68 protein-coding genes (1 of these 68 cut by a window edge) are annotated in these 57529 nt (G+C 36.0%); 59 read left to right on the top strand and 9 right to left on the bottom strand.

Annotation, left to right across the window (positions count from 1 at the left end; translation table 11 throughout):
* The 4 genes from FC72_RS07510 to FC72_RS07495 form a co-directional block, all read left to right on the top strand.
* Positions 1 to 2120, top strand: partial view of an ATP-dependent Clp protease ATP-binding subunit gene (locus FC72_RS07510; protein WP_057766385.1) — the 3' portion only. It extends 373 nt beyond the left edge of the window; the window shows 2120 of its 2493 coding nt (coding positions 374-2493); the start codon falls outside the window, past its left edge; its stop codon occupies positions 2118 to 2120.
* A 245-nt stretch (positions 2121 to 2365) separates the two neighbouring features.
* The gene (gene rpoB, locus FC72_RS07505; RefSeq protein ID WP_057766383.1) at positions 2366 to 5995 is read left to right on the top strand and encodes a DNA-directed RNA polymerase subunit beta; all 3630 of its coding nucleotides are present in this window, start codon (positions 2366 to 2368) and stop codon (positions 5993 to 5995) included.
* 28 nt (positions 5996 to 6023) lie between these two features.
* Positions 6024 to 9689, top strand: coding sequence for a DNA-directed RNA polymerase subunit beta' (rpoC, locus tag FC72_RS07500; protein ID WP_057766381.1), 3666 nt, complete (start codon positions 6024 to 6026; stop codon positions 9687 to 9689).
* A 79-nt stretch (positions 9690 to 9768) separates the two neighbouring features.
* Positions 9769 to 10584, top strand: a complete 816-nt coding sequence (locus FC72_RS07495; protein WP_057766379.1) for an alpha/beta hydrolase — start codon at positions 9769 to 9771, stop codon at positions 10582 to 10584.
* Here FC72_RS07495 and FC72_RS11165 read toward each other — a convergent pair.
* Positions 10570 to 11229: a prepilin peptidase gene (locus FC72_RS11165; RefSeq protein WP_057766377.1), complete on the bottom strand. Its 660-nt coding sequence runs from the start codon at positions 11227 to 11229 to the stop codon at positions 10570 to 10572. The genes FC72_RS07495 and FC72_RS11165 overlap by 15 nt on opposite strands.
* 218 nt (positions 11230 to 11447) lie before the next feature.
* Between FC72_RS11165 and rpsL the strand changes: the two genes are divergently transcribed.
* Genes rpsL through fusA form a run of 3 tightly spaced genes read left to right on the top strand, consistent with a single transcriptional unit; the run spans position 11448 to position 14502 of the window.
* The gene (gene rpsL, locus FC72_RS07485) at positions 11448 to 11861 is read left to right on the top strand and encodes a 30S ribosomal protein S12 (protein WP_057766375.1); all 414 of its coding nucleotides are present in this window, start codon (positions 11448 to 11450) and stop codon (positions 11859 to 11861) included.
* A gap of 42 nt (positions 11862 to 11903) precedes the next feature.
* Positions 11904 to 12371, top strand: a complete 468-nt coding sequence (gene rpsG, locus FC72_RS07480; protein WP_057766372.1) for a 30S ribosomal protein S7 — start codon at positions 11904 to 11906, stop codon at positions 12369 to 12371.
* Between the two features lie 34 nt (positions 12372 to 12405).
* Positions 12406 to 14502 (top strand): elongation factor G, encoded by a 2097-nt coding sequence (fusA, locus tag FC72_RS07475; RefSeq protein WP_057766370.1) that lies wholly within the window; start codon positions 12406 to 12408, stop codon positions 14500 to 14502.
* Between the two features lie 47 nt (positions 14503 to 14549).
* On the opposite strand, the gene FC72_RS07470 is transcribed toward fusA, so the two are convergent.
* The gene (locus FC72_RS07470; RefSeq protein WP_057766369.1) at positions 14550 to 15704 is read right to left on the bottom strand and encodes a CPBP family intramembrane glutamic endopeptidase; all 1155 of its coding nucleotides are present in this window, start codon (positions 15702 to 15704) and stop codon (positions 14550 to 14552) included.
* A 291-nt stretch (positions 15705 to 15995) separates the two neighbouring features.
* On the opposite strand from FC72_RS07470, the gene rpsJ reads away from it, so the two are divergent.
* The 35 genes from rpsJ (at position 15996) to rpsI (ending at position 34048) form a co-directional block, all read left to right on the top strand.
* Positions 15996 to 16304: a 30S ribosomal protein S10 gene (rpsJ, locus tag FC72_RS07465; protein WP_057766367.1), complete on the top strand. Its 309-nt coding sequence runs from the start codon at positions 15996 to 15998 to the stop codon at positions 16302 to 16304.
* Between the two features lie 31 nt (positions 16305 to 16335).
* Positions 16336 to 16971: a 50S ribosomal protein L3 gene (rplC, locus tag FC72_RS07460; RefSeq protein WP_057766365.1), complete on the top strand. Its 636-nt coding sequence runs from the start codon at positions 16336 to 16338 to the stop codon at positions 16969 to 16971.
* 17 nt (positions 16972 to 16988) lie between these two features.
* A complete protein-coding gene (gene rplD / locus FC72_RS07455) occupies positions 16989 to 17612 on the top strand; it encodes a 50S ribosomal protein L4 (RefSeq protein ID WP_057766363.1) in 624 nt (207 codons plus the stop codon).
* Positions 17612 to 17899, top strand: a complete 288-nt coding sequence (gene rplW, locus FC72_RS07450) for a 50S ribosomal protein L23 (protein ID WP_057766361.1) — start codon at positions 17612 to 17614, stop codon at positions 17897 to 17899. The genes rplD and rplW overlap by 1 nt, the downstream gene beginning before the upstream one ends.
* A gap of 16 nt (positions 17900 to 17915) precedes the next feature.
* On the top strand, positions 17916 to 18749 hold the full coding sequence (rplB, locus tag FC72_RS07445) for a 50S ribosomal protein L2 (RefSeq protein WP_057766359.1): 834 nt from the start codon (positions 17916 to 17918) through the stop codon (positions 18747 to 18749).
* A 34-nt stretch (positions 18750 to 18783) separates the two neighbouring features.
* Positions 18784 to 19062, top strand: a complete 279-nt coding sequence (gene rpsS / locus FC72_RS07440) for a 30S ribosomal protein S19 (protein ID WP_057766357.1) — start codon at positions 18784 to 18786, stop codon at positions 19060 to 19062.
* Between the two features lie 20 nt (positions 19063 to 19082).
* Complete coding sequence (gene rplV / locus FC72_RS07435; protein WP_057766355.1) at positions 19083 to 19436, top strand: 50S ribosomal protein L22; 354 nt, start codon at positions 19083 to 19085, stop codon at positions 19434 to 19436.
* A 17-nt stretch (positions 19437 to 19453) separates the two neighbouring features.
* On the top strand, positions 19454 to 20125 hold the full coding sequence (rpsC, locus tag FC72_RS07430) for a 30S ribosomal protein S3 (protein WP_057766353.1): 672 nt from the start codon (positions 19454 to 19456) through the stop codon (positions 20123 to 20125).
* A 3-nt stretch (positions 20126 to 20128) separates the two neighbouring features.
* Positions 20129 to 20560, top strand: a complete 432-nt coding sequence (gene rplP / locus FC72_RS07425) for a 50S ribosomal protein L16 (RefSeq protein ID WP_057766351.1) — start codon at positions 20129 to 20131, stop codon at positions 20558 to 20560.
* On the top strand, positions 20550 to 20744 hold the full coding sequence (gene rpmC / locus FC72_RS07420) for a 50S ribosomal protein L29 (protein WP_057766349.1): 195 nt from the start codon (positions 20550 to 20552) through the stop codon (positions 20742 to 20744). The genes rplP and rpmC overlap by 11 nt, the downstream gene beginning before the upstream one ends.
* A gap of 23 nt (positions 20745 to 20767) precedes the next feature.
* The gene (gene rpsQ / locus FC72_RS07415; protein WP_057766347.1) at positions 20768 to 21043 is read left to right on the top strand and encodes a 30S ribosomal protein S17; all 276 of its coding nucleotides are present in this window, start codon (positions 20768 to 20770) and stop codon (positions 21041 to 21043) included.
* Between the two features lie 29 nt (positions 21044 to 21072).
* Complete coding sequence (rplN, locus tag FC72_RS07410) at positions 21073 to 21441, top strand: 50S ribosomal protein L14 (protein ID WP_057766345.1); 369 nt, start codon at positions 21073 to 21075, stop codon at positions 21439 to 21441.
* 32 nt (positions 21442 to 21473) lie between these two features.
* On the top strand, positions 21474 to 21716 hold the full coding sequence (gene rplX / locus FC72_RS07405) for a 50S ribosomal protein L24 (protein WP_057766342.1): 243 nt from the start codon (positions 21474 to 21476) through the stop codon (positions 21714 to 21716).
* A 16-nt stretch (positions 21717 to 21732) separates the two neighbouring features.
* The gene (gene rplE, locus FC72_RS07400; RefSeq protein WP_057766340.1) at positions 21733 to 22275 is read left to right on the top strand and encodes a 50S ribosomal protein L5; all 543 of its coding nucleotides are present in this window, start codon (positions 21733 to 21735) and stop codon (positions 22273 to 22275) included.
* Positions 22276 to 22293: 18 nt separating this feature from the next.
* A complete protein-coding gene (locus FC72_RS07395; RefSeq protein ID WP_057766337.1) occupies positions 22294 to 22479 on the top strand; it encodes a type Z 30S ribosomal protein S14 in 186 nt (61 codons plus the stop codon).
* A gap of 25 nt (positions 22480 to 22504) precedes the next feature.
* On the top strand, positions 22505 to 22903 hold the full coding sequence (gene rpsH / locus FC72_RS07390) for a 30S ribosomal protein S8 (protein WP_057766336.1): 399 nt from the start codon (positions 22505 to 22507) through the stop codon (positions 22901 to 22903).
* A 30-nt stretch (positions 22904 to 22933) separates the two neighbouring features.
* Complete coding sequence (gene rplF / locus FC72_RS07385) at positions 22934 to 23464, top strand: 50S ribosomal protein L6 (protein WP_057766334.1); 531 nt, start codon at positions 22934 to 22936, stop codon at positions 23462 to 23464.
* A 16-nt stretch (positions 23465 to 23480) separates the two neighbouring features.
* Positions 23481 to 23846, top strand: coding sequence for a 50S ribosomal protein L18 (gene rplR, locus FC72_RS07380; protein ID WP_057766332.1), 366 nt, complete (start codon positions 23481 to 23483; stop codon positions 23844 to 23846).
* An 18-nt stretch (positions 23847 to 23864) separates the two neighbouring features.
* Positions 23865 to 24365: a 30S ribosomal protein S5 gene (gene rpsE, locus FC72_RS07375; protein ID WP_057766330.1), complete on the top strand. Its 501-nt coding sequence runs from the start codon at positions 23865 to 23867 to the stop codon at positions 24363 to 24365.
* 17 nt (positions 24366 to 24382) lie between these two features.
* Positions 24383 to 24568, top strand: a complete 186-nt coding sequence (rpmD, locus tag FC72_RS07370) for a 50S ribosomal protein L30 (protein ID WP_057766328.1) — start codon at positions 24383 to 24385, stop codon at positions 24566 to 24568.
* A 29-nt stretch (positions 24569 to 24597) separates the two neighbouring features.
* Positions 24598 to 25038, top strand: a complete 441-nt coding sequence (gene rplO, locus FC72_RS07365) for a 50S ribosomal protein L15 (protein ID WP_057766326.1) — start codon at positions 24598 to 24600, stop codon at positions 25036 to 25038.
* Positions 25038 to 26333, top strand: a complete 1296-nt coding sequence (secY, locus tag FC72_RS07360; protein WP_057766325.1) for a preprotein translocase subunit SecY — start codon at positions 25038 to 25040, stop codon at positions 26331 to 26333. The genes rplO and secY overlap by 1 nt, the downstream gene beginning before the upstream one ends.
* A gap of 14 nt (positions 26334 to 26347) precedes the next feature.
* A complete protein-coding gene (locus FC72_RS07355; RefSeq protein WP_057766322.1) occupies positions 26348 to 27001 on the top strand; it encodes an adenylate kinase in 654 nt (217 codons plus the stop codon).
* A 95-nt stretch (positions 27002 to 27096) separates the two neighbouring features.
* Positions 27097 to 27315: a translation initiation factor IF-1 gene (gene infA / locus FC72_RS07350; RefSeq protein WP_010018544.1), complete on the top strand. Its 219-nt coding sequence runs from the start codon at positions 27097 to 27099 to the stop codon at positions 27313 to 27315.
* 31 nt (positions 27316 to 27346) lie between these two features.
* On the top strand, positions 27347 to 27463 hold the full coding sequence (rpmJ, locus tag FC72_RS07345; RefSeq protein WP_010018546.1) for a 50S ribosomal protein L36: 117 nt from the start codon (positions 27347 to 27349) through the stop codon (positions 27461 to 27463).
* Positions 27464 to 27484: 21 nt separating this feature from the next.
* On the top strand, positions 27485 to 27850 hold the full coding sequence (gene rpsM / locus FC72_RS07340) for a 30S ribosomal protein S13 (RefSeq protein ID WP_057766320.1): 366 nt from the start codon (positions 27485 to 27487) through the stop codon (positions 27848 to 27850).
* A 22-nt stretch (positions 27851 to 27872) separates the two neighbouring features.
* Positions 27873 to 28259 carry a 30S ribosomal protein S11 gene (gene rpsK / locus FC72_RS07335; RefSeq protein WP_057766319.1) on the top strand — a complete coding sequence of 129 codons (387 nt, stop codon included), beginning with the start codon at positions 27873 to 27875 and terminating at the stop codon, positions 28257 to 28259.
* A gap of 69 nt (positions 28260 to 28328) precedes the next feature.
* On the top strand, positions 28329 to 29267 hold the full coding sequence (locus FC72_RS07330) for a DNA-directed RNA polymerase subunit alpha (protein ID WP_057766317.1): 939 nt from the start codon (positions 28329 to 28331) through the stop codon (positions 29265 to 29267).
* 28 nt (positions 29268 to 29295) lie between these two features.
* Entirely contained in the window at positions 29296 to 29676 is a 381-nt protein-coding gene (rplQ, locus tag FC72_RS07325) for a 50S ribosomal protein L17 (protein WP_057766315.1), read from the top strand.
* Positions 29677 to 29865: 189 nt separating this feature from the next.
* Complete coding sequence (locus FC72_RS07320) at positions 29866 to 30699, top strand: energy-coupling factor ABC transporter ATP-binding protein (RefSeq protein WP_057766313.1); 834 nt, start codon at positions 29866 to 29868, stop codon at positions 30697 to 30699.
* On the top strand, positions 30675 to 31529 hold the full coding sequence (locus FC72_RS07315) for an energy-coupling factor ABC transporter ATP-binding protein (protein WP_057766311.1): 855 nt from the start codon (positions 30675 to 30677) through the stop codon (positions 31527 to 31529). The genes FC72_RS07320 and FC72_RS07315 overlap by 25 nt, the downstream gene beginning before the upstream one ends.
* Positions 31530 to 32327, top strand: coding sequence for an energy-coupling factor transporter transmembrane component T family protein (locus FC72_RS07310; RefSeq protein ID WP_057766310.1), 798 nt, complete (start codon positions 31530 to 31532; stop codon positions 32325 to 32327).
* Complete coding sequence (gene truA / locus FC72_RS07305; RefSeq protein ID WP_057766307.1) at positions 32328 to 33071, top strand: tRNA pseudouridine(38-40) synthase TruA; 744 nt, start codon at positions 32328 to 32330, stop codon at positions 33069 to 33071.
* A 127-nt stretch (positions 33072 to 33198) separates the two neighbouring features.
* Entirely contained in the window at positions 33199 to 33642 is a 444-nt protein-coding gene (gene rplM / locus FC72_RS07300) for a 50S ribosomal protein L13 (protein ID WP_057766306.1), read from the top strand.
* A gap of 13 nt (positions 33643 to 33655) precedes the next feature.
* Positions 33656 to 34048, top strand: coding sequence for a 30S ribosomal protein S9 (gene rpsI, locus FC72_RS07295; protein WP_057766304.1), 393 nt, complete (start codon positions 33656 to 33658; stop codon positions 34046 to 34048).
* Positions 34049 to 34269: 221 nt separating this feature from the next.
* Here rpsI and FC72_RS07290 read toward each other — a convergent pair whose 3' ends face one another.
* Both FC72_RS07290 and FC72_RS07285 read right to left on the bottom strand, forming a co-directional pair.
* Positions 34270 to 35433, bottom strand: coding sequence for an MFS transporter (locus FC72_RS07290; RefSeq protein WP_057766302.1), 1164 nt, complete (start codon positions 35431 to 35433; stop codon positions 34270 to 34272).
* Entirely contained in the window at positions 35430 to 35867 is a 438-nt protein-coding gene (locus FC72_RS07285; RefSeq protein WP_057766300.1) for a MarR family winged helix-turn-helix transcriptional regulator, read from the bottom strand. The genes FC72_RS07290 and FC72_RS07285 overlap by 4 nt, the downstream gene beginning before the upstream one ends.
* Before the next feature lie 210 nt (positions 35868 to 36077).
* On the opposite strand from FC72_RS07285, the gene FC72_RS07280 reads away from it, so the two are divergent.
* The gene (locus tag FC72_RS07280; protein WP_057766298.1) at positions 36078 to 36659 is read left to right on the top strand and encodes an SOS response-associated peptidase; all 582 of its coding nucleotides are present in this window, start codon (positions 36078 to 36080) and stop codon (positions 36657 to 36659) included.
* A 28-nt stretch (positions 36660 to 36687) separates the two neighbouring features.
* Here FC72_RS07280 and FC72_RS07275 read toward each other — a convergent pair whose 3' ends face one another.
* Both FC72_RS07275 and FC72_RS07270 read right to left on the bottom strand, forming a co-directional pair.
* On the bottom strand, positions 36688 to 38454 hold the full coding sequence (locus FC72_RS07275) for an ABC transporter ATP-binding protein (RefSeq protein ID WP_057766296.1): 1767 nt from the start codon (positions 38452 to 38454) through the stop codon (positions 36688 to 36690).
* Between the two features lie 15 nt (positions 38455 to 38469).
* Positions 38470 to 39132: a MarR family winged helix-turn-helix transcriptional regulator gene (locus tag FC72_RS07270; protein ID WP_057766293.1), complete on the bottom strand. Its 663-nt coding sequence runs from the start codon at positions 39130 to 39132 to the stop codon at positions 38470 to 38472.
* Positions 39133 to 39342: 210 nt separating this feature from the next.
* Between FC72_RS07270 and FC72_RS07265 the strand changes: the two genes are divergently transcribed.
* The 8 genes from FC72_RS07265 (at position 39343) to phnW (ending at position 48219) form a co-directional block, all read left to right on the top strand.
* On the top strand, positions 39343 to 41283 hold the full coding sequence (locus FC72_RS07265) for an amidase family protein (RefSeq protein ID WP_057766292.1): 1941 nt from the start codon (positions 39343 to 39345) through the stop codon (positions 41281 to 41283).
* Positions 41284 to 41360: 77 nt separating this feature from the next.
* Entirely contained in the window at positions 41361 to 42713 is a 1353-nt protein-coding gene (locus tag FC72_RS07260) for an MFS transporter (RefSeq protein ID WP_057766290.1), read from the top strand.
* A 147-nt stretch (positions 42714 to 42860) separates the two neighbouring features.
* Positions 42861 to 43895 (top strand): phosphate/phosphite/phosphonate ABC transporter substrate-binding protein, encoded by a 1035-nt coding sequence (locus tag FC72_RS07255; protein WP_057766288.1) that lies wholly within the window; start codon positions 42861 to 42863, stop codon positions 43893 to 43895.
* A gap of 9 nt (positions 43896 to 43904) precedes the next feature.
* Positions 43905 to 44660: a phosphonate ABC transporter ATP-binding protein gene (gene phnC / locus FC72_RS07250; RefSeq protein WP_057766286.1), complete on the top strand. Its 756-nt coding sequence runs from the start codon at positions 43905 to 43907 to the stop codon at positions 44658 to 44660.
* Positions 44660 to 45451, top strand: a complete 792-nt coding sequence (gene phnE / locus FC72_RS07245) for a phosphonate ABC transporter, permease protein PhnE (protein WP_057766284.1) — start codon at positions 44660 to 44662, stop codon at positions 45449 to 45451. Before phnC ends, phnE begins: the two co-directional genes overlap by 1 nt.
* On the top strand, positions 45448 to 46308 hold the full coding sequence (locus tag FC72_RS07240; protein WP_057766282.1) for a PhnE/PtxC family ABC transporter permease: 861 nt from the start codon (positions 45448 to 45450) through the stop codon (positions 46306 to 46308). Before phnE ends, FC72_RS07240 begins: the two co-directional genes overlap by 4 nt.
* A gap of 14 nt (positions 46309 to 46322) precedes the next feature.
* Positions 46323 to 47126, top strand: a complete 804-nt coding sequence (phnX, locus tag FC72_RS07235) for a phosphonoacetaldehyde hydrolase (protein ID WP_057766279.1) — start codon at positions 46323 to 46325, stop codon at positions 47124 to 47126.
* Entirely contained in the window at positions 47116 to 48219 is a 1104-nt protein-coding gene (phnW, locus tag FC72_RS07230; RefSeq protein WP_057766277.1) for a 2-aminoethylphosphonate--pyruvate transaminase, read from the top strand. The genes phnX and phnW overlap by 11 nt, the downstream gene beginning before the upstream one ends.
* A 73-nt stretch (positions 48220 to 48292) precedes the next feature.
* Here the strand turns inward: phnW and FC72_RS07225 are convergent, their stop codons facing one another.
* Together FC72_RS07225 and FC72_RS07220 are read right to left on the bottom strand one after the other, a co-directional pair.
* Positions 48293 to 49171, bottom strand: coding sequence for an aldo/keto reductase (locus FC72_RS07225; RefSeq protein ID WP_057766275.1), 879 nt, complete (start codon positions 49169 to 49171; stop codon positions 48293 to 48295).
* 75 nt (positions 49172 to 49246) lie between these two features.
* Positions 49247 to 50650 (bottom strand): NAD-dependent succinate-semialdehyde dehydrogenase, encoded by a 1404-nt coding sequence (locus FC72_RS07220; protein WP_057766273.1) that lies wholly within the window; start codon positions 50648 to 50650, stop codon positions 49247 to 49249.
* Between the two features lie 416 nt (positions 50651 to 51066).
* Here FC72_RS07220 and FC72_RS07215 point away from each other — a divergent pair, with 416 nt between their 5' ends.
* From FC72_RS07215 to FC72_RS07200, 4 genes are read left to right on the top strand one after another with little or no spacing between them, the layout of a single operon-like run.
* Positions 51067 to 52134: a 2-keto-3-deoxygluconate permease gene (locus FC72_RS07215; RefSeq protein ID WP_057766272.1), complete on the top strand. Its 1068-nt coding sequence runs from the start codon at positions 51067 to 51069 to the stop codon at positions 52132 to 52134.
* A gap of 2 nt (positions 52135 to 52136) precedes the next feature.
* Positions 52137 to 52391: a hypothetical protein gene (locus tag FC72_RS07210; protein WP_057766270.1), complete on the top strand. Its 255-nt coding sequence runs from the start codon at positions 52137 to 52139 to the stop codon at positions 52389 to 52391.
* A gap of 25 nt (positions 52392 to 52416) precedes the next feature.
* The gene (gene kduI, locus FC72_RS07205) at positions 52417 to 53262 is read left to right on the top strand and encodes a 5-dehydro-4-deoxy-D-glucuronate isomerase (RefSeq protein WP_057766268.1); all 846 of its coding nucleotides are present in this window, start codon (positions 52417 to 52419) and stop codon (positions 53260 to 53262) included.
* A 54-nt stretch (positions 53263 to 53316) separates the two neighbouring features.
* Entirely contained in the window at positions 53317 to 54276 is a 960-nt protein-coding gene (locus tag FC72_RS07200) for a sugar kinase (protein WP_057766266.1), read from the top strand.
* Positions 54277 to 54426: 150 nt separating this feature from the next.
* On the opposite strand, the gene FC72_RS07195 is transcribed toward FC72_RS07200, so the two are convergent.
* Positions 54427 to 55413, bottom strand: coding sequence for a zinc-binding dehydrogenase (locus FC72_RS07195; RefSeq protein WP_057766264.1), 987 nt, complete (start codon positions 55411 to 55413; stop codon positions 54427 to 54429).
* A 151-nt stretch (positions 55414 to 55564) separates the two neighbouring features.
* Between FC72_RS07195 and FC72_RS07190 the strand changes: the two genes are divergently transcribed.
* The 4 genes from FC72_RS07190 (at position 55565) to FC72_RS07175 (ending at position 57456) form a co-directional block, all read left to right on the top strand.
* Positions 55565 to 56158: an undecaprenyl-diphosphatase gene (locus FC72_RS07190; protein ID WP_057766261.1), complete on the top strand. Its 594-nt coding sequence runs from the start codon at positions 55565 to 55567 to the stop codon at positions 56156 to 56158.
* A 58-nt stretch (positions 56159 to 56216) separates the two neighbouring features.
* Positions 56217 to 56531, top strand: a complete 315-nt coding sequence (locus tag FC72_RS07185) for a PadR family transcriptional regulator (protein ID WP_057766259.1) — start codon at positions 56217 to 56219, stop codon at positions 56529 to 56531.
* A gap of 11 nt (positions 56532 to 56542) precedes the next feature.
* Positions 56543 to 57148, top strand: coding sequence for a hypothetical protein (locus FC72_RS07180; protein ID WP_057766258.1), 606 nt, complete (start codon positions 56543 to 56545; stop codon positions 57146 to 57148).
* 62 nt (positions 57149 to 57210) lie between these two features.
* Positions 57211 to 57456 carry a hypothetical protein gene (locus FC72_RS07175; RefSeq protein WP_057766255.1) on the top strand — a complete coding sequence of 82 codons (246 nt, stop codon included), beginning with the start codon at positions 57211 to 57213 and terminating at the stop codon, positions 57454 to 57456.
* Positions 57457 to 57529: the final 73 nt, after the last annotated feature.

Below are 57529 nucleotides of genomic sequence, written 5' to 3'. Positions count from 1 at the left end.
ATCGTATTTTGACTAATTTGGGACTTAGTTTAACTAAGACAAAGAACTTACTTCTTAATAAGATGGGAATGTCCAGTAAGAGTGGTGCTCGTGGTATGGCTGCTAACATTGCTGCTCGTAACAAAAAGAAGCAAACTGCAGGTACACCAACACTTGATTCTTTAGCACGTGATTTAACTAAGATCGCGGCTGAAAATCAAATCGATCCAGTTATCGGACGTAAAAAAGAAGTTGAGAGAACTATCCAGATCTTAAGCCGTAGAACTAAGAACAATCCTGTTCTAGTTGGTGAACCTGGTGTTGGTAAGACAGCTATCGCCGAAGGTCTAGCTAGTTATATCGTTAAAAAAGAAGTTCCACTTGATATGCAAAATAAACGTATCATGATGCTTGATATGGGTTCATTAGTTGCTGGTACTAAGTATCGTGGTGAATTTGAAGATCGTTTAAAGAAAATTATTGAAGAAATTTATAAAGATAAGCATGTTATTTTGTTTATTGATGAATTGCATACTTTGATCGGTGCTGGTGGTGCTGAAGGTGCTATCGATGCTTCAAATATTCTAAAACCAGCTTTAGCACGTGGTGAGCTTCAATTGATAGGTGCTACAACATTGAATGAATATCAAAAGTATATTGAAAAAGATAGTGCTTTAGAGCGTCGTTTTGCTAAGATCGTAGTGGAAGAACCAACTGAAGATGAATCTGTTGAGATTCTAAAGGGATTGCGCCCAAGATATGAACAACATCATGGTTTAATTATTTCTGATGAAGCTATAGAAGCAGCTGTTAAACTTTCAACAAGATATTTAACAAATCGTTTCTTACCAGATAAGGCCATTGACCTTGTTGATGAAGCTTCAGCTAAAGTAAGAATTCATAATGTTTCTAAAAATAATGATTTAGATGATCTAACTGCTCAATCAATGAAGTTGATCGATGACAAGAATAATGCCATTTTGGATCAAGACTTTGAAAAAGCCGCTAAGATTCGTGAAAAAGAACAAGATATTCAAGAAAAAATTGCTGAATTAAAAGAAGCAAAAGAAACAGGACATGCAAAACAACCAGTAGTAAAGGTTAATGATGTTGCTGAGATTATTGCTGAATGGACTGGTGTTCCAGTTAAACAAATCACTCGTAAAGAGAGTGAGCGTCTATTGAATCTTGAAAAAGAACTTCATAAACGCGTTATTGGTCAAAATGATGCCATTAGTGCAATTTCTCGTGCTATTCGTCGTGCAAGAAGTGGTATGAAAGATCCAGATCGCCCAATTGGTTCATTTATGTTCTTAGGACCTACAGGTGTTGGTAAAACTGAACTTGCTAAATCAATTGCTGAAGTTATGTTTGGTTCTGAAGATAATTTGATTCGTGTTGATATGTCAGAATATATGGAACAATACAGTACTTCTAAATTGATCGGCTCAGCACCAGGATATGTTGGATTTGATGATGGTGGGCAATTAACTGAAAAAGTTAGAAATGAACCTTATTCAGTTATTTTGCTTGATGAAGTTGAAAAGGCTCATCCAGATGTATTTAATATCTTATTGCAAGTCTTAGATGATGGTATTTTAACTGATGCTAAGGGTAGAAAAGTAGATTTCCGTAATACAATCATTATTATGACTTCTAACTTAGGTGCTCGCGCATTGCAAGAAGACAAGTCAGTTGGCTTTGGTGCTAAGGATGTTAAAGATGACTATAAGGAAATGCAAAACAGGATCAATACAGAATTAAAGAAATTCTTCAGACCTGAATTTTTGAATCGTGTTGATGAAACAATCGTCTTTAAGTCATTAGACCGTGATCAATTGAAAGCTATTGCTAAGATCATGAGTGGTAACTTGAGAAAACGTCTTGAGGATCGTAAGATCCAACTCGTTATTTCACCAGCAGCATATAGTGATTTGGTTAAAGATGGCTATAATCCAGAATATGGTGCTCGTCCAATGAGAAGAACCATTCAAAGAGAAATTGAAGATCCCGTAAGTGAACTATTACTTATGAATAAAGTAGTTGAAGGCGATACGATCAAAGTTGGCTCAAAACAAGGCAAACTAACAGTAACGGTTTCAACTAATAAAAAGAAGAATGAAAAGTCACTCACACACTAATTCCTATCTATTGACAATGTTATTTATAGGTAGTATTATCTTTTGTGAGATTCAAAGTTCAAAACGTTAGTCGCGATCTATTGTCCGTGGCTATACCGTATAGAAAAAGCAAAAGTAGAATTTAGAATTCTATTTTTGGTTTTTTTTTGCCTAAAATTAAGGTATAAAAACGTTTTCTTGCAATTTGTAACGAAAATGTAATATTCGGTCAGCGTTTGAACAAATTATATGTTGAGGTGAAAAATTTGACTTATCATAACGTTAATTATGGTGCACACCGTGTTCGTCGTAGTTATGCAAAGATCAAGGAAGTACTTCCACTGCCAAATTTGATAGACATTCAAACAAATTCTTATAACTGGTTCTTAGATGAAGGACTTAAAGATATGTTTGATGACGTAATGCCTATTGATGATTTCGGTGGAAATCTTTCATTAGAGTACGTTGATTATAAACTGCTAGAACCTAAGTACACAGTTGAAGAGGCAAGACAACATGATGCTAATTATTCAGCACCATTGCATGTCACATTGAAATTAACAAACCATGAAACAGGCGAGATCAAAACTCAAGATGTTTTCTTTGGTGATTTCCCAATTATGACAGAACAAGGTACCTTTATTATTAATGGTGCCGAACGTGTTATTGTTTCTCAATTGGTACGTTCACCTGGTATTTATTACAATTCAGATACTGACAAAAATGGTCGTATCAACTTTGGTACTACAGTTATCCCTAACCGTGGTGCTTGGTTGGAATTTGAAACAGATGCTAAAGGTTTAGGATACGTTAGAATTGATAGAACTAGAAAACTACCTATCTCTGAATTGATCAGAGCTTTAGGATTTGGTGCTGATTCTGAGATTCTTGATATCTTTGGTGAAAATGATACTTTGAATTTAACACTTGAAAAAGATGTACATAAAGATACAAGTGATTCTCGTGTTGAAGAAGCATTGAAGGATATTTATGAAAGACTCCGTCCTGGTGAACCTAAGACGGCTGATTCATCTCGTTCATTGCTATATGCTAGATTTTTCGATCCACGTAGATATGATATGGCTGCTGTTGGTCGTTACAAGGTCAACAAGAAGCTTAATCTAAAAACAAGACTTTTGAACAAAACATTGGCTGAAACACTTGCTGATCCTGATACAGGTGAAGTTATCTTGGCTAAAGATACAGTTCTTGACCGTGGAGCTATGAACAAATTGAGTCCATACTTGAAACGTGATGATTTCAAGACTGTAACACTTCAACCATCTGATGAAGGTGTTTTAACTGATCCAATTACTGTTCAAATTATTAAAGTTTATTCAGAAGCTGATAACGAAAAAGTTGTTAACATGATCGGTAATGGTCATATTGATGCTAAACTTCGTGTTATTACACCTGCTGATATCTTGGCTGGTATCAACTACTTCTTGAACCTTAAAGAAGATATTGGTACTACTGATGATATTGATCACTTGGGTAACCGTCGTATTCGTTCAGTTGGTGAATTAATTCAAAACCAATTCCGTATTGGTTTGTCACGTATGGAACGTGTTGTTCGTGAAAGAATGTCAATTCAAGACTCAGCAACCGTTACACCACAACAATTGATCAATATTAGACCAGTTGTTGCTTCAATCAAGGAATTCTTTGGTTCATCACAATTGTCACAGTTCATGGATCAGACAAACCCACTTGGAGAACTAGAACACAAGCGTCGTCTATCTGCTCTTGGACCTGGTGGTTTGACTCGTGACCGTGCCGGATATGAAGTTCGTGACGTTCACTATACTCACTATGGCCGTATGTGTCCTATTGAAACACCTGAAGGACCTAATATCGGACTTATCAATAACTTGGCTAGTTATGCCATTATTAATGAATATGGTTTCATCGAAACACCATATCGTCGTGTTTCATGGGATACACATAAAGTTACAAACAAAATTGATTATTTAACAGCTGATGAAGAAGATAACTATGTTGTTGCTCAGGCTAATACACCTCTTGATGATGATGGTGGATTTGTTGATGATGATGGTGGATTTGTTGATGATACAATTTTGGCTCGTAAAAAAGATGACAATATTGAAACTACACCAGAAAAAGTCGATTACATGGACGTTTCTCCTAAGCAAGTAGTTTCAGTTGCTACGGCATGTATTCCTTTCTTGGAAAATGATGATTCTAACCGTGCCTTGATGGGTGCTAACATGCAACGTCAAGCTGTTCCTTTGGTTAATCCACATGCACCACTAGTTGGTACAAGTATGGAATATATTGCTGCCCATGATTCTGGTGCTGCACTTATTGCTAAGAATGATGGTGTTGTTGAATATGTTGATGCTAAGAAGATTACAATCAAACGTAATGATGATGGCACAATTGATGAATATAAAGTAACTAAGTTCCGTCGTTCAAATAACGGTAAGAGTTATAACCAAAAACCTATCGTTAGAAAAGGTGAAGAAGTTAAATCTGGAGATATTATTGCCGATGGTCCTGCAATGGAAAATGGTGAATTAGCTCTTGGACAAAACCCATTGATCGCCTTTATGACATGGAACATGTATAACTACGAAGATGCTATCGTACTTTCAGAAAAATTAGTTCGTGAAGATGCTTATACTTCAATTCATATTGAAGAGTATGAATCAGAAGCACGTGATACAAAACTTGGACCTGAGGAAATTACTCGTGAAATTCCTAATGTCGGTGAAGAATCACTTAAAGATCTTGATGAATTCGGTATTATCCGTATCGGTGCTGAAGTTCGTGACGGTGATATCTTAGTTGGTAAGGTAACTCCTAAGGGTGTTACAGAATTATCAGCCGAAGAAAGATTGCTACATGCTATCTTTGGTGAAAAAGCACGTGAAGTTCGTGATACATCACTTCGTGTACCACATGGTGGTGGTGGAATTATCCAAGACGTTAAGGTCTTCACTCGTGAAGCTGGCGACGAATTGGATCCAGGTGTTAACATGATGGTTCGTGTTTATATTGCTCAAAAACGTAAGATCCAAGTCGGTGATAAGATGGCCGGACGTCATGGTAATAAAGGTACTGTTTCAATCGTTGTACCTCAAGAAGATATGCCTTATATGCCAGATGGTACACCAGTTGATATTCTTTTGAACCCAATGGGTGTTCCATCTCGTATGAATATTGGACAGGTACTTGATCTTCATTTAGGTATGGCTGCAAGAAAACTTGGAATTCACGTTGCAACACCTGTTTTTGATGGTGTTCAAGATAATGAGCTTTGGGATATTGTTAAAGAAGCTGATATGGATTCAGATGGTAAGTCGATCCTTTATGATGGACGTACTGGTGAACCATTCAAGAACCGTGTAGCTGTTGGTGTCATGTACTACATGAAATTAGCCCACATGGTTGATGATAAGCTTCATGCTCGTTCAATCGGACCATACTCACTAGTTACTCAACAACCACTTGGTGGTAAAGCACAATTTGGTGGACAGAGATTTGGTGAAATGGAAGTTTGGGCTCTTGAAGCCTATGGTGCCGCTTATACTCTACAAGAAATTTTGACATACAAGTCAGATGATATCGTAGGTCGTGTAAAGACTTATGAAGCTATTGTTAAGGGTGAAAGTATTCCTAAACCAGGTGTTCCAGAATCATTCCGTGTTCTTGTTAAAGAATTGCAAGCTCTAGGTCTTGATATGAAGGTCTTAGACTCTCATAACAAAGAAATTGAGTTGAGAGATATGGATGAAGATGACGATACTGTAAGTATTGACGCATTGTCTAAACTCGCAAAACAACAAGAAGAAAAACGTGCAGAAGAAGAAGCCAAGAAGTTGGAAGAATCACAAGATTCAACTGCTGACTCACGTACAAAATCAGAAAACTAGTCAAAATAGTGATTAGGGAGGATACCTTTTGATAGACGTTAATAAATTTGAAAGTATGCAAATAGGTTTAGCATCTCCTGACAAGATTCGTAGCTGGTCTTATGGAGAAGTTAAAAAGCCTGAAACAATCAACTACCGTACTTTGAAACCAGAAAAAGATGGTCTATTCGATGAAAGAATTTTTGGACCAACTAAAGACTGGGAATGTGCCTGTGGTAAATACAAACGTATTCGTTATAAGGGTATTGTTTGTGACCGTTGTGGTGTTGAAGTTACTCGTTCAAAAGTTCGTCGTGAACGTATGGCTCACATCGAATTAGCTGCACCAGTTACACATATCTGGTACTTCAAGGGAATCCCATCACGTATGGGTCTTGTTTTGGACATGAGTCCAAGAAACCTTGAAGAAGTAATTTACTTTGCTTCATACGTAGTTATCGATCCAGGTGAAACAGATCTAGAAAAGAGACAACTACTTACAGAATCTGAATACCGTAAGAAACGTGAAGAATTTGGTAACAAGTTCGTTGCTAAGATGGGTGCCGAAGGTATTAGAGACCTTCTTAGCCAAGTTGATATGGAAACAGATATTAAAGAATTACGTGAAACACTTAAGACTGCCCAAGGTCAAAAACGTACACGTGCTATTAGACGTTTGGATATTCTTAGTGCTTTCGCTAAATCAGGTAACAAACCTGAGTGGATGGTAATGGAAGCTATTCCCGTTATCCCACCAGATTTAAGACCAATGGTTCAACTAGAAGGTGGTCGTTTTGCCACATCTGATTTGAACGATTTGTATCGTCGTGTTATCAACCGTAATAATCGTTTGAAGAGATTGTTGGATCTACATGCACCTAACATCATTGTTCAAAATGAAAAGAGAATGCTTCAAGAAGCTGTTGATGCCTTGATCGATAATGGTCGTCGTGGTCGTCCTGTTACAGGACCTGGTAACCGTCCATTGAAGTCACTTTCACACATGCTTAAAGGTAAGCAAGGACGTTTCCGTCAAAACTTACTTGGTAAACGTGTTGACTATTCAGGACGTTCAGTTATCGATGTTGGTCCTACATTGAAGTTCTATCAATGTGGATTACCTCGTGAAATGGCTTTGGAATTATTTAAACCATTTGTAATGCATGAATTAGTTAAACGTGAGATTGCTTCAAACGTTAAAAACGCTAGAAGAAAAATCGATCGTCAAGATGATGATATTTGGGATGTACTTGAAGATGTAATCAAAGAACGTCCAGTTCTACTTAACCGTGCCCCTACACTTCATAGACTTGGTATTCAAGCCTTTGAACCAGTATTGGTTGATGGTAAGTCAATTCGTCTTCACCCACTAGCTTGTGAAGCTTATAATGCCGATTTTGATGGGGATCAGATGGCTGTCCACGTTCCTCTATCAGATGAAGCTCAAGCTGAAGCACGTATGTTAATGCTTGCTGCTCACCATATTCTTGCTCCTAAAGATGGTAAACCTATCGTTACACCATCACAGGACGTTGTTTTAGGTAACTATTATCTAACAATTGAAACAAGACATATGACTGGTGAAGGTAAGATTTTTACAGACGCAAATGAAGTACAAACAGCACTTCTAAATGGTGATGTTCATTACCATACAAGAATTGGTTTATCTGTTGCATCAATGCCAAATAAACCATTCACAGATGAACAAAGAAGCAAGATCATGGTTACAAGTGTTGGTAAAGTTATCTTCAACGAAATTCTTCCTGAAGACTTCCCATACTTGAATGAACCAACTGATGACAACTTAGTACATGGTGTTCCTGATAAGTACTTCCTAGACAAGGGTGAAAATATTCAAGATAAACTTGATGAAATGGATCTTGTTGACCCATTGAAGAGTGGTTATCTAAGTGATATCATTGCCCAAATCTTTAAGACATACCGTGTTCAAAGAACATCTTCATTGCTTGATGATATGAAGGAATTAGGTTACACAATTTGTACACTTTCTGGTTTAACAGTTGGTGTTACTGATGTTCCTAACTTAACTGAAAAACCTGAAATCATTGAAAAAGCCCACAAACAAGTTGCTTCAATTTCTAAGCAATTCCGTCGTGGACTTATCACAGACGAAGAACGACATGATCGTGTTATCAGTGTTTGGAACGATACAAAGGATGAAATTCAACAACTATTGATCGACTCCTTTGATCCAACAAACCCTATCTCAATGATGTCGGACTCTGGTGCCCGTGGTAACATCTCAAACTTTACTCAGCTAGCAGGTATGCGTGGACTTATGGCTGCCCCTAACGGTGGTATGATGGAAATTCCAGTTATTTCTAACTTCCGTGAAGGACTATCTGTTTTGGAAATGTTCATGTCAACCCACGGTGCTCGTAAAGGTATGACCGATACAGCCTTGAAGACTGCTAACTCAGGTTACTTAACACGTCGTCTAGTTGATGTTGCCCAAGATGTTATCGTACGTGAAGAAGATTGTGGTACTGACCGTGGACTTCTAGTAAGTTCAATTATGGAAGGTACAGATATGATCGAACCATTGTATGACCGTCTAGTTGGACGTTATACACAAAAGACTGTCAAAGATCCTGAAACAGGTGAAGTTCTTGCTGCTCGTGGAGTACTTATGGACGAAAACTTGGCTCAAAAGATCGTTGACGCAGGTGTTAAAGAAGTAACAATTCGTTCAGCATTTACATGTGATACAAAACATGGTGTATGTAAGAAATGTTACGGTAGAAACCTTGCTACTGGTGAAGAAGTTGAAATTGGTGAAGCAGTTGGTACTGTTGCTGCTCAATCAATCGGTGAACCAGGTACACAGCTTACTATGCGTAACTTCCATACCGGTGGTGTTGCTGGTGGAGATGATATTACACAAGGACTTCCTCGTGTTCAAGAAATCGTTGAAGCTAGAAACCCTAAAGGTCTTGCAGTTATTTCTGAGGTTGACGGTACTGTTACTGCAATCGATGAAAATCCTGCTGAACGTACTAAAGAGATCACTGTTGAAGGTGACATTGATACTAGATCATATAGTGTTCCTTATACATCAAGTGTTGCGGTTGCCGAAGGTGACCATGTTGACCGTGGTGGTAAGTTAACACAAGGTTCAATTGATCCTAAGGAATTGATCAAAGTTACAAATGTTCAAACAACTGAAAACTACTTACTTGCTGAAGTTCAAAAGGTTTACCGTATGCAAGGTGTTGATATTTCTGATAAGCATTTCGAGGTTATGATCAGACAAATGCTACGTAAGATCAGAATTCTTGACCCTGGTGATACAGATGTTCTACCAGGTCAATTAATGGATATTTCTCAGTTTACAGATCATAACCGTGAAACATTGTTCAACGGTGGTGTACCTGCAACTGGACGTCCAGTTCTACTTGGTATTACTAAAGCTTCACTTGAAACAAATAGTTTCTTGTCAGCTGCTTCCTTCCAGGAAACAACAAGAGTTCTTACTGATGCATCAATCAGAGGTAAGAATGATCCACTTCTTGGACTTAAAGAGAATGTTATTATTGGTAAACTTATTCCTGCCGGTACAGGTATGGCTAAGTATAACCACATGGAACCAAAGAAGACTGGTCCTATGGCTGATAACTCAATCAATGGAGCATATACAATTTCTGATATTGAAGCTCAAATGAAAGCCGAAGATGCAACAAATCACGGTGAATAATTTAAAAAAGACAACCATTTGGTTGTCTTTTTTTTATGTAGTAAATGTGATATTTTTTCAGTATAAAAGGAGGAAGATTATGACTAGACAGCGACTGAATTTTCGTGATAGTGAATTTGAAATTGATACATACTGGCTTGATCCAATAGGTGATTTGGAAAATGAACCAAATAAACCATTAGCAATAATTTGTCCCGGTGGTGCTTATAAATTTATCACCAAAAGAGAAGCTCAACCCATCGCATTAAAGTTTGCATCAGAAGGAATGCATGCGATTGTATTTGATTATCCACTAGTAGGTGATGAGAAATCAGTTTATCCGCTGGTCTTACAGGAATTAGCTACTTTACTTAACTGGATAAAAGGACAATCTGTTGAACATAAAGTCGATTTGGATAGGGTCTTATTGGTGGGATTTTCAGCTGGAAGTCATATTGTTGCTAACTTTAATTCCTTGATGACTGACGCAGAGATGTGCAAAAAAATATTTGATGATGAAATTGAAGTTCAACCTGCCGCTAATATCATTGGCTATCCAGTTATCGACCTGACTTTGGGATGGCCTAAGGAGGATTGGGCGGTCAAAATTAGTTCCGATATTTTGTATTGGCAAGCTCAAGAACATTTGAATATAAATTCTAAGCCAACTTTTATTTGGCAAACTGTCACAGATAAAACAGTTCCTGTTATGAATTCTTTGATCTATGCTCAAAAAATGGAATTGTTGAAGATTCCATATGAATTGCATTTATTTGCTTCAGGTGGACACGGATCTTCTTTAGCCACTTATGTTACAAAAGAGGGTAATGATGAAAATGTAAACTTTGCTAATGCAGCGTGGTGGGAATTATGTATGAATTGGTTGAAGGTTAGAGGAATTTTACCTAAAGATTAGAAGTATAAATGTTGAGAAAGTAATGTAAGGAACGAATCTGAATTCGTTCCTTTTTTTAAAAATAAAATAATGTAGACACAAAAAACATGCCATAAGAATAATTTTCAGAGTCATATCAAGTCCTAATAACAATGCAAGAATACTTAGTATTTCGATATCACCAAGACCAATGCCTTTGTATATGTAATTAATTAAATTTAGAAGTGTATAAATTAGTAAAGCTGGGATAAAATATAGGTGCTGGTTGCTTATGATGATAATCGGAACGAACAGCAGGTAGTGTGATAAGTAAACATAACCATAGATGTAATCACTGATTGCTAAAAGGGTAAGAACAGTAAATATTAAAGTTACAAAGATTAGATCTTGGTGCGTTAACGATGCTGCCAGTAAAAAAATTCCACCTGCAATTTCTGTGAGTAGATATAATTTGTTGATTGCTTCTCCGCAGACTTTGCATTTACCTTTACTAATTAGATAACTCCAGATGGGAATTATTTCAAACCACATCAATGTTCTTTGACAAACATCACATTTTGAACGTCTAGTTGGTTTTATGTGTGGATATTCATGAGCTATTACTGTTAGAAAAGACACGATGCTTGTGCCCAATGTAAAAATTATTAGATGGAAAACATAATTCATCTTTTATCACCTCAAAATAAATTACGTAAATCATCCATTAGTTGCATTGACATAGTCATTTTTAGATGATATTCTAATAGACGTGCTTTTATTGGCAGCAAGGTAAATTGTTATTTGAATATAAGCTCATAATGTACACCACTAACGTGGTTTATTATTTTTCAAAAATTGTGAACCACCTGGATGTGTGTACTTAAATTTTTAGGAGGAAACTTTTAATGCCTACAATTAATCAATTAGTTCGTAAAGGCCGTAAGTCAGTCGGTTCGAAGTCAAATTCACCTGCTTTAAACTTCGGTTACAACAGTATGAAGAAAGTTGCTACAAAGAACCCAGCTCCACAAAAACGTGGTGTTGCAACTCGTGTCGGAACAATGACACCTAAAAAGCCTAACTCAGCTTTACGTAAGTATGCCCGTGTTAGACTTTCAAACCTTATTGAAGTTACAGCATACATCCCAGGTGTTGGACACAACTTACAAGAGCATAGTGTTGTTCTTGTCCGTGGTGGCCGTGTAAAGGATTTACCTGGTGTTCGTTATCACGTTGTTCGTGGTGCTTTAGATACTGCCGGTGTTGATGGACGTATGCAAAGTCGTTCAAAATATGGTGCAAAGAAGCCCAAGAAATAATAATAATTAAGAAATAATAACGTAATAACGGAGGAATTTAATATGCGTAAAGGTAGAGCTCCAAAACGCGATGTTTTGCCAGATCCAATGTATAACTCAAAATTAGTAACTCGTTTAATTAATCACTTGATGTACGATGGTAAGAGAGGAACTGCTTCATCAATCTTGTATCGTTCATTTGATATTATCAAAGACAAAACTGGTAACGAACCATTGGACGTGTTTGAAGAAGCAATGAACAATGTTATGCCAGTTCTTGAAGTTAAGGCTCGCCGTATCGGTGGTTCTAACTATCAAATCCCTATCGAAGTACGTCCAGATCGTCGTACAACACTAGGACTACGCTGGATCGTTAGCTATGCTCGTCTACGTGGTGAACACACAATGGACGAACGTCTAGCAAACGAAATCATGGATGCAGCTAACAACACAGGTGCAGCTGTTAAGAAACGTGAAGATACACATAAGATGGCCGATGCCAACCGTGCATTTGCTCACTATCGCTGGTAGAATCTAGTATATTTGAGAGGAGAAACAATTTTTAATGGCTAATAAACGTGAATTTCCATTAGAAGATACTCGTAATATTGGTATCATGGCTCATATCGATGCCGGTAAGACAACAACTACAGAACGTATTCTGTACTATACAGGTAAAATCCATAAAATTGGTGAAACTCATGATGGAGCTTCACAAATGGACTGGATGGCCCAAGAACAAGAACGTGGTATTACTATTACATCAGCTGCTACAACAGCTGAATGGAAAGGTAACCGTATCAATATTATTGATACCCCAGGACACGTTGACTTCACAATCGAAGTTGAACGTTCATTACGTGTTCTAGATGGTGCCATTACTGTTCTTGATGCTCAATCAGGTGTTGAACCTCAAACTGAAAATGTTTGGCGTCAAGCTTCAACATACGGTGTTCCTCGTATCGTCTTTGTTAACAAGATGGATAAAATCGGTGCTAACTTTGACTATTCTGTAGAAACACTTCATGAAAGACTAGATGCTAACGCTCATGCGATCCAAATGCCTATCGGTGCTGAAGATCACTTTGAAGGTGTTATCGACTTGATCGAAATGAAAGCTGATCTTTATGACGAAGATGAGCTAGGTACAAAGTGGGATACTGTTGATGTTCCTGATGACTACCTTGAAGAAGCAAAGAAGAAACGTGCTGAGTTAGTTGAATCAGTTGCTGATGTTGACGATGACATCATGGAAAAATACCTTGATGGTGCTGAAATTAGCAATGATGAACTACGTAAGGCAATTAGAAAAGCAACAATCGACTTGAAGTTCTTCCCTGTACTTGCTGGTTCTGCCTTCAAGAACAAGGGTGTTCAAATGTTGATGGATGCTGTTGTTGATTACCTTCCATCACCACTTGATGTTCGTCCTTACAATGCTACAAACCCTAACGATGATAGCCAAGTTGAATTAATTGCTGATGATAGCAAGCCATTTGCTGGTTTAGCTTTCAAGATTGCTACTGATCCATTCGTTGGACGTCTAACATACATCCGTGTATATAGAGGTTCACTAGAATCTGGTTCATACGTTCTTAACGCTACAAAAGACAAGCGTGAACGTGTTGGTCGTTTGCTACAAATGCATTCTAACCACCGTAAGGAAATCCCAGAAGTATTCTCAGGTGATATCGCTGCTGTTATCGGTTTGAAGAATACTACAACTGGTGATTCATTAACTGATCCTGATGATCCATTGATTCTTGAATCATTGGATATTCCAGATCCAGTTATCCAAGTTTCTATCGAACCTGATTCAAAGGAAGATAGAGACAAGATGGATATTGCTATCCAAAAGCTATCTGAAGAAGATCCTACTTTCCAAGCAGAAACAAACCCTGAAACTGGTGAAACATTGATCGCCGGAATGGGAGAACTTCACTTGGATATCATGGTTGACCGTATGAAACGTGAGTTCAAGGTTGCATGTAAAGTTGGTGAGCCACAAGTTGCTTATCGTGAAACATTTACACAACAAACAAGTGCTCAAGGTAAATTCGTTCGTCAATCTGGTGGTAAAGGTCAATATGGTGACGTATGGATCGAATTTACACCTAATGAAGAAGGAAAAGGCTTCGAATTCGAAGATGCTATTGTCGGTGGTGTTGTTCCTCGTGAATACATCCCTTCAGTTGAACAAGGTTTGAAGGAATCAATGGAAAATGGTGTTCTTGCTGGATACCCATTGATCGATGTTAAGGCTAAGTTATATGATGGTTCATATCACGAAGTCGATTCATCAGAAGCTGCCTTCAAGATCGCTGCTTCAATTGCTTTACGTAATGCTGCTAAGTCAGCTGGTGCTGTAATTCTTGAACCTATTATGAAGGTTGAAATTGTTACTCCAGAAGATTACTTAGGTGATGTTATGGGACAAGTAACAGCTCGTCGTGGACGTGTTGAAGGTATGGAAGCTCGTGGTAACGCTCAACTCGTTAACTCATTCGTTCCACTTTCAGAAATGTTCGGCTATGCTACAACACTTCGTTCAGCAACACAAGGCCGTGGTACTTTCACAATGGTATTTGACCATTACGAAAAAGTTCCTAAGTCAATTCAAGCTGATATTATTAAGAAGAATGGCGGAAACGCTGAAGAATAATAGTAAATTAAAAAGCAATCTGATTAATCAGATTGCTTTTTTTGCGTTTAAAAATAAAAATGTAACTCATTTTTACTATGAGCTTTTCGTAAAAGTAATAAAGCTATAGATATGAATATAAGAGATTCTACAATAGTAAATAAGTAATCACCTGAAGTAACTTTACCAATCATAATCTGGCTATTGGATGATGCGAAGACTAAAATGTCCATCAATGAATGAAATATAACGGGTAATAAGAAGTTGTTAGTGTATAGATATAAAGCAGATAGAAATGTCCCTAGTGCAAAAGCAAATATAATTTGTATCAATGTGTTTCCTAAACTTTGACCAGAACTAACATTAGGCAGATGGATCAGTCCAAACATTAAACTACTAAAGAATACTGCATAATAATTTTTGAAAGTGTTCCGTTTAAAAATAGATATAAGAATTGTTAAACATGTAAAGCGAAAGGTTAGTTCTTCAGCAATTCCTGCTTCCAATCCTCCTAAAACATTTTCTAAAGTGAAGTTTGCGGAAAAATTATAGGAAGTTAATAGATTTAGCCAGTTACTTCCGTTACTGAGTGCATTCCAAACGATGAACCAAGTACTAAAAATAAATATCAAGACTGACAGTTTCCAATTGTTTTTAGTTAAAAGATTAATCTTTGGTAAGTTGTATCCCCAAGCAAGCATTGCAGTTAAAATTATTGTCGAAAAAGTCAAAGCACCCAAGAATGAGGAATTCGAAAGTACTTTAATTAGTTGATTGTTAGCTACATTTGTATTCATCGTCATAATATCAAAAGAACTCACACCATTAAAGATGAACAATAATGGTGTGATCAACAGTCGCATGATGGAAGTTTTGATTTCTCCTATTAAAACTATCGAGTAGGGAATATACATTACGATGCCATATATGAGGATGATATAGATCAAACCTGAATTCCAATTGTAAATTGTTGATCGAATCAGGTAAGATATGACCAGTGGAATAATAAAAGTTTGGACAATGATTTGGATAAATCGGTTAAACTTGACTAGTTTCTTCCTATTAGAACTATCATAGATGAGTAATCCTAATAGATTAAAGATAGCCAAGATGAAATATCCAGTCTCTTTTTGCTGTATACCAAACCCTAAGATGATAAATGCGTTAATAAAGATTTGAATATTAAAGATGGATTTAAAAGTATCTTTAGTTTGATAGGACATGAAAACCTCCTTATTAATATCTAGGTTTAATTATCGCATATTTCATTTCAAAATTATCTGAACAAAGTTTTCAATTTAATATCCTCAATAGTCTTGAAAATGACAAAATAATCGTGTATTATTATAAAAGTGCTTATTTCCAGGAGAAGTACGCGCCTATTGGTATTTAAATAAATATCGACGGCTTAGAAGTGAGAGGTTGCGACACACCCGGCCGCTTTGCCACGGCAGGGCTGGCGGATATTTTCACGGAGCCGGTCATCTTGAAAGAGACAAAAAGGAGGTAACCCCATGGCAAGTCAAAAAATTCGCATTCGTTTGAAGGCTTATGAACATCGTATTCTAGATCAATCAGCTGACAAAATTGTGGAAACAGCAAATAGAACTGGAGCAACTATTTCAGGTCCAATTCCATTGCCTACAGAACGTTCACTATATACAGTGTTGAGTTCACCACATAAGCATAAGGATTCTAGAGAGCAATTCGAAATGCGTACACATAAGAGACTTATTGACATTGTTAACCCATCACCAAAGACAGTTGATTCACTAATGAAGTTGGATCTACCATCTGGTGTGGATATTGAAATTAAATTATAATTATTAAAAATAAATTATTGGAGGTGCAAACATGGCCAGAAAAGGAATTCTTGGTAAAAAAGTCGGAATGACTCAAATTTTCACTGAAAACGGCGAATTAGTTCCAGTTACAGTTGTTGAAGCTGAACCAAACGTTGTTATGCAAGTTAAAACAGTGGAAACAGATGGTTACGAGGCTGTTCAATTAGGTTTGGAAGATCGTCGCGAAGTATTGACAAACAAACCTGCCAAAGGTCATGCAGAAAAGGCAAACACAACTCCTAAACATTATATTCGCGAGTTCCGCGATGTTGAAATGGGAGATTATGAATTAGGTGGAGAAGTAAAAGTTGATACCTTTAATTCAGGTGATATTGTCGACGTTACAGGTATTTCAAAAGGACACGGTTTCCAAGGTAACATTAAGAGATTTGGACAAGCTCGTGGACCAGAAACTCACGGTTCAAGATATCACCGTGTTGCCGGTTCAATGGGTGCTATCATTAACCGTGTTTTCAAGGGTAAGATGTTGCCAGGACGCATGGGTAATAACCGTGTTACAACACAAAATCTTGCAATTGTAAAAGTTGATGCTGAACGTAATGCAATCATGATCAAGGGTAATGTACCCGGAGCAAACAACTCATTAGTTAAAATTCAAACAGCTGTTAAAGCTAATCAAAAATAGGAAGGAGGAAATGAGTTATGACAAAAATCACAGCTTATAAAGATAGCGGTGCTGAGAACGGTACTGTAGAAGCAAATGATTCAATCTTTGGTATCGAACCAAACAACAACGTAGTTACAGATGCAGTTATTATGCAACGTGCCTCATTAAGACAAGGTACACATGATGTTAAAAACCGCTCTGAAGTTCGTGGTGGTGGTAAGAAGCCATGGCGCCAAAAGGGAACTGGACGTGCTCGTCAAGGTTCTATCAGATCCCCTCAATGGGTAGGTGGTGGTGTCGTATTCGGCCCTACACCAAGATCTTATTCATATCGTCTTCCTAGAAAAGTTAGCCGCTTGGCATTGAAGTCTGTACTTTCACAAAAGGCTGCTGACGGTAACCTAATCGTTATTGACTCAATTTCATACGACAAACCAAGTACAAAGAATTTTGCACAATTACTTAACAAAGTAGGTGCTGATAATAAAGTTCTTGTAGTTGTTGAAGATGGTAATGATAACGTTGCTTTATCAGCAAGAAATATTGATAAAGTTAACGTTGTTGCACCAGAAGGTGTAAACGTACTTGACGTTATTAACGTTAATAAGTTAGTTGTTACAAAAGCAGCACTTTCTAAGATTGAGGAGGTGCTTGGATAATGAGTGCAAGAGACGTAATTATTCGCCCAGTTATTACTGAAAGCTCAATGGACGCTATGAGCGACAAGAAATACACATTTGATGTTGCACTTGACGCAAATAAAGTTCTTGTAAGACAAGCCATTGAAGAAATTTTCGGTGTTAAAGTTAAAAAAGTAAATATCATGAATGTTTCTGGTAAGAAGAAGCGCCAAGGCCGTTATGTTGGTACAACAGCAAAACGTCGTAAGGCTATCATTACTCTTACAGATGATTCAGATGAAATTAAGATTTTTGATGAAGAATAAATAAGGAGGTCAAATAATGGCGATTATCAAGTATAAACCAACCACAAACGGTCGTCGTAATATGACTGGTTCTGACTTTTCAGAGATCACTAAGACAACTCCAGAAAAGACACTTTTAGAATCACAAAGCCATACAGCTGGTCGTAACTCATACGGTCATATTACAGTTCGTCATCGTGGCGGTGGTCACAAACAAAAGTACCGTGTTATTGATTTCAAACGATTAAAAGACGGTGTAAAAGCTACAGTTAAGTCAATTGAATATGATCCTAACCGTACAGCTAATATTGCATTACTACACTACTCAGATGGTGTTAAGTCATATATCTTAGCTCCTAAGGGTCTAGAAGTGGGACAAGTTGTTGAATCAGGTGTTGATGCAGATATCAAGCCAGGTAACGCACTTCCACTAGAAAACATTCCAGTTGGTACAATTCTTCACAACGTTGAATTAAAGCCTGGTAAGGGTGGCCAATTAGGTCGTTCTGCTGGTACATCAATTCAATTACTTGGTAGAGATGGTAAGTATTCATTACTACGTTTACCTTCAGGTGAAGTTCGTATGATTCTTTCTACGTGCCGTGCAACAGTTGGTGCTATTGGAAATGAACAACACGAATTGATCAAGATTGGTAAAGCTGGTCGTAAACGCTGGCAAGGATTCAGACCTACAGTTCGTGGTTCAGTTATGAACCCTAACGATCACCCACACGGTGGTGGTGAAGGTAAAGCTCCTATCGGTCATCCATCACCAATGTCACCATGGGGTAAGAAGACCTTGGGTAAGAAGACTCGTTCATCACATGCCAAATCTGAAAAACTTATCGTTCGTCATAGAAAAGGTAAGTAATTATTTCATTAGAATAATATAAGGAGGACAAAAGATGAGTCGTAGTTTAAAAAAAGGACCATTTGCTGATGCACATTTGATGAAAAAGATCGAAGCACAAGCAGATACTGAAAAGAAATCAGTTATCAAGACATGGTCAAGACGTTCAACAATTTTTCCTAATTTCGTAGGATATACAATCGCAGTTCATGATGGGCGTAAGCACGTTCCAGTTTACATCCAAGAAGACATGGTTGGACATAAGTTAGGCGAATTCGTACCTACACGTACATTCCATGGTCATGCTACTGACGACAAGAAGACAAAGAAGTAATAAGAAGGGAGACTTAAAAGATGGCAGAACAAGAAATTACATCTGCAACAGCCAGAGTAAAAAATGTTCGTATTGCACCTCGCAAAGCTCGCCTTGTTATTGATTTAATAAGAGGCAAGAACGCTGCTGAGGCACTTGCAATTTTGCAATTCACACCAAGAGCAGGCTCTCCAATTATTGCTAAAGCTCTTAAGTCAGCAATTGCAAACGCAGAACATAACTTTGATTTAGATGCCCAAAACCTATTTGTTAGCGAAGCATTCGTTAATGAAGGACCAACTTTGAAGCGTTTCCGCCCAAGAGCTAAGGGTTCAGCATCACCAATCAATAAGAGAACAAGTAGTATTACAGTCGTAGTAAGTGAAAAAAATTAGTATTGGAGGTAATTTGAGTGGGTCAAAAGATTAATCCAGTTGGATTCCGTGTCGGCGTTATTCGTGACTGGGATGCAAAATGGTACGCAGAAAAAGACTTTTCAACATTTTTACATGAAGACCTTAGAATTCGTAAGTATATTGAAGATAAACTTTCAAATGCTTCCGTATCAAGAATTGAGATCGAACGTACTGCAAAGAACGTGACAGTTTCAATTCATACCGCAAAACCAGGAATGGTTATCGGTAAGGGTGGTTCTGAAGTTGAAAAATTACGTAACGAACTAAACAAATTAGTTAACAGAAACATTCATATTAATATTATTGAAATTAAGAAACCTGATTTAGATGCAAAACTTGTTGGTGAGAACATTGCTCGTCAACTAGAAGCACGTATTGCATTTAGACGTGCACAACGTCAAGCTGTTCAACGCTCAAGACGTGCAGGTGCAAAAGGTATTAAGGTACAAATTTCTGGTCGTTTAAACGGTGCTGATATGGCTCGTAGAGAATGGCATACAGAAGGAACTGTTCCTCTACACACATTGCGTGCAGATATCGATTATGCTTGGGTAGAAGCTGCAACTACATATGGTAACTTGGGTGTTAAAACTTGGATTTACCGTGGTGAAATTCTTCCAGCTAAGCCAGAACATAAAGATGCAAAAAACGAAGAGAAAGGAGAATAATCTATGCTAGTACCAAAACGTGTAAAACACCGTCGTGAGTTCCGTGGAAAGATGCGCGGAGAAGCTAAAGGTGGTAAGAATGTTGATTTTGGTGAATATGGTTTGAAGTCACTTGACTCAAGCTGGATCACTAATAGACAAATCGAAGCAGCCCGTGTTGCTATGACTCGTTACATGAAGCGTGGTGGTAAGGTTTGGATTAAAATCTTCCCTCATAAATCATACACTGCAAAAGGTGTTGGAGTTCGTATGGGTTCTGGTAAAGGTGCACCTGCAGGTTGGGTTGCCCCAGTAAAACGTGAGAAAGTTTTATTTGAAATTGGTGGAGTTCCTGAAGAAGTTGCTCGTGAAGCCCTAAGACTTGCATCTCACAAGTTGCCAGTTAGAACAAAGTTTGTAAAACGTGAGGAAGTAGGTGGCGCTGATGAAGGCTAGTGAAATCAAAGAGCTAACTGCTGCTCAATTACAAGATAAAGTTAAAGAATATAAAGAAGAACTTTTCAACTTGCGCTTCCAACAAGCTACAGGCCAATTGGAAAACACAGCTCGTTTAAACGCTGTTAGAAAAAATATTGCAAGATTAAGAACTGTTCAAAACCAAAAGAACAACGATAAATAATAAACAGGAAGGGAGATATCAAGTTGAGCGAAAATCAAACAGACCGTAATAGTCGTAAAGTATATCAAGGACGCGTTGTTTCAGATAAGATGGATAAAACAATTGTTGTTTTAGTTGAAACATATAAGAATCATCCAGTTTATAAGAAACGTGTTAGATATTCAAAGAAGTACTACGTTCAAGATGAAAAGAACGAAGCTAAGGTTAATGATGTTGTACGTATCATGGAAACTCGACCTTTGTCAAAGACAAAGCGCTTCCGTTTATTAGATATCGTCGAGAAAGCAGTTATTATCTAGTTTAAAACTGATGAGAGGAGGACCAAGAAGTGATTCAACAAGAAAGTCGTCTAAAAGTTGCAGATAACTCTGGAGCTCGTGAAATTCTAACTATTAAAGTTCTTGGTGGTTCAAACCGTAAGACAGCTAACATCGGAGATGTTATTGTTGCCACTGTTAAACAAGCAACACCAGGTGGCGTTGTTAAAAAAGGTGACGTCGTTAAGGCAGTTATCGTAAGAACTGTATCCGGTGCTCACCGTACAGATGGTTCTTACATCAGATTTGATGAAAATGCTGCGGTTATTATTAACGCTGATAAGACACCTAGAGGAACTCGTATTTTCGGACCTGTTGCTCGTGAATTACGTGATAATGATTTTATGAAGATCGTATCATTAGCACCAGAAGTTCTATAAAAAGATCAATATAATTCAGGAGGTGCTGAATAGTGTTTGTAAAAACTGGAGACAATGTTGTAGTTATTGCCGGTGATAGCAAGGGAACACAAGGTGTAGTTAAAAAGGCTTTGCCAAGTGAAAACAAAGTTATCGTTGAAGGTGTGAATGTTGTTAAGAAACATTCAAAACCAAGTAATACACAACCTCAAGGCGGAATCGCTGATGTTGAGAAACCTATTAGCGCAACTAACGTAAAAGTTGTAAAGAAATCAACTGATAAAGAAGATAAGTAAGAAAGGAGAAAACTAAATGGCTAATGCATTAAAAGAAATGTATGTAAAAGAAATTACACCATCAATGATGGAAAAATTCAATTACACATCTAACATGCAAACACCAAAGATTGACAAGATCGTTTTGAATATGGGTGTTGGTGATGCTATTGCTAACTCAAAGAATCTTGACGAAGCAGTAGAAGAATTAGGACTTATTGCTGGTCAAAAACCTTTGATCACAAAAGCTAAGAAATCAATCGCCGGATTCAGATTACGTGAAGGTATGTCAATTGGTGCTAAGGTTACACTTCGTGGTGATCGCATGTATGACTTCCTTGACAAGTTAATTAATATCGCTTTACCTCGTGTTCGTGATTTTCACGGTGTAGGTACTCGTTCATTCGATGGTCGCGGTAACTATACACTAGGTATCAAAGAACAATTGGTTTTCCCAGAAATCGATTATGATAAGGTTAACAAAATTCGTGGATTGGACATCGTTATTGTTACAACAGCAAATACTGATGAAGAATCACGTGAATTATTAACACAATTAGGAATGCCATTTTCAAAATAATAAGGGAGGTCAAATTCAATGGCTAAGAAGTCTCAAATGGTACGTAATCACAGACCTGCTAAGTTCTCTTCACAAGAGTACACACGTTGCGAACGTTGTGGTCGTCCACATTCTGTATATCGTAAGTTCAAACTTTGCCGTGTTTGCCTTCGCGAATTGGCCCACAAAGGTCAAATCCCTGGCATGAGAAAAGCTAGTTGGTAAGATATTAAAAGAGGAGGTAAAATTAATGGTCATGACAGATCCTATTGCGGATTATCTAACAAGAATCCGTAACGCTAATATGGTTAAACATGAATCTCTAGAAGTGCCTGCTTCAAACATCAAGAAGAGCATTACAGAGATTTTGAAGAATGAAGGATTTATCAAAGATTACGAAATCATCGAAGATAACAAGCAAGATGTTATTCGTATCGTCTTAAAGTATGGTAAAGATCAACAACGTGTAATCACTGGTTTGAAACGTATTTCAAGACCAGGTTTGCGTAGTTATGTAGATTCAGATAATGTGCCTAAGGTCCTTAACGGATTAGGTATTGCTATCCTTTCAACATCAAAAGGTGTTGTAACTGATAAAGAAGCCCGTGCACAACGTGTTGGTGGCGAAGTTCTTGCATACATTTGGTAAAATTTTTAAAAGATAAGGAGGTGCACGAATTTGAGTCGTATCGGTTATAAAGTAATTGAAGTCCCAGAAGGAGTTACAATTACTCAAAAAGATGAAGATATTACTGTTAAGGGCCCTAAGGGTGAATTAACAAGACATTTTGATCCAAAAATCAAGTTAACTCTTGAAGGTAACGAAGCTAAGTTCGATCGTGAAAGTGATAATGATAAAGCTCTTCACGGAACAATGCGCGCAAACCTTAACAACATGATCCTCGGTGTAACAGAAGGTTTCGAAAAGAAGCTTGAGCTTAGAGGTGTTGGTTACCGTGCACAAGTTAAGGGTGAAACACTAACACTTTCAGTTGGTTATTCACATCCTGTAGTTATGGAAGCACCAAAGGGCATCAAGGTTGATTCACCTTCAAATACTGAAATCAATATTTCTGGTATCAGTAAACAAAAGGTTGGCCAATTTGCTGCCGAGATCCGCGACGTACGTCCCCCAGAACCATATAAGGGTAAAGGTATTCGTTATGTTGATGAATATGTTCGTCGTAAAGAAGGTAAAACTGGTAAATAGTAAATAATAGTATGAGGTGAAAATTGTGATTTCAAAACCAGATAAAAACAAAGCACGTCAAAAGCGCCAAAAACGTGTCCGTGCCAAAATCTCTGGTACTGCTGAGCGCCCACGCTTAAATGTATTCCGTTCAAATAAAAACATTTACGCTCAAGTAATTGATGACGTAAAGGGTGTAACGCTAGCAAGTGCCTCATCTCTTGATAAAGAGGTAAGCGACGGTTCTAAAGTTGAAGAAGCTGCAGCCGTTGGTGCATTAGTTGCTAAAAGAGCACAAGATGCCAAAGTCAGTGAAGTTATTTTTGATCGTGGCGGATATATCTACCATGGTCGTGTACAAAGTCTTGCTGAAGCAGCTCGTGAAAATGGGCTAAAATTCTAGAAGGAGGAAACCAAATTTATGACATATATCGATCCATCTCAAATGGAATTAGAAGATCGCGTTGTCTCAATCAACCGTGTCACAAAGGTTGTTAAAGGTGGACGCCGTCTACGTTTTGCTGCTATCGTAATTGTTGGTGACAAAGCTGGTCACGTTGGATTCGGAACTGGTAAAGCTCAAGAAGTTCCTGAAGCTATTCGTAAGGCTGTTGAAGATGCCAAAAAGAACTTAATTAATGTTCCTATGGTTGGTTCAACAATTCCTCACGAAGTTATCGGTAGATTCGGTGCTGGTAGAATTATGTTGAAGCCTGCTATCGAAGGTTCTGGTATCGCTGCTGGTGGTGCTGTCCGTGCCGTGCTTGAATTAGCCGGTGTTGGTGATATTACAAGTAAATCACTTGGTAGAAATACACCAATTAACGTTATTCGTGCAACAATCGAAGGACTAAAAGAAATTAAAACAGCTGAAAGCGTTTCTGAGATGCGCGGAATTTCAGCCCAAGAATTGCTTAACTAAAAGAAAGGTGCGTAATTATGGCTAAACTTAAAATTACTCTTATTAGAAGTGCAGCTCACCGCCTTCCTGCTCAACGTACAATTGTTAAAGAACTAGGACTCGGAAGAGTTAATAGTTCAGTTGTTAAGCCGGACGATCCTGCAATCCGTGGTGCTGTATTAAAAATCGCTCATCTAGTTAGCGTGGAAGAAGTTAAAGATTAATAAATTTTAAAAGATTAGGAGGTGCAAGAATGGAACTAAACGAACTTAAGCCAAGTGCTGGCTCAAGACACTCAAGAAAGCGTCTAGGTCGTGGTACTTCAAGTGGCCAAGGTAAAACTGCTGGTCGTGGACAAAAAGGTCAATTAGCTAGATCAGGTGGTAAAACACGTATTGGTTTTGAAGGTGGACAAATGCCATTGTTCCGTCGTATGCCAAAGCGTGGATTCAAGAATATCAATCGCAAGGAATACGCTATTGTAAACCTTAAAGATTTAAGCAAATTTAACGACGGTGCTGAAGTTAATGTTGATACATTAAAAGAAGCTGGAATTGTTAAAAAACAATTCAACGGAGTTAAGTTACTTGCTAACGGAGAAGTTAGTGCTAAATTAACAGTTAAAGTTACTAAAGTTTCTGAAGCTGCTAAGAAGGCAATTGAAGCTGCTGGTGGAACTGTAGAGGTGATCTAATGCTTAAAACTATCAGAGATGCTCTAAAGGTCAAAGAAATCCGTCAAAAGATTCTCTTTACCTTGTTGTTACTTGTTATCTATCGTTTGGGATCGCAAATCACAGTACCTGGTGTCAATGCTTCGGCAATGGACAAGGTTAGTTCTTCAGGGTTAGTTCCCCTATTGGATACTGTTACTGGTGGTGGTCTTGCAAATTATTCTATTTTCTCAATGGGTGTTTCACCATTCATCACCGCACAAATTGTTGTTCAACTTTTGCAAATGGACATTGTTCCAAAGTTTGTAGAGTGGAGTAAGCAAGGTGAGGTTGGTCGTAGAAAACTAAATCAAGTAACGAGATATTTGACGATTGTTTTAGGTTTTGTTCAATCAATCGGAATTACTGCTGATTTTAATCAACTTAGTGGTTTAGGACTTGTTAAATCTCCTAATATTCAGGCATTTATTACTATCGGTATTATTTTGACCGGTGGTACTATGCTACTTACTTGGATTGGTGAACAAATCACCGATAAAGGTCTAGGTAACGGAGTTTCAGTTATCATCTTTGCCGGTATTATTGCTAGATTCCCTAACGGTGTCTATCAAATCTATCGTGACAATGTGATCAACTCAAGTTCTGCTGACTTAGGTAAGAATATAGCATTTATGGTTGGATTGGTTATAGCTGTTCTGATCGTTGTTCAATTTGTTACATATGTACAACAAGCTAACAGAAGAGTTCCAATTCAATATACAAGACGTGCAGCCGGAAGTGGTAGTGAGAGTTTCTTACCATTAAAGGTTAATGTTGCTGGTGTTATTCCCGTTATCTTTGCTAGTTCATTTATTGTAACGCCTCAAACTATTTTGATGGCATTCCAAGCAAATCACAGCGAAGATAGTTGGTATCAAGTGTTAACAAATATATTCAGTATGCAGACAACAACAGGATCCCTACTATATACATTGTTGATTGTGTTATTCACTTTCTTCTATGCATTTGTTCAAGTAAATCCTGAAAAACTTGCAGAAAACTTACAGAAACAGGGAGCTTATATTCCTGGTGTCTGGCCTGGTAATGAAACAATTAAGTTCATGTCAGGTATTTTGATGAGATTGTCCACTGTTGGTTCAGTATTCTTAGGATTGGTTTCATTGCTTCCATTACTTGCCGCAAATATCTTCGGCTTACCACAGTCCATCGGACTTGGTGGTACTAGTCTTTTGATTATTGTCGGTGTTGCATTGGAAATGGATCGTCAATTAAGAGGTCTATTGATGAAGCGTGAATACGTTGGTTTTATTAGATAATAGGAGATGTGACAATGAATATCGTATTGATGGGTTTACCCGGAGCTGGTAAAGGTACTCAAGCTGAAAAAATTGTTGAAGATTTTAATGTAGTTCATATTTCAACTGGTGATATGTTTAGACAAGCTATGGCTGATGAAACTGAAGTTGGTCTAAAGGCTAAGAGTTATATGGATAAAGGTGAGTTAGTTCCTGACGACGTTACCGAGGCTATTGTTGAAGAGCGTTTGGCTAAAGATGACGTTCAAAAGAATGGATATATGCTTGATGGATTTCCGAGAACTCTTGAACAGGCTAATGCTTTACAGACAATTGCAAAGAATGTAAACAAACCAATAGATGCTGTCATCTATATTGATGTAAAGCCTGAATCATTAGTTGATCGTTTATCTGGAAGATATATTTGTTCCAAGTGTGGAGCAACTTATCATAAGATTTATAATCCTACAAAAGTTGAAGGAACATGTGACGTCTGTGGCGGACATGATTTTTATCAACGTGATGATGATAAACCAGAAACTGTAAAGAATAGATTAAAAGTTAATATTGAAATGAATACACCATTAATTGATTTTTATGACAAGTTAAACTTGTTATATAAAATCAATGGTGAACAAGAAATAGATGAAGTTTATAAAGAAGTAAAGAAAGTTTTACAAAGTCTGTAAAACTTTTTACTTTGAATTGTTTACATAACTAAAAAATTATTGTATAATTTCGCGGTATATGCAGGCGAATTTCATCCCGATGGAGGTTAATGTCTTTGGCAAAAGAAGATGTCATTGAAGTAGAAGGTACAATTTCAGAAACATTGCCTAACGCAATGTTTAAGGTAAAACTTGAAAATGGGGCAACTGTTTTGGCCCATGTGTCAGGTAAAATCCGTATGCACTATATCAGAATTTTGCCCGGTGACAAGGTTACCGTGGAATTATCCCCTTATGATTTAACCAAGGGAAGAATTACATATAGATACAGATAATAATTTATTTTAATGGAATGGAGGTTCCAACATGAAAGTAAGACCATCCGTTAAACCTATGTGTGAGCATTGTAAGGTAATCAAAAGACGTGGACGCGTCATGGTTATTTGCTCTGCAGATCCAAAGCACAAACAAAGACAAGGATAATAAATATAGGAGGTGCAATTAATGGCTCGTATAGCAGGTGTAGATTTGCCTCGTGATAAGAGAATCGTTATTGCCTTAACATACATTTTTGGTATTGGTAATACAACAGCTCAAAAAGTACTTAAAGATGCTGGCGTTTCTGAAGACGTTCGTACAAGAGACTTGACTCCTGATCAAGAAGATAAAATTCGTGCAGAAGTTGACAAAGTACGTGTCGAAGGTGACTTGCGTCGTGAAGTAAGTATGAATATCAAGAGACTACAAGAAATTGGCTCATATCGTGGTATGAGACACAGACGTGGATTGCCCGTTAGAGGTCAAAACACAAAGAATAATGCAAGAACTCGTAAGGGTAAGAAAGTATCTATCGCGGGTAAGAAGAAGTAATTATAAGATAGGAGGTTAATTCATGGCACAAAACAAAGGTCGTAAACGCCGTACTAAGAAGCATATTGAGTCTGGAGTTGCACATATCCACTCTACATTCAATAACACACTAGTTATGATCACTGATGTTAACGGAAACGCTGTTTCATGGTCATCAGCTGGTGCATTAGGATTCAAGGGAAGCCGTAAATCAACACCATTTGCTGCACAAATGGCTGGTGAAGCAGCTGCTAAAGAATCAATGGAACAAGGTATGAAAACAGTTGAAGTAGCTGTTAAGGGTCCTGGTTCAGGTCGTGAAGCTGCAATCCGTTCATTACAAGCTACTGGATTGGAAATTACAGCTATTCGTGACGTTACACCAGTTCCTCACAATGGTTCACGTCCTCCAAAGCGTCGTCGTGTATAGAATGGTTTTGGTTTTATACCCATATGAACTAAGCTACACACATTTCGTTTTGAAAGGGGAACTAACCGAATGATCGAATTTGAAAAGCCAACTATTACTGCCGTTGAAGAAAGCAGCGATTATGGTAAATATATTATCGAACCGTTGGAAAGAGGTTATGGTACAACACTAGGAAACTCTTTACGTAGAGTTTTACTTGCATCATTACCAGGTACAGCGGTATCAGACATTCAAATAGATGGTGTATTGCATGAATTTTCAGCCGTTGATGGTGTAATTGAAGACGTTACTCAAATTGTGCTTAACGTTAAGAAGTTAAACTTAAAGTCTCATGCTGAAGACAGTCTTAAAGCTGAAGTAGACGTAGTCGGCCCAGCAACTGTTACAGCTAAAGACATTAAAGCTGATGATGATTTGGAAATCCTTGACCCAGAACAATTTATTTGTACTGTTGCCGAGGGTGGACACTTCCACATGCAATTAACAATTAAAAATGGTCGTGGATATACTCCTGCAGAACAAAATAAAACCGACGAAACACCTATCGGTGTTTTACCAGTTGACTCAATATTTACTCCAGTAGATAAGGTTAACTACCAGGTTGAAAACACTCGTGTGGGTAAGAGAAACGACTTTGATAAGTTGACCATTGATATCTGGACAAATGGTTCTATTGGACCACGAGAAGCAATTAGTTTATCTGCTAAGATTCTTACAGAGCATTTAACAAGTTTTGTAAATCTTACTGAAGAAGCTAAGAGCGCTGATATGATGATCGAAAAAGAAGAAACACAAAAAGAGAAGAAGCTTGAAATGACAATCGAAGAATTGGACCTATCAGTTCGTTCATACAATTGTTTGAAGCGTGCCGGTATCAATACTGTGCAAGAGCTTACTGAAAAAACTGAAGCCGACATGATGCGTGTTCGTAACCTTGGACGTAAGTCATTAGTTGAAGTTAAAGAAAAGTTATCTGATCTTGGATTATCATTAAAGCAAGAAGACTAAAAGTCAAATTCAAACAGGAGGTATAGACATGGGCTACCGTAAATTAGGACGTACAAGTTCTCAAAGAAAAGCAATGTTACGCGATTTAACTACTGATTTAATCATTAATGAACGTATTGTTACAACTGAAACTCGTGCTAAGGAAATCAGTCGTACAACTGACAAAATGATTACCTTAGGAAAACGTGGCGATCTACATGCTCGTCGTTTAGCTGCTGCTTACGTTAGAAACGAAGTTGCTAATATTACAGAAGATGATGATGCGGTTGTTGTTCAATCAGCACTTCAAAAATTGTTTAGTGATATTGCACCTCGTTACCAAGACCGTAACGGTGGATATACACGTATTTTGAAGACTGCACCTCGCCGTGGAGATGCAGCTCCAATGGTTATTATTGAATTAGTTTAATAATTAATCGTTTGTTAATAAAAAATCAGTCATTCTGATAAATTAGTGAGTGTTAAGATGATGGCAATTGCCAAGTCTATCTCTAAGATCCTTTTAAAAGGGGACACTAATTTGTCGAATGATTTTTTTTTACCCAAAAAGTGATTTTTCCTATATGATAGACTTAGCTTATTATTAAGAGGTATTCAAGTGGAAAAAATAATCTCAATCAAAGATGTTACATATACATATCCGGAATCTAAACAACCAGCTATTAATAATCTTTCGTTAGATATTTATCGAAATGAGTGGGTATCTATTGTTGGAAGAAATGGTAGTGGTAAGTCTACGTTGGCGAAGTTGATTGATGGACTGATTGAAAGTGAATCAGGGACTATTTTTGTAGATGGTCAAGAAGTCAATGAAGAAAATATTTGGAATATCCGTTCAAAAATTGGAATAGTTTTTCAAAATCCTGACCATCAATTTGTTGGCGCTACTGTTGAAGATGACGTGGCCTTTGGTTTAGAGAATCAAGGTGTTCCAAGAGATGAGATGGTAAAAGAAGTTGACGATGCACTGAAAATGGTCGATATGCAAGATTATAAAACTCGTGATCCTCAATCTTTATCTGGTGGACAAAAGCAACGTGTAGCAATTGCTGGAGTTTTGGCCACTAAACCATCTATTATAATTATGGATGAGTCTACCAGTATGCTTGACCCCAATGGTCGCAAAACAGTATTAGATTTAGTAAAACAATTACGTGATCAACAAGATATGACAATTATTTCTATTACTCATGATATTGAGGAAACAGAGTTGTCTGAGAGAATCGTTGTTTTACGTTCGGGAGAAGTTGTAAAGGAAGCTGACCCGAAGGCCATCTATGATATGGGCTCAGAGCTAACAAAATATGGCCTTGAGGAGCCTTTTTCTAGTCAAGTTGCATCTTTACTTAAAGACGGAATAAAATTGCCTGAGGGCTATTTAAATGAAGAGGAGCTAATTGAAAACATATGGAAATTATCTTCAAAAATGTAACTCACTCATATGAAGCAAATAGTCCACTAGAGGGCATTGGTCTAAATGACGTTTCTTTGGCTATTCATGATAAAAAATTTACTGCAATTGTTGGAAAAACTGGTAGTGGTAAATCAACCTTAGTTCGTCATATAAATGCACTCATAAAACCAACGTCTGGAACCATTAAGGTTGGTGATCGCGAAATAACGCCTGAGACTAATAATAAGAATTTAAAATCGCTTCGTAAAAATGTTGGTATGGTTTTTCAGTTCCCAGAAAGTCAGTTGTTTGAGGACACTGTGGAAAAAGATATTATGTTTGGACCTATGAATTTTGGAATGTCAGAGTCTGATGCTAAAGAATCAGCCAAAAAAATGATAAAATTAGTAGGTCTTGGGGAAGAATATTTGGATAAGTCACCGTTTGACCTATCTGGTGGACAAATGCGTCGTGTTGCAATTGCAGGTGTTTTGGCAAGTAATCCAGAAACCATTATTCTTGATGAACCTACGGCGGGACTTGATCCCGTAGGTAGAAAAGAAATTATGGATTTGTTTAAAAATCTTCAAAAGCAAGGTAGAACAATCATTTTGATAACTCATAATATGGACGATGTGGCTAACTATGCTGAAGAAATGGTAGTTATCCACGATGCTAAGGTTATGGCTGTTGGTAAACCTAAAGATATCTTTAATGATAAGGAATTATTGACCAATGATATCTTAACGTTGCCTCGTAGTGCTGTTTTTGCACAAAAGTTATCGAAAAGGGATTTTTCTTTTCCACAATTACCTATTACAATCAGTGAATTAACTGCTGAAATAAAACAACAAGTTCATGGTGATTAAATGAATAAATTAATACTTGGTAGATATTTACCTGGGGACTCGATAATTTATCGCCTAGATCCGCGGGGAAAGTTTTTAATAACATTTTATTTTATTGGAATAGTTTTTTTAGCAAATAATGTAGCATCATATGGTTTCTTATTGTTATTTGTCTTGTTTTCCGTGTATATATCTAAAATCAATTTAGGTTTTTTTATTAAAGGACTGCGACCGATGCTTTGGTTGATTTTATTCACAGTTTTGTTGCAACTGTTCTTTACACCAAGCAATGATCCTATCTGGCATTGGGGAATTTTAACTTTATCCACAGACGGAATGAGAATTGCTGCATACATCTTTATAAGATTTGTCTTGATTATCTTTATTTCCACACTTTTGACTTTAACAACTACACCGATTGAAATATCTGACTCGATCGAGAGTATCTTGAAGCCATTGAAGGTAATAAAATTTCCAGTTACACAAGTGGCTTTGATGTTGTCGATTGCTTTAAGATTTGTACCGTTGTTGATAGATGAAACTACAAAGATAATGGATGCTCAAAGAGCCCGTGGTGTGGACTTTGGTGAAGGTGGAGTCATGCAAAGAATAAAATCTTTTGTGCCCATTTTGATCCCTTTGTTTGTCAGTAGTTTCTCGATTGCTTATGATTTAGCAATAGCAATGGAATCACGTGGTTATAAAGATGGTGAAGGTCGCAGTAAGTATCGTGTTCTAAGCTGGGCTAGACGTGATAATGTGGCATTAGGCGTTATGATTTTAATTACAATTATTTTATTATTTATTCGGAGTTATTAGATGACAAGATATAAATTGACGGTTGCTTATGATGGTACTAAATTCCATGGATTTCAAAGGCAACCAAAATTAAGAACTGTACAAGGAGTCTTGGAAAAGGCTCTTTTTAAAATGACTAAGGGTAAACAAATCGATGTTTTTGGTTCAGGAAGAACTGATGCTGGTGTGCATGCGTTTGGTCAGGTAATTCATTTTGACTATCCTGGAAATATTCCAGCTGATAGCATGTTAAAGGCTATAAATTCTTTGATGCCGTTAGATGTGATAGTGAATAATTCTGAAATTGTGGATGAATCATTTCATGCTCGCTTTGGAGTTAAGAAAAAAACTTATCAATATCGTGTGGATTGTGGACACTATACTGATCCTTTTAAAAGGTTTTACACAGGTCATTATCCTTACAGTATTGATGTTGAAAAGATTAAAACTGCTATAAAGGATTTGGAAGGCACACATGATTTTAGTAGTTTTGCGGCTTCAGGTGGTGTAATAGAGGATAAAGTCAGGACAATTTATCGCGCAACAGTAGTATATGATCAAATACAAAATGAATTGATTTTTGAATTTACGGGAAATGGTTTCCTATATAATATGGTTAGGATACTAGTCGCTACATTACTTGAAATAGGTAATGGAAGACGAGATGTTAACGATTTTATTAGATTATTTAAAGTTAAAGATAGACAGCAGGCAAGAGGCACAGCACCTGCAAGTGGGCTCTATTTAAAGGAAGTATTTTACTAAAATTTATCTGTGGATAATTATTGACTTATGGTCAAATACACAGTATTATTGTTGTTGGTATTGTTTGCCCCACGATGAGCCCCGGAAACTTATTGAGTGTCAAACAGACGAGAAACTGGAGGAAATTATGCGTACAACACCATTAGCTAAAGCAAGTGAAGTTGAACGTAAATGGTATGTAATCGATGGTGAAGATGTCGTTTTAGGTAGACTTTCATCAGTTGTAGCTTCAATTCTTAGAGGTAAGAACAAGCCAACTTACACACCTAACGTTGATACAGGTGATAATGTAATTATCATCAATGCAGATAAAGTAAAATTAACAGGTAAAAAAGTCAAGGGAAAGATTTATTATTCTCACTCAGATCATCCAGGTGGTTTGAAGAGCATTAGTGCCGGTGATAAGAGAGCAACAAAACCTGAATTGTTTGTTGAAGACTCAATTCGCGGTATGCTACCTAAGAATAGTCTTGGTCGTAAAGAAATCATGAAGTTGCACGTATATGCAGGTTCAGACCACAAACACCAAGCACAAAATCCAGAAAAATTGGATATCAACAAACTAATTTAAGGAGGAAAACATTTTGGCACAAGTATCATATGCTGGAACAGGCCGTCGTAAAGACTCAACAGCCCGTGTTCTATTAGTTCCCGGAAACGGAAAAATTACTATCAACAAACGTGATGTCAAAGATTACATTCCTTTTGACAATTTGATTGCTGATATGAAACAACCATTGGATGTTACTGAAACAGGCGCAAGCTACGACGTTATTGCTAACGTTAACGGTGGAGGCTTTTCAGGACAAGCTGGTGCAATTAGACATGGTATTGCAAGAGCACTTCTTGAAGTTGATCCAGACTTCAGACCTACTCTTAAATCAGCTGGATTCTTAACACGTGACCCTCGTATGAAGGAACGTAAGAAGCCAGGTCTTAAGAAAGCTCGTAAAGCTTCACAATTTTCAAAACGTTAATATTTTTTTATATCAATGTTTACAAGGCAGCCACATTATTGTGGGTGTCTTTTTTTGTTGGAATAACCACCAATTACTCACCACTGTTTTGTATGATTACTGTTTGTGACCCGGAGTCAGATAAATAAAAAATCCTCCCCAATATCTAATTAGGAAGGAAGAAATATTTTAGTGTCAGGCGTTAATCAGTATGAAGTGATACGTAAGCGTACTTTTTTGATTTAGAACACGTGATTCAAACTCTTTTTATTCATGAAGTAAATGAGCCAGATGATGGGAATAGTTACCAGCATCACTGGATAAAACCATGCAGTTGGAATAGCACTTTTTATCAAGCCACCAATAATTGGACCCAATGACATACCAAGATCCATTCCGATGTAGAAAGTGCTATTCGCTAATCCTTGCTCATTATGTGGCGCAATCAAGAGTGAGGTTGCCTGACAAATTGAAAACATGAGTCCATAGCCACCGGCCAAACCCAATGCAGCGATAAACATCATGAAATTATTCGACAGATGTGTTAATGCTAATAAGCCAATGAGAGTACTACCGAGGCTTGCATACAAAAACTTACCAAATACAACCGAATCAAAAAGATCTTTTAGCGACATCCGCAAAACTAACAAGAGGATGGCATAGATTGGAAAGAAGCTGCCAACCGCTACCTTTGAATGAATCGATGTCACGTAACTAACGATGTATGCTTGTGTTGAGAAGTATGGTAATGCAAATAGCATTAGGATCATTGCAATCGGTAATACTTGTGGTTGAACAATACGGAACTTTTTTTGGTGCTTTACACCAGTAGCTTTTTTCAGAGGATGACCGTGATCTGTTACCAGTTGCACAAGTACTACCATTAAAATACTGGAAATCACAGAGGCCATGAAAGCGTAGCGATAACCAAAGTGTTTGTAAAGAAAGATACCTAGTGCTGGGGCTAAGGCCATACCTAATGCATTCATCAAACCGTAAATTCCCATACCAGAACCGACGCGTTCTCTAGGTAACAAATTAGCCATCCAAGTAGCCATGCAAACGGTACACAGCACATAGCCGATTCCGTTAATCACTCGGATTACTAGTAACCAAGCAGGATTAGTGACAATTACATAACCAACAGATGCAATTATCAAGAAAAAGCCACCTAGTGATGATAGCAAATATTTAGAATATCGATCAACGAGATTTCCAGCAATCGGACGTAGTATTAACGATGCGATATTCATGAGCCCTGCAATTACCCCAGCCAAGAGTGTAGAACTACCTAAACTCTTTGAGAAACCCGTAATTAATGGATTGATCAGCATGGGACTAGACAGATAAAAGAAGCTTGCTGCTAAGATTAACACGATGTTGCGATTATAAATATGTTTCTTCATTTGTTACCTCGATTCAAGTTGTCTACGGATCGCTCTAATAGTGCCAGAAACTGTGCTTTTTCCTCATTAGAGAAGCCATTTAGAATCTGTTCACCTGTATGCGAGCCATTTTCCTTTAAATGCATACGCATGATATGTCCCTCATCTGTCAGTGAAACTAGTTTGGCACGACGATCGTTAGGATTTTCGGTTAGCTCAACTAGCCCTTTTTCACTTAATTTCTGTGTGATTGCTTGGGCGCTTTGGTGTTTAATGTGATGAAAGTCTTTTAGATTTGAAATAGAACTGTTTGGATAATCAGCAAAAAAATTCAGCGCATCGGCTTGATCCGTGGTGACATGTAGCATGCGGATATGCTGGTTACGATTTGTAACCAGCTTATTGGCAAGCTCAAGGACACGCCTTGCCACTATATATTCTTGATTAAGAACCATAAGATGCCCCCTTAAATTTATACAGCAGAATGTATAAATTATACAGCTCACTGTATAAGTAATCAAGATTGCCTCGTTGTATTGAATTTGATGTGAACTAATTCTAGATGGTGAAATGTATATTTTGAACACTCACTATTTGGTGGGTGTTTTTTTGTATGTAAAAGTAAGATAATGAAGGCGAAAGTAATAATTTAGGAGGTCGCGTTTATGTGTGGACGTTTCATGTTTCAACCAACCGAAAATGCAGAGTTAAATAGGATTTTTCAATTGGCAAAAAACAATGGTTATAATCCAAAGACAGGCGAGATTTTTCCAACGGATGATACAGCGCTCGTGATTGCCGGACTTCAGCAAGTTAAGGTTGTTGCTATGAAGTGGGGGTATCCGGGATTTAAACCTGGACAATCAATTATTAATGCAAGGTCAGAAACAGTTACTCAAAAGCAGATGTTTGCTAGAGGATTTAAGGAACATCGTTGTGTATATCCAACGACAGGTTTCTTTGAGTGGACCGCTGATAAACAACGTTATTGGTTTAACTATGGAGAGGAACCTGAAACGATGTATATTGCCGGTTTTTATGACTATTTTGATGGAACTCCGCGTAGTTGCCTGTTAACAACCAAGCCTAATGATTCTGTTATTAAAATACACGACAGAATGCCTTTGATTCTTAGCAAGAATCAAATAAAACCATGGTTATATGATGATAAATTTGCTTTAGATTATCTTAATTCAAAAATGCCAATGCTTAATTCTGTAAATGGATTTCCACAATTTGAAGAATAAAAAAGGAGCTATCAGCTGATAGCTCCTTTTAATTTACCATTTGTTCTTTAACATATTTAGCATACAATTCATGATTATTGATCAACTCTGTATGTGTTCCATTACCAGTAACTTTACCATGTTCAATAAAATATATTTGATCAGCATCAACGATTGTGGATAAACGGTGTGCAATTACTAAAGTTGTTCTGCCTACCATTAGTTGATCCAAGGCTCTTTGAACTTTTTCCTCAGACTGTGAATCTAAACTTGCGGTTGCTTCATCAAGCATAAGAATTTTTGGATCACGTAAGAAAGCACGTGCAATAGCAATTCTTTGCTTTTGACCACCTGATAATTTAACTCCACGTTCACCGATTTGTGTACTCAATTGTTCAGGGAATTCTTTAACGAATTTATCGGCATATGCAAGTGACAATCCGTGCCATAATTGCTCGTCAGTCAGTTTTTCATCAAGACCATATTGTAAGTTATCGCGAATGCTTCCAGCAAATACCGCACTATCCTGTGAAACATAACCAATTTGAGAACGCCAATTGTTCAAATTAATATCTTGAATTTGCTTATCACCAACTGATATTGTTCCAAAATCGGGTTCATAAAATCTTTCTAGTAGTGAAAATATGGTAGATTTACCACCTCCACTAGGTCCTGCAAAGGCAATAACTGTATTAGGTTTTGCTTCAAAAGAAACATTTTCTAATATGGGATGCTCAGGTGCATAACTAAATGAAAGATTGTTAGCTTGAATAGGTTTACCTTCAACATCAACTACTGATCCGTTTTCAACTGGTTCTAATTCAGTATTAAGGATTTCTTGAACACGTTGTGTTGAGCCCATAGCTTTTTGTACTTGTGAAAAGAATGTAGCAAAGTTAGTTATTGGGGCAATTATATTGAACAAGTAAAGTAAAAATGCGACTAATGCACCACTTGTTAAAGTTCCAGCTTGTACTCTTACAGCACCATATCCGAGAATTCCAACAAAAATTCCTAGCATAGCAGTCGTCATGATTGGTTGTAGTACGGCTTCAACTTTGGCGTCTTTTACACCTAAAGTAAATATCCTGTTAATAAAGTTTCCGCCTGTATCTTTTTCAAAGTTCTCGCCATTACTTGCTTTTATTAATCTGACTTCTGATAATTTCTCACTAGCATCAGCATTAAAATCTGCTGTAGCGGCTTGCAGTTGTCGTCCTAGTTTAGATAGTATGCGTCCAACGGGTAATAGGATCAAAGTAAAGATTGGAACAGCACTAAACATAATGGCCGCCATTTTCCAATCCATCCAAAATAGAATAATCATTGATCCGATTAATTGGATACCACCAGTTATGAAATTAGGGAATTTGGATGTTACTAATTCTTTAATAACGGTAGTGTCATTGACTAAACGGGAACTACTTTCACCAGATTTATGGTCATCGAAGTAACCGACTGGAAGTTTGAGTAGATGATTCCATAGTCGTTCACGTAACGTTTTAACGGCGCTCTCGCCAACATATCGTAGCAAAAATCCACCAACAGTCCCAAATCCTAGTTGGATTACGAATGCTAAGATCAAAACCCAAAGCATCTTACCGTCTATTTTAGCTAGATTGCTTGTATCGACTAATCCCTTTGTTAATTGTGGGACTACTAAACTAGCACCACTGGTCACTAAACTTAATAACATCCCTAAAATGAAAATACCTTTTTTAGGGTTAACACTGTTGATAAGTTTAAAGAAATCCTGGATCTTCATATTGCCTTTAGCTTTTGGTAAATCTTCCATTACCATTGAATGATTGTGCATTATTTTTCCTCAGTATTAATAAAATTCGTGTTTATTTCTAAAGTCATGACGGAAATTTCTTCCATGTTCTGGCATAAATCCACCATGTGGTCCACAGAAATCTTTACCTCTCATAGCTTTGTGCATAACTTTCCGCATTTCGTCGGGGGACATATTTTCCCAATCGTCACCAAACTTTTCCATCATAGCCGCATGAACTTTTTGCATATCTTTCATTCGATCCATTGGATCTACAAAACGGGATGATTTTTGTTTAAATTCATCGCTCCAGCCATCTGAGATTTTTTGAAGATAGTTACCAAATTGTTGTTTTTCATCGTCGTTTAAACCAGCAAAGAAATCGTCATTTACATCTTCATTTTTAGCTTCAGCGTTTGTATCCGCTTTTTTACGACCATCATCTGTTAAATAAACTAATTTATTTCTTTTATCTTTTTCATCTTCCTTTCTAGTAATATAGTTGGAATTCTCAAGCTTTTTGAGTAATTCTGCAATCGAACTGGGACGAAGATCTAAAACATCTGCCAAATAACTTTGGCTCAATCCGTCTTCTAATCTTAAGATTGCTAAAACACGTTGTTGACCAGTTAATCGTTGTTTGTGTTGATACATGAAGTTGTTACTTGCCTTACTTATAAAATGTAATTGTTTCATTAGATTGTTTGTTAATTCGCTCATGAATAAAATCCTCTTTTCTATGGTTTAAAATTAATTCGGTACCGAATCTTTATTTCACTTAGCATTATAGTTCGGTACCGAATCAATTGTCAATCATTTTATTTTAAAAATAATTTGGTTGTCTAAATGACAAATTTCTATCTTTTAATTGAATCATTGTTTATATTTAATTATGTTGATAAACAATATCCAATTGAGGGGGATAAGAGGATGAACTACCACAGATTACAAAATAAAATAAGTAAAATTATTTTGTTGTTAGTTTTATTTACAGTTGGGGCACCAACTCAAACTATTTTTGCTGATCAAATAGATGCACCGACCGAGAATGTTAGTGAATTTACACTCAGCGATTATGAAAATAGTTCGGCACTACAATTGGCTGAGGCTGTTAGAAGTAAAAGGGTAACTAGCGTTCAATTAGTAGAATATGCATATCAGGAGATAGAAAAGAAAGATGGTAGTCTGAATGCAATGATAAGTCTAAGAAAAGATGAGGCCTTGAAAGAGGCAAGTGAAATTCAAGATACAGGGCAACCTTTTTTTGGAGTACCTATACTTTTAAAGGGATTGGGACATACCATTAGCGGGGGGAGTAATACCAATGGATTATACTTTGAGAAAGATGTTATTTCCCATGGCACAAGTAGAATTACTAAGAGTTTTCAAGATGAAGGTTTTATAGTTATAGGACAAACTAATTTTCCAGAAATGGGTTTAAAAAATATAACTGATTCAAAATTATATGGGCCAACTGGAAGTTCGTGGAATCCTAATTATCAAGCAGGTGGTTCTTCAGGAGGGTCTGCTACTGGTGTTGGAGCTGGGTATGCTCCGGTGGCAACTGGTAGTGATTCAGGCGGATCAATTAGAATACCAGCATCTTGGAATGGGATTATTGGATTTAAACCTTCTCGTGCGTCGATGACATTTGATTCTAAATCTGAACGTAATCAAACGAGCCATTTTGCAGAGACTAAAACCATGGCAGATACGGATAAATTATATGATGATTTTTCAAATGGAGTAGCAAATGATATTAAGTTAGATCCCAAAACCATGAAAATTGCATATACAACGGATTCACCAGTAAATACACCTGTTAGTAGTGATGCAAAAAAAGCTGTTGAAAGAGCAGTAGAATTTTTAAAGTCACAAGGATATCAGGTTGAAAAAGTAAAATATCCAATTGATGGAACTGAATTGATGAATGATTATGACACGATTGGGGCTGGTTCATCAGGGATTATTGATTACTTAGCTACTAGTAAATTAAAAAGACATCTGGAAATTGGGGATGTTGATTTGTCCACATGGGCAATTTATCAACTAGGAAAGTCGATAAATAAGGACGATGTTACCAATGCTTGGAATTCAGTAAATAAAATTGCTGAAAAAATGAATCAATTCCATCAAAAATATCCAATATTTTTAACGCCAACAACAGCTTCAACAGCACCAAAAGTTGGAGATCCGTTAATGACTAGTTCATTAGAACAAAGAATTAGAAATATGGATTCATTATCCAAGGAAGATAAAGCTAAGTTAGCATTAGACCAATGGATGCCATCATTAAATTATTCACCTTTTACACAAATATCTAACTTAACTGGTGAACCGGCTATTAGTTTACCAACATATGTTTCTGCATCTGGATTACCATTAGGAATTCAATTTAATGCTGCTAGAAATAATGATCGTTTGCTATTACAATTGGGTGATTTATTTGAGAGTAATGGAAGGTTTAACCAAAAAGATTTAACTGAATCATCAAATAATAATCATGTAATAAATAAACCGAAACCTGATACAAAACCATCAACTAAGCCTAAACCGGAATTACCATATAGACCAGTTTCAATGCCGGGATTGATTGTAGATGATGGAAGAGCATCGGTTGATCAACATGATGATGTAGAAAACCAAGAATCAAATGTAATAGAGCCAAATTATGAGCCTGATAATTTATATAAGAAAGACGTTTCTAAACCTAATGCAAAGACAGATATAACTAGAACAAAATCTTTAATAAAAGTGAATGGCAATAAGACTGAAAAATTGCCACAAACTGGTGAAGATAAAACAACTTTAGGTTTAATAGGTGTGTTTCTTATTTCGGGGATCATCTATATTAAAATTAATAGAAATTAATGCTGATCCCCTTATAATTGCATACGCTTACAGCAATATGTATACTTACGGTACGTTATTAAAGCACGAGGTGATTTATGAACGAAGAATACCGTGGAACTAATCGTTTATTGTTGGGAATAGTTTTAAGTGTGTTAACTTACTGGTTATTTGCACAGTCATTATTAAATATGGCACCAGATGTTCAAGCAGATTTAAAAATAACATCGGGATTGTTGAACCTAGGCGTGTCTTTCACTGGTTTGTTTTCTGGAATTTTTGTTGTCGCCGCTGGTGGATTGGCCGATAAATTTGGTAGAGTCAGAATTACATATTTAGGAATTATATTGAGTATTATTGGATCCTTTTCATTGGTAATTTCCACGGGGCCATTTGGTTTTATTTTAGGGCGAATTTTGCAGGGAATTTCGGCGGCATGTATTATGCCGTCAACGATAGCACTAGTAAAATCATATTTTCATGGTAAAAATCGACAAAGAGCACTTAGTTATTGGTCAATTGGGTCTTGGGGTGGATCGGGACTATGTTCATTTTTTGGAGGTTTTATTGATAGTAACTTTGGATGGAGATATGTTTTTGTTATTTCTATCATATTTTCAGTTTTGAGTTTCTTATTGATTTGGAAAACACCAGAATCTTTGGCATCAAAAAGAAATCCAAGAACTTTTGATTGGATTGGAATGTTATTTTTTATCACTTCTATCTTGAGTCTGAATATTTTGATTTCAAATGGATCACTATTGAATTTTAATGTGATCGGATTGTCGTTATTCACTTTATTATTAGTCAGTGGTTTTGCTTTCTTTAAATGGGAAAAAAATAGAAAAGATAAATTTATTGATTTTAAATTGTTTAACAGTAGAGAATATCTGACGGCAGTTTTGTCCAATTTCTTTTTAAACGCAATGATAGGTACTCTTTTAGTTGTTAATTCTTATGTTCAACAGGCAAGAGGATTATCAGCTGTTAAAACCGGCAGCCTTTCCCTTAGTTATTTAGTAATGGTATTGATAATGATTCGTATTGGAGAAAAATTATTACAGAGATTATGTCCTAAGATTCCAATGATGATGGGATCAATAGCTTCAACATTGGGTGTGTTATTGATGTCACTGACTATGATTGGAAAAGGTTATTTTCTAATTGTAATAGTGGGGTATGGATTGTTTGGTTTAGGATTTGGATTATATGCGACCCCTTCAGCAGATACTGCTGTTAGTAATGTCCCTAGTTCAGAAGCTGGAGAGGCGGCAGGAATTTATAAAATGTCTAGCGCACTTGGAGGGGCAATCGGTACAACTATTTCGGCTAGTATTTATAGTTATTTTAATGATTATGATTTGGGTGCCCTAGCAGGATTGTTTACGAATGCCTTGTTTGGAATCTTAGCATTAGCGTGTATTTTATTCCTTTTGAATAATAAAAAATAAATCTAAATATAGAAAATCCAGACTGAAAATGTCTGGATTTTTTTCTGCAACTTTAACTAATCTTTACATAAGCTAAATTATTAATTTACATAACCCTGTTATTCTTAGTCTGTTCCTAAAAAGAAACAGAAAGTTGGTATTGGATTTATGAAAAAAGGGCGATTATTAACGGTATGTTTAGGTTTAATGTTATTGCTCGTTGGGATTGTAACGGGATGCTCAAACCAAAGCTCCGCTAGCTCTGACGGCAAAAACGATAAATTAACAATTGTTTTTTATCCTAATGAGTCAGCCAAGAACTTTGCGGCTTCACGTGAGGAATTAAAGAAACAATTACACGAAGCAACAGGTAAAAAGGTTGAAGTTCAAACAACGACTGACTATAACGTTGCCATTGAAGCTATTTCTTCAGGTAAGGCACAATTAGCATTTATGGGTGCTGATGGATATATTCAAGCACATCATCAAAATGCAAAGGTTCAACCACTTCTTATTCAATCAGGTGAAGATGGTACAGAAAAAGGTGCAAGTTACCGTTCTTACCTAATGGTACCTAAGGATAAGGTTAATGATTACAAGTCAGGTAATGACTTTAATATCGACAAGATCAAGGGTCAAAAGATCTCATTTGTATCTTCAAGTTCAACATCAGGCTTTGCAGTTCCTACAGATGAAATTCAAAAACACTTTAAGTTAAAGAACAAAGATGAACTATCTGAAGGTGGAAAATTCTTTGATAAAGTTCTTTACGGTAATTCACATCCAGGTTCAGCAGTTAACTTACTAAAAGGTGATGTTGACGTAGCTGCCTTTGATGATATCGATTTAGCACCATTCATGAATGTTTCAGAAGGTAGTTATGATAAAGCCGGCTCAACATTTAAGGTTAAAGATGATGCAGATGCTCCATTTACTGATTATCGTGGTAAAGAAGTAGTAAGTATTTCAGTTCTTCCAGTACAAAATGGTCCATTGGTTGTAAACACTAAGGCAATGAGCGAAAAAGATCGTAAAGCTATTGAAGACAGATTTACATCAAAAGATGTAACTGAAAACGATAAGCTATTTGGTAAAGAAGGTTCAAAAACTGCCACATTATGGCAAAAGAAGAGTGCTAAGACAACACTTCTAAAAGTTACTGATAAGTGGTATAAACCAACACATGAATTAGTTGGTAAATAAGGGGAAGCTATGCTAGAAGTAAAGCATTTAACTAAGAGTTATCAAAAGGATAAACCAGCCTTAACAGATATTTCTTTCTCAGTTGAACCTGGTAACTTTTTGGCAATTATTGGGCCATCTGGTGCAGGTAAAACCACTATTTTACGTAGTTTGAATCAATTGATAAAAGATGATGATGGTCAAATTTTATTGGATGGATCAGACATTAGATCCGACAATAAATCGCAATTGCGTAAACATCGACGTCAAATTGGAATGGTTTTTCAAAACTATAACTTAGTTGAACGACTAACAGTTATTGAAAATGTTCTTCATGGACGTTTAGGTTACAAATCAACATTTGCTGGTATGTTTGGAATTTATTCTGAAGATGAGAAAAGAGAAGCTTTAGATTTATTAGATAAAGTTGGACTTAAAGATTTTGCGCTTCAACGTTGTTCAGAATTAAGTGGTGGTCAAAAGCAACGTGTAGGTATTGCAAGATCATTGATTCAACATCCTAAAGTTATTTTATGTGATGAACCAATTGCGTCCCTAGATCCAGCATCTTCACATACTGTTATGCATCTTTTGAAAAAGTTAACTGTTGAATTTAATATAATTTGCGTTGCCAATTTACATCAAATTAATTTAGCAAAGAAATATGCTGATCGCATTGTTGGTATTCGACAAGGAAAATTAGTTTTTGATGAAGAGTCCGATATGCTTTCAGAAGAAATTTTGGAGACGCTGTATGACCAAACGATTTCAAAGGAGCTTAAATAATGTCTTCACCAATAAAATTTTTAGCTCAAAAGCATCGAAAGCAAACAGCAATTATCGCTGTTATTGGAAGTATATATGTATTAAGTAGTTGGATTTTAAATTTTGATAATTTCAGTGGCTTTACAGCTGTTCCTAAAGCTTTTAATTGGTTAGGTGTTAACTTTTTCCCTACAGCAGAATCAGTAGAACTTTTGCCACGTATCTGGCAAAAGTTAATTGAAACGGTCGCTTTGGCCGTTTCTTCTACTGTCGTGGCAGCTATTATTGCATTATTCGTAGCAATTTTGGGTTCCAAAGCTACTGGAATTAATAATTATGTACATGTGGTAGTACGTGGTATTGCATCATTTTTTAGAAATATCCCACTTGTAGCATGGGCAATGATCCTACTTTTCTCTTTTAAACAAAGTGATTTTACTGGATTCTTAGCTTTGTTATTAATGACTGTAGGATATTTGATAAGAGCTTTTATGGAAATTATCGAAGATGAAGCTAGTGAAACAATGATGGCTTTAAAAGCTACTGGTGCTAGCTACTTTCAAGTTATTTTTCAAGCTGTTTTACCACAAATTATGCCTAGTTTAATCAGTTGGGTGTTATATATGATCGAAAATAATGTTCGTGATGCCACATTAGTTGGTATTTTAACTGGTACGGGAATTGGATTTATTTTTGATTTATATTTTAAGAGTTTTAGATTTGATGCAGTTGGAATGACTATCTTAGCCATAATAATTGTTGTTATTACATTAGAAGTATTGTCCAACCAGATTCGGAAGGTGATTTTATGATAACCCGTGGTGATATTCAAAATATAAGTGGATATAAGAAACCACAACCACCTGAAAAAAAGATTAAATTAAGAAAATTTAATTGGTCTCGCGTCATGATTTATTTAGTCATGATTATCTTGATTGCAATTACAGGATATACATTAACTCATTTAGATACTGCCAATGTAAAAATTGGTGAAGCCATGCATGGATTAGTGATGACATTAAATCAAATTTTTCTTCAACCAAAAGCGGGAAGTGATGGCGTTATGCCCTTACTTTCTGCATTAGGAATTAGTTTATTGTTAGCAATAATGACGACTGTGATTGGTGCTGTAATAGGATTTTTATTTGCTGTTATTGCATCAAGAAATTTAACTAATGCTTATTTTGGGGCAATCATCCGAGTAATTATGGCTGTAATTAGAGCTATTCCAACAATTGTATGGGTACTTATTTTTTCAATTGTTTGTGGTCTAGGTACAAATGCAGCTATTTTAGGGCTAAGTTTTCATAGTATTGCATATTTAACTAAGGCATACTCTGAAAGTATTGAAGAAATTGACGAAACTACTATTGAAGCACTAAAGGTTACAGGTAGTAAATTTTGGGTAATTGTTTTTCAAGCAATTTGGCCAACCATTATTGCCTCTTTAGTATCATGGACATTTATTCGATTAGAAATAAATTTTGCCAATGCAATAGCAGTTGGAGCAGCAGCAGGTGCAGGTGGTATTGGTTATCAGTTGTTTGTAGCTAGTGGAATGAGTTTTGATTTCCATGAAGTAGGCTTCATCGTTTATCTGATTATCGGTGTAACAGTACTATTGGAATTTATCGCTGTTAAATTAAGACAGATGTATACAACAAAGTAGTGAAAGGAAATACTATGATTAAAGCAGTAGTTTTTGATTGGGCTGGAACAACAGTTGATTATGGAAGCTTAGCTCCTGTAATTGCATTTAAAGCAGCCTTTAGTGACGCAGGTATTGAAATTAATGATCAAGAGATTCGTCGTGATATGGGTATCACAAAGTGGGATCATATTGGTAAATTATTGAAGATGCCAGAAATTTTTCAACAATGGGAGAAGGAATACAATAGATTACCAGACTTCCAAGACCGTCGTAAGTTATATGAAGATTTTCAATCTAGTTTGTTATCTTATGTAAAAGATTCTACTTCATTAAAACCATATACTCTTGATGCATTCAATTATTTAAAGGATCAAGGTATTAGAGTTGCTACTACTACAGGATATACACCTGAAATGATGCAATTGGTTCAAAATAGTGCTTATAAGTTAGGTTATCAACCAGAGCTAGTTCTAACATCAGAAGATGTTGACGGTGATGGTAGACCTTCGGCAAAAATGATTCAAAAGATTATGAGCGATTTTAATTTGGATGATCCTAAAGAACTTGTAAAAATTGGCGATACTATTGTAGACATTCAAGAAGGTAAGAATGCCGGTGTAAACACAATTGGTATTGTTGAAGGAAGTAGTTTGATGGGACTTTCTGAGAAAGAATTTGATTCATTATTTGATGAAGAAAAAGAAAACATTCGTAAAAGAGTGGTTAATGAATTTGCAAAGGCAAATGCTGATATCATTATTAATAATCTATCTGAATTACCCGACGCAATTAAATTTTTAAATCAAACAGAGGAAAAGATAGCTAATGGAAAATGAAAATAACTATTTATTATTAACTCCAGGCCCCTTGACCACTAGCTCTACTGTAAAAAGAGCTATGGAATTTGATTATTGTACATGGGATGATGATTATAAAGGAATTACACAAACAATTAGAAGATCATTACTTGATATAGCTCAAGTAAGTTCAAAGAAGTATACATCTGTATTAATGCAGGGGAGTGGAACATATGGTGTTGAATCAGTTATAAGTTCCGTTATTCCTGATGATGGTACTTTAATGATTGCTATGAACGGTGCTTACGGTGAAAGAATAGGTCAAATGGCAGATGTATATGGGATAGATCATGTTGATTTGATAATTGATGAACAACAACCTATTACTCTTGAATCTGTTAAGCAAATGTTGAAGCGTTATCCTGAAACTACACACTTTGCCATGATTCACTGTGAAACTACCACTGGTATATTAAATCCAATTGAAGAGATTATTCCATGGATGCATGAACAAGGAATAATTACTATTGTTGATGCAATGAGTAGTTTTGGTGGTATTCCAATTGCAGTTGAAGATTTAAAAATTGATTACTTGATTAGTAGTACTAATAAATGTATCCAAGGTGTTCCTGGTTTTTCATTCATTGTCGCCAATGAAGAAAAATTAAGAGAAATCGAAGGTATTGCTAGAACTCTTTCATTAGATTTATATAGTCAATTTGATGAAATGGAAGCTAATAATGGTAAGTGGAGATTTACATCACCAACTCATGTTGTGCACGCTTTCGCTCAAGCATTGATAGAACTTAGAGTTGAAGGTGGTGTTGAGAAACGTTTTGAACGTTATCGAGACAATCAAAGTAAACTTTCAGAAGGTATGAAGAAGCTTGGATTTGAACCATTAATTGATACTGATTGGCAATCACCAATTATTACATCATTTAAATATCCAAGTGATGACTTCGACTTTGGTAAATTTTATAGTAAGTTAAAAGAATCTGGTTTTGTTATTTATCCTGGTAAACTTTCTGAAGTTCCAACATTTAGAATTGGAAACATCGGAGAGGTTTATGCAGAGGATATTGATAGACTATTAAAAGTCATTGAAAAACTTAGTCAAAAAATTTCTTAGTTAAGTACCACACTCCAATAAATTATCTAAAAAAGGTCGTAACTCAATTTTGAGTTACGACCTTTTTGATTAATTAGAGACCTTTTTTTATTCTGTCTGCTAATGTATTAAATTCTTTTGATTTTTCGAGCCATTCATTATTATCCGGACTCGATCCGACACGTTTATTTTCATTTAATGAAGCAATTGTATTCATCTCATCATCATTTAAAGAAAAGTCAAAAATATCTATATTTTGTTTGATTCTATTTTCATGGATAGATTTGGGGATGATTACTTCACCTCGTTGAATATGCCAACGGAGAACAACTTGGGCTACTGATTTTTTATGTGCATCAGCAATTTCTTTAACTGTTTCATTATCTAGAACACTGTTTTTACCACCACCAAGTGGACTCCATGCTTCATGAACAATATTCTCTTGCTTCAAAAACTCATGCATTTCGTTTTGCTGCATGAATGGATGTGTTTCAATTTGATCAATCATTGGTTTAATTGTTGCTGTTTTCATCAAATGTTTAATTTGATAATCTTGAAAGTTTGAAACACCAATGGCTTTTATTTTGCCATCTTTATATAAATCTTCCATTGCACGCCATGTTTCTTCATAGCCAGGTGCTGGCCAATGAATCAATAATAAATCTAGGTAATCTATTTGAAGTTTATTTAAAGATCTTTGAAATTGTTCCTTTGTATCATCGTATGTTCTAATATCATTCCAAATTTTTGTTGTTATGAATAACTTTGAACGATCAATACCAGATTCGATAATACCTTTACCAACAGCTTCTTCATTATCATAAAAGCTTGCTGTATCAATATGTCTATAGCCGGCCTCGATTGCCCATTTCACACTGTTTATAACTTCGTTATCATCACTAATTTGAAATACACCTAATCCAACCTGAGGTATTTTAACTCCATTGGATAGTTCAATATCTGGAATACTCATTAATATGTTTCCTCCTATTAATTTATAAAAGTAATTCTTATTATAGTGAAACCGCATTCAAAAAAGCTAGTCCTTTTAGAACAATCCTCCAGCTAAGTTGTTCAAATCAGGTTTATCAACTGCAACTATTAGTTGTTCATTAACAAATGCTTCTAAACCTAAATTGCTCATTTCACGACCATATCCAGAATTTTTTACACCACCAAATGGTAATTCTGGAAGTGTAAACATAAATGTATTAACGAACTCCATACCTGTTTCAATTTGACTAGCAACTTTTACACCATGATCTTTACTACCAGAAAAAGTAATACCGCCAAGACCATAATTTGAATCATTGGCAAGATCAATTGCTTCTTGGTCATTATGTACTTTATAAACATGAGCGACTGGTCCAAACATTTCTTCTGAATATGCAGGGTTATTTTTATCAATATTTGTCAAAATTGTTGCAGGGAAGAATTGACCTGGTAAGTCAATTTCTTTATTACCGAATTCAACTTTAGCTCCGGCTTTAATAGCTGCATTTACTTGTTTTTGTAACTTCTCTTTGGCTCTTGCTGATGACATAGGGGCAAGAGTCGTATTAGGATCCATTGGATCGCCAGGTTTAAGGGTAGAAAATTGTTCAGTTAGACGTTTTACGAATTCATCATACAAATTATCCGCAACAATGAAACGTTTAGAAGAAGTACATACTTGACCAGCATTATAGATTCTTGCATTTTTGGCAACTTTCATAACTTCATCAATATCTGCGTCGTCTAGAACAATAAATGCATCGGTTCCGCCTAATTCCATAGTATTCTTTTTCAAATTTTGCCCTGCCGCAGCAGCTACTGATTTACCACCACGTTCTGATCCTGTTAGTGCAACTCCTTGAACTCTTGGGTCGGCGATTATATCTGAAACTTGATCATATGATAAGAAAAGATTTTTAAGACTGCCATCAGGTGCACCTGCTTCATTTACTATTTTTTCGAATGAAACTGCTGAACCAGGGGTATTAGATGCATGTTTTAAAATCATTGGATTTCCTACCATAAAGTTAGGGGCAAAAACACGCATGATTTGATAGTATGGAAAATTCCATGGTTCAACCATCATAATTACTCCGGTTGAATGTTTTTCAACCCAGGCATCTCCTGCACCAGACTTGATCTTGGTTGGTTTAAGTAATTCCTCAGAATTATCTGCAAAGTAATCTGCTATGAGAGCACATAATTCAACCTCACCAACTGCTTCTTTAAATAACTTTCCCATGTCTTCAACAATTATCTTTGCTAATTCATCCTCGTTGTCTCTTAATAAATCAGCAATTTTATGTAAGATTGTTGAACGGCTGTTAACCGGTTCATTACGCCACTTCTTATATAAATCATGTCCTGTCACTAATGCAGATTCGATATCTGTAGAAGTTGCATTAGGGTAAGTCTTTAAAACTTCATTAGTATAGGGATTTATTGTTTGATAAGCCATTGTAATTCCTCCAGTTTCCGGTTTTTGACACACTAAAACGTTTACAAAGTTAATTTTACCTATTAGAGGGTACTCTAAGTCAAGAAATTCAGCTTGTATAATTTTGAACAATATCAAGTAGATATAAATTGTGAAATTAGTTATTAAATGTCAATTATATTAGGCATATCCTAATCACAATGTTAATCGATTGGTACTAATTAGATAATTGGTGCGTACCCATTTTACTTATACATGCTGATATGACGGGGTTGCTAGTTATATTACATTTTCAGTAAACGCTTGCAACCGAATAAAATTGTGTTACTATATAAATATAATTTGATATAGAGAAAGCCGGTTTCTTTATTGGAAATTATCATGAAATGAATTTTTTTGTAAATAAATGTGAAGCGATTCACGAGGGAGGCATTTTTATGCAGATTAAAAAAGGCATCGAAAAAATACCTGGTGGTATGATGGTTGTTCCATTATTTCTTGGAACACTAACAAACACTTTATGGCCAGGGGTGGACAAGTTTTATCCAGGATTTACTGGTAATTTCTTAGTTGGTACTTCAGTTATACTATTTATGTTCTTCTTTAGTGTTGGAACAACAATTGATTTGAAGTCTACAGGATACATTGCTAAAAAAGGTTTATCATTACTTATTGTAAAGGTCTTATTAGCCGGATTATTAGGTGTAATTATTAACCAATTTTTACCAAGACACGGTGTGACAACTGGATTGTTCGCTGGTTTCTCAGTTCTGGCTGTTATCGCTTCGTTTAATGAAACTAACGGTGGTTTGTATATGGCTTTGATGACAACGCTTAACCGTGACGAAGATGCTGCTGGATTCCCATTCATCAGTATTGAATCAGGACCATTCATGACAATGGTTACAATGGGTGTTGCCGGAATTGCTCAATTCCCATGGCAAGCATTAGTTTCAACTTTAATTCCATTTGCTATTGGTATTACATTAGGTTCATTAGATCATTCATTTAGAAAAATGTTTAAACCAGTTGTACCTGCAATGGTTCCATTCTTCGCATTTACACTTGGTTACAGCTTGAACTTCGGTATGATCTTCAAGTCAGGATTCATGGGTATATTTATGGGTGTTATCGTTGTTTTGGTTTCAGGTTCAGTATTGGCACTTGTCGATCGTTTCTTTACAGGTTCAGATGGTGTTGCTGGATGGGCCGCATCTTCAACAGCTGGTGCTGCCGTTGCCGTTCCTTACGCAATTGCTGAAACAAACCCAAGTTTCTCATCTACTGCTGCATCCGCTACAGCTATCGTTGCAACAAGTGTTCTAGTTACATCAATCTTGACACCAATCGTAACAATGTATATGGAAAAACGTGCTCGTAGAAAGGGATTACCAATTGTTCCTAAGAAGTACGAAGGTAAATTTGCTGAATCAATTATGGCCAAAAAAGAAGAAGAAGAACTTAAGGCTAAAGATGAAGCCAAATTGGCTGCAAAAGGAGATTAGTTATGGAAGATAGACAAACACTAAATCCAAAAGAATTTGCTTATCATTTTGTTGATTCAATACCAGTTGAAAACAACAAAGAACGTTTTGAAGCAAATGCAAAAAATAAATTGGTTGCATATCTTACTGCATACTATTTGGCAGAAAAGTTTAATGGTATGGAAAACGGTATATTAGATTCTGCAAGAGATAAAAAGGTTGAAGATATGAGTTTGTCAGAACTCATGCAAAAAGTTTCAGAGTTATCTTATTTCTAAAAATTATTATTTGGGGGAATTCTAAATGTCATTTTCAATGAAAACAAATTATACACATAGTCCTAAGGATATTGAGCATTATTCAACAGACGAATTACGTGATCAATTTTTAATGGAAAAATTATTTGCACCTGGAGATATTCTTTTAACATATACATACAATGACCGTATGATCTTTGGTGGTGTAACACCAACTGATTCACCACTTGAAATTAAATTAGATAAAGAATTAGGTGTAGAGTACTTCTTACAACGCCGTGAATTAGGTGTAATCAACATTGGTGGTAAAGGATCAATGACTATTGATGGCAAAAAAGAAGAAATGGTTAAGCATGACGGTTACTATGTTGGAATGGGTGTAGAACATGTTGTATTTGAATCAGATGATGCAGCAGATCCTGCTAAATTCTATGTAGTTTCAACTCCAGCTCACAAGACTTATCCAAATAAGAAGTTGCCATTTGAAAATGCTTTGAAGATGCCTATCGGTGATCAAGAACATATGAATAAGAGAACTATTTGTAAATATATCGATGCATCACAAATGGATACTTGCCAATTACAAATGGGTTATACAATTCTAGAACCAGGTTCATCATGGAACACAATGCCTGCACATACACATGCAAGAAGAATGGAAGTATACCTATATATTGAATTTGGAGCTCCAGATACAAGAGTATTCCACTTCATGGGCAAACCTGACGAATCTAACCACATTGTTATGTCTCAAGAACAAGCAGTTATTAATCCAAGTTGGTCAATTCACTGTGGTGTTGGTACAACAAATTATGCATTTATCTGGGCTATGTGTGGCGAAAACCAAACATATGATGATATGGATGCAGTCGCAATGGACGAATTAAGATAAAACATTAAAAGGGAGTCCTTAGGACGCCCCTTTTTTTATAAGGAGAGGGTAAGCATGAGTGAAGTAATTACAATTGGAGAACCACTAGTTATTTTGGCTTCAAAGGATATGGACAAAAAGTTAGAAGATGTTAAAACATTTCAACGACTTTTAGGTGGAGCAGAACTAAATGTCTCTATTGGTATTAGCCGTTTAGGCCATTCGGTTCAATATATTTCTCAAGTTGGTGATGATCCATTTGGTAAATATGTTAAAAAAGAGATTAGTGAACATAATGTAGGAACCGATTATATCCTTGAAGATAATGAACATTGGACAGGTCATCAAATAAAACAACTTGTTTCAAAAGGTGATCCTGATACATTTAATTATCGTAAAAATTCAGCAGCTTCTTATTTAACATCAGAAATCGTTGATAAGATCGATTTGAGTGATGTTAAGTTTGCTCATATGTCAGGGATATTCCCAGCTATTTCTGAGACTGCCGAAAATACATTTAGAAAGCTATTTAAAAAATTAATTGATAATAATGTTAAAACAACTTTTGACCCAAATTTGCGCCCTCAATTATGGTCTAGTGAAGAAGTTATGAGAGAGACCATTAATAATTTAGCAAGTATGGCAAATATTGTTTTACCTGGTATCAATGAAGGTAAAATTTTAATGGGAAGTTCTGATCCTGAAAAAATTGCTGACTTTTATCTTAAAGGTGAACAAACTGAAACAGTAATTGTTAAAGTTGGTCCAGATGGAGCTTTCGTTAAAAATAAAAATGGTGAGACATACACTGTTCATGGATTTAAAGTAGATCATGTTGTGGATACAGTTGGAGCAGGTGACGGATTTGCACTAGGCGTTATAAGTGCATTATTAGAGAATAAGCCTTTGAAATCAGCTGTTTTGAGAGGTAACGCAGTGGGGGCGTTACAAGTTCAAACACCGGGAGATAATGATGGATATCCAACACCAGAAGAGTTAAAAGCATTCTATGAAAAGGAAAGTGTAGCAGAATAAAAAAATGATTTTGCTAAACTAATGATAAATAAAATAAGAGACTGTGACCTAGGTCACAGTCTCTTATTTTGGTTCCAATTTTTATATTCTAAGCGTGTGACAAAAGGTCGCAACCTCCACATAGCTACGAACCACATTTTGTCATACTCTTTAAATTCGAGCGATAATTTTACCAACGGTTTTATGTTCCTTAATTTTCCTTAATCCATTCGGAATATCTTTAAAATCAATAATTTCATTGACCATTGGATCGACAATACCATCTTTAACCAGTTGAATCAATTCGTCTTCCATTTTTGACAAATCGTTCAGTTGAGATTCATTTTTGCTTTGGTGAACCCCACCAAGGTTTAATGTTAGAATATTTTGACCATTTTTTCTTAAGTCATAATTACTAATATCTGGAGTATTAAGAATAGTTACCAATCCTCCATTGTAAGAAAGGCGCTTTAAGTCTTCTTGTACACTGTTACCGCCAATTGTATTAATAATTAAATCAACGCCAATGCCATTTGTTATTTCATTTATCGTACGATTAACGTTCTCGCTTTTATAGTCGATAACAAAATCAGCACCTAATTTTTTGGCGAATTCTACTTTATGTTTAGATACGGTCGTTATAACGGTTAAACCAGAATGTTTTGCTAACTGAATATCAATTCCTCCAACTCCACCAGCACCGGCGTGAATTAATACAGTCTTTTTGCCAATCAAACTCATTTTTCGATACATGGCTTGATAAGCAGTTAACCCACTGCATAAAATAGCTGCGGCTGATTCGTAAGGAACAGTATCGGGAATCCTAGATACTACATTTGATTTAGCTTTGGCAAATTCAGCAAAAGTACCATTTTTAGATAAATCGTTATGGAAGAAGACTCTTTCTCCAACTTTAAAATTCTTAGGATTGTCATTACTGATCTTAACGATTTCACCGGCACCATCTAGGCCTAGAATATGGGGATATGACCATTTTGCATTATGATTTTCGGTTAATTTATAATCTACGGGATTTAGAGCTACGGCGTGTAATTTAATTAAAACTTCATTATTTGAAAGTTTTGGAATAGGCATATCGGAAATTTGAATGTCATCTATGCCAAGTTGTTTTTGATCGTTTATAGTCATTGCTTTCATGAACTTAACCTCTGTTTCAATCTTTTTTATATTATTACACATAATGTATATATATTAGATATAACTTTATAAATATATTCTTGTTTTTATAAGTATATTACTTTATATTATTTAGTAATGTACTTAACGTTATTTAGTAGAGGTTAATTTAATGAATTCGGTTGATATTTCGATATTTAGAACAATTAATAATTTAGCAGCAATAAAGGCCCTTGATCCAATAGGTGTTTTTTTCGCTAAATATTCAATTTATGTGTTGGCAATTTTCTTGGTTTTTAAATGGGTTCAAAAACGTAATGATGATCAATATAGAGTAAACTTGTTAATTTCCATTTTAACCGCAGTTAGTTCTGAATTAGCTGGAAAATTGATTGCAGGAAAACTCTATTATCATACGCAACCTTTTACTGTTTTGAATGAGGTTCATCAGTTGATACCAAAAGATGTTGGAAATAGTTATCCTAGTGATCATACAATTATTTTCTTTAGTTTTATGATAATTTTGTTTCTTGGTACTAAGACGTGGTCCAGATACAACTATTTACTAGTTGCTATTTTAGTATCCTTATCTAGAATTTTCGTCGGTGTTCATTATCCATCTGATGTATTAACTGGAATGCTTATTTCTACATTAATAGGTATTATTTGGTATCAACTACTTGCTAAAGATGAATTTATACATGGATTAGTTGAAAAATATAATCAAATTGAAGATAAACTATTGAATAGATTTGGCTTTGAATAGTAATTCTATTTTTTCTTGTGTAAAATTATACTTAGAATATTAATAGAGGATCAAACTGATGAATAAAGAGATGTTAAAAGGTACCATCGATTTGCTGATCCTGTCAGTTTTAAAGGAAAACGATAATTATGGTTATCAAATATCTAAAGTTATTACTGATAAGTCAGGTGAAACTTTTGAAATCCAAGAGGCAACACTTTACATAGCGTTGAAGAGATTAGAGAAGCAGCACTCGATTGAATCATATTGGGGCGAACAATCTCATGGCGGTAAAAGAAAATACTATAAAGTTACAAATGAAGGGTTAAGTCAGCTTACGGTACTGAAAGAGGACTTCAACAATTTGTCTAATATTGTCAAAAGGTTTATGTGAGGTGTCTACTGATGGAATATTTTTCAATGAAGCAAATCAGCTTTAAACTGATTTTGATTATTTCAGCATTACTTTTTTATGTTTGCTATTACTTGGATAGCGTTATTGATCCATCCAAAATAGAATTTACATTTGTTGTTGGTTATATGATGGCAATCATGTTAGCCGCTTTTTGGTCTATTTTAAATTATATTGATCATTTGAGGATCAATCCCTTATATAAAACCTATCATTCAATAGATGAATTTATAAGTGACCTATCTATTTCAATGGATGAAAAAAATGAGATCGAAACGATGATGATAGATTATGTATCGGATCAAAAGAAGCTTGGCAAAGATGAAGGTCAAGCCATTGAAGATATAATTCAACAGTTTAAACAAGGAGAGTTAACAAAAAAGGATGTCTTTTTTGTCCACACACACAAATACTTGTTAGGATTAGGACTAATACTTTTAGTAATTGCAGCAATTATTTATCTTCTTGGCTTTTTAAGTCCAATATTTCAAAATGAGCTTTTTATTGTACTTAAAATAACTATGTTTTGCTATGCTTTAGGTTTTTTCGTATCGTTCTTTATGTATAATATTTTGAATAAAATTTTAATTCGAAAATAATTGTCTTTTGTATACTTTAGTCATTTGAATGATATAATCTAGTCTAAATAAGGAGGAGTCGAATGTTCACATTGATGGCGACAAATACTGCTAGTAGTGCACCTTTATTAATAGCAGTTTTAGTAGCAATTTTAGTTATTGTTTGGCTACTTATTAAGACTGGGGCGGCTTTATTACGCCACCCAATAATCGGAATTATCTTGATAGTATTCGGATTTTTAGGATTGTGGAATTTTTTCATTGTAGGTATAGGTATTATAGTTGGTGGAATAGTTTTTCTAATCCTAACGTCCTTCTTTAATAATTAAATTAAAAATCATATCGTAAAGGTACTGCAACTATTTTTTGAGACAATAAAATAAAAGCACTTCTATTATTGGG

The organism is Companilactobacillus tucceti DSM 20183, from assembly GCF_001434665.1.
Classification (GTDB): Bacteria; Bacillota; Bacilli; order Lactobacillales; family Lactobacillaceae; genus Companilactobacillus; species Companilactobacillus tucceti.
Note: the sequence above shows the minus strand (reverse complement) of the source record. Positions and strands in the feature narration are given on the sequence as shown.

Excerpts from the sequence above, each read along its gene's own strand:
- FC72_RS07495 (WP_057766379.1), top strand. The coding sequence starts at position 9,769 with ATGACTAGACAGCGACTGAATTTTCGTGATAGTGAATTTGAAATTGAT.
- FC72_RS11165 (WP_057766377.1), bottom strand. The coding sequence starts at position 11,229 with ATGAATTATGTTTTCCATCTAATAATTTTTACATTGGGCACAAGCATC.
- rpsL (WP_057766375.1), top strand. The coding sequence starts at position 11,448 with ATGCCTACAATTAATCAATTAGTTCGTAAAGGCCGTAAGTCAGTCGGT.
- rpsG (WP_057766372.1), top strand. The coding sequence starts at position 11,904 with ATGCGTAAAGGTAGAGCTCCAAAACGCGATGTTTTGCCAGATCCAATG.
- fusA (WP_057766370.1), top strand. The coding sequence starts at position 12,406 with ATGGCTAATAAACGTGAATTTCCATTAGAAGATACTCGTAATATTGGT.
- FC72_RS07470 (WP_057766369.1), bottom strand. The coding sequence starts at position 15,704 with ATGTCCTATCAAACTAAAGATACTTTTAAATCCATCTTTAATATTCAA.
- rpsJ (WP_057766367.1), top strand. The coding sequence starts at position 15,996 with ATGGCAAGTCAAAAAATTCGCATTCGTTTGAAGGCTTATGAACATCGT.
- rplC (WP_057766365.1), top strand. The coding sequence starts at position 16,336 with ATGGCCAGAAAAGGAATTCTTGGTAAAAAAGTCGGAATGACTCAAATT.
- rplD (WP_057766363.1), top strand. The coding sequence starts at position 16,989 with ATGACAAAAATCACAGCTTATAAAGATAGCGGTGCTGAGAACGGTACT.
- rplW (WP_057766361.1), top strand. The coding sequence starts at position 17,612 with ATGAGTGCAAGAGACGTAATTATTCGCCCAGTTATTACTGAAAGCTCA.
- rplB (WP_057766359.1), top strand. The coding sequence starts at position 17,916 with ATGGCGATTATCAAGTATAAACCAACCACAAACGGTCGTCGTAATATG.
- rpsS (WP_057766357.1), top strand. The coding sequence starts at position 18,784 with ATGAGTCGTAGTTTAAAAAAAGGACCATTTGCTGATGCACATTTGATG.
- rplV (WP_057766355.1), top strand. The coding sequence starts at position 19,083 with ATGGCAGAACAAGAAATTACATCTGCAACAGCCAGAGTAAAAAATGTT.
- rplP (WP_057766351.1), top strand. The coding sequence starts at position 20,129 with ATGCTAGTACCAAAACGTGTAAAACACCGTCGTGAGTTCCGTGGAAAG.
- rpmC (WP_057766349.1), top strand. The coding sequence starts at position 20,550 with ATGAAGGCTAGTGAAATCAAAGAGCTAACTGCTGCTCAATTACAAGAT.
- rplE (WP_057766340.1), top strand. The coding sequence starts at position 21,733 with ATGGCTAATGCATTAAAAGAAATGTATGTAAAAGAAATTACACCATCA.
- FC72_RS07395 (WP_057766337.1), top strand. The coding sequence starts at position 22,294 with ATGGCTAAGAAGTCTCAAATGGTACGTAATCACAGACCTGCTAAGTTC.
- rpsH (WP_057766336.1), top strand. The coding sequence starts at position 22,505 with ATGGTCATGACAGATCCTATTGCGGATTATCTAACAAGAATCCGTAAC.
- rpsE (WP_057766330.1), top strand. The coding sequence starts at position 23,865 with ATGACATATATCGATCCATCTCAAATGGAATTAGAAGATCGCGTTGTC.
- rpmD (WP_057766328.1), top strand. The coding sequence starts at position 24,383 with ATGGCTAAACTTAAAATTACTCTTATTAGAAGTGCAGCTCACCGCCTT.
- rplO (WP_057766326.1), top strand. The coding sequence starts at position 24,598 with ATGGAACTAAACGAACTTAAGCCAAGTGCTGGCTCAAGACACTCAAGA.
- secY (WP_057766325.1), top strand. The coding sequence starts at position 25,038 with ATGCTTAAAACTATCAGAGATGCTCTAAAGGTCAAAGAAATCCGTCAA.
- FC72_RS07355 (WP_057766322.1), top strand. The coding sequence starts at position 26,348 with ATGAATATCGTATTGATGGGTTTACCCGGAGCTGGTAAAGGTACTCAA.
- rpmJ (WP_010018546.1), top strand. The coding sequence starts at position 27,347 with ATGAAAGTAAGACCATCCGTTAAACCTATGTGTGAGCATTGTAAGGTA.
- rpsM (WP_057766320.1), top strand. The coding sequence starts at position 27,485 with ATGGCTCGTATAGCAGGTGTAGATTTGCCTCGTGATAAGAGAATCGTT.
- rpsK (WP_057766319.1), top strand. The coding sequence starts at position 27,873 with ATGGCACAAAACAAAGGTCGTAAACGCCGTACTAAGAAGCATATTGAG.
- FC72_RS07330 (WP_057766317.1), top strand. The coding sequence starts at position 28,329 with ATGATCGAATTTGAAAAGCCAACTATTACTGCCGTTGAAGAAAGCAGC.
- rplQ (WP_057766315.1), top strand. The coding sequence starts at position 29,296 with ATGGGCTACCGTAAATTAGGACGTACAAGTTCTCAAAGAAAAGCAATG.
- FC72_RS07315 (WP_057766311.1), top strand. The coding sequence starts at position 30,675 with ATGGAAATTATCTTCAAAAATGTAACTCACTCATATGAAGCAAATAGT.
- FC72_RS07310 (WP_057766310.1), top strand. The coding sequence starts at position 31,530 with ATGAATAAATTAATACTTGGTAGATATTTACCTGGGGACTCGATAATT.
- truA (WP_057766307.1), top strand. The coding sequence starts at position 32,328 with ATGACAAGATATAAATTGACGGTTGCTTATGATGGTACTAAATTCCAT.
- rplM (WP_057766306.1), top strand. The coding sequence starts at position 33,199 with ATGCGTACAACACCATTAGCTAAAGCAAGTGAAGTTGAACGTAAATGG.
- FC72_RS07290 (WP_057766302.1), bottom strand. The coding sequence starts at position 35,433 with ATGAAGAAACATATTTATAATCGCAACATCGTGTTAATCTTAGCAGCA.
- FC72_RS07285 (WP_057766300.1), bottom strand. The coding sequence starts at position 35,867 with ATGGTTCTTAATCAAGAATATATAGTGGCAAGGCGTGTCCTTGAGCTT.
- FC72_RS07280 (WP_057766298.1), top strand. The coding sequence starts at position 36,078 with ATGTGTGGACGTTTCATGTTTCAACCAACCGAAAATGCAGAGTTAAAT.
- FC72_RS07275 (WP_057766296.1), bottom strand. The coding sequence starts at position 38,454 with ATGCACAATCATTCAATGGTAATGGAAGATTTACCAAAAGCTAAAGGC.
- FC72_RS07270 (WP_057766293.1), bottom strand. The coding sequence starts at position 39,132 with ATGAGCGAATTAACAAACAATCTAATGAAACAATTACATTTTATAAGT.
- FC72_RS07265 (WP_057766292.1), top strand. The coding sequence starts at position 39,343 with ATGAACTACCACAGATTACAAAATAAAATAAGTAAAATTATTTTGTTG.
- FC72_RS07260 (WP_057766290.1), top strand. The coding sequence starts at position 41,361 with ATGAACGAAGAATACCGTGGAACTAATCGTTTATTGTTGGGAATAGTT.
- FC72_RS07255 (WP_057766288.1), top strand. The coding sequence starts at position 42,861 with ATGAAAAAAGGGCGATTATTAACGGTATGTTTAGGTTTAATGTTATTG.
- phnC (WP_057766286.1), top strand. The coding sequence starts at position 43,905 with ATGCTAGAAGTAAAGCATTTAACTAAGAGTTATCAAAAGGATAAACCA.
- phnE (WP_057766284.1), top strand. The coding sequence starts at position 44,660 with ATGTCTTCACCAATAAAATTTTTAGCTCAAAAGCATCGAAAGCAAACA.
- FC72_RS07240 (WP_057766282.1), top strand. The coding sequence starts at position 45,448 with ATGATAACCCGTGGTGATATTCAAAATATAAGTGGATATAAGAAACCA.
- phnX (WP_057766279.1), top strand. The coding sequence starts at position 46,323 with ATGATTAAAGCAGTAGTTTTTGATTGGGCTGGAACAACAGTTGATTAT.
- phnW (WP_057766277.1), top strand. The coding sequence starts at position 47,116 with ATGGAAAATGAAAATAACTATTTATTATTAACTCCAGGCCCCTTGACC.
- FC72_RS07225 (WP_057766275.1), bottom strand. The coding sequence starts at position 49,171 with ATGAGTATTCCAGATATTGAACTATCCAATGGAGTTAAAATACCTCAG.
- FC72_RS07220 (WP_057766273.1), bottom strand. The coding sequence starts at position 50,650 with ATGGCTTATCAAACAATAAATCCCTATACTAATGAAGTTTTAAAGACT.
- FC72_RS07215 (WP_057766272.1), top strand. The coding sequence starts at position 51,067 with ATGCAGATTAAAAAAGGCATCGAAAAAATACCTGGTGGTATGATGGTT.
- FC72_RS07210 (WP_057766270.1), top strand. The coding sequence starts at position 52,137 with ATGGAAGATAGACAAACACTAAATCCAAAAGAATTTGCTTATCATTTT.
- kduI (WP_057766268.1), top strand. The coding sequence starts at position 52,417 with ATGTCATTTTCAATGAAAACAAATTATACACATAGTCCTAAGGATATT.
- FC72_RS07200 (WP_057766266.1), top strand. The coding sequence starts at position 53,317 with ATGAGTGAAGTAATTACAATTGGAGAACCACTAGTTATTTTGGCTTCA.
- FC72_RS07195 (WP_057766264.1), bottom strand. The coding sequence starts at position 55,413 with ATGAAAGCAATGACTATAAACGATCAAAAACAACTTGGCATAGATGAC.
- FC72_RS07190 (WP_057766261.1), top strand. The coding sequence starts at position 55,565 with ATGAATTCGGTTGATATTTCGATATTTAGAACAATTAATAATTTAGCA.
- FC72_RS07185 (WP_057766259.1), top strand. The coding sequence starts at position 56,217 with ATGAATAAAGAGATGTTAAAAGGTACCATCGATTTGCTGATCCTGTCA.
- FC72_RS07180 (WP_057766258.1), top strand. The coding sequence starts at position 56,543 with ATGGAATATTTTTCAATGAAGCAAATCAGCTTTAAACTGATTTTGATT.
- FC72_RS07175 (WP_057766255.1), top strand. The coding sequence starts at position 57,211 with ATGTTCACATTGATGGCGACAAATACTGCTAGTAGTGCACCTTTATTA.